The organism is Streptomyces sp. NPDC006551 (assembly GCF_040611675.1).
Taxonomy (GTDB): domain Bacteria; phylum Actinomycetota; class Actinomycetes; order Streptomycetales; family Streptomycetaceae; genus Streptomyces.
In genome coordinates this window covers 55,563-112,309 of sequence record NZ_JBEXOT010000005.1, presented here as the reverse complement: position 1 = coordinate 112,309, position 56,747 = coordinate 55,563, and the positions used below count along the sequence as shown (strand labels likewise).

The 56,747-nt window shown below is 69.8% G+C and carries 49 protein-coding genes, 1 tRNA gene and 1 pseudogene (2 of these 51 cut by a window edge); 23 read left to right on the top strand and 28 right to left on the bottom strand.

The features are described 5' to 3' along the window. Positions 1-892, top strand: the 3' end of a protein-coding gene (locus tag ABZY12_RS08025) for a hypothetical protein (protein ID WP_356888340.1). 1,343 nt of this gene lie to the left of the window's left edge; only the last 892 of its 2,235 coding nucleotides appear in the window; the start codon falls outside the window, past its left edge; its stop codon occupies positions 890-892. 466 nt (positions 893-1,358) lie between these two features. On the opposite strand, the pseudogene ABZY12_RS08020 reads toward ABZY12_RS08025, so the two are convergent. From ABZY12_RS08020 to ABZY12_RS07990, 7 genes and pseudogenes are all read right to left on the bottom strand, one after another. Then, positions 1,359-2,261 (bottom strand): annotated as a pseudogene (locus ABZY12_RS08020) (IS5 family transposase); the annotation flags it as partial. Between the two features lie 238 nt (positions 2,262-2,499). Beyond that, positions 2,500-3,273, bottom strand: coding sequence for a fumarylacetoacetate hydrolase family protein (locus ABZY12_RS08015; protein WP_356888338.1), 774 nt, complete (start codon positions 3,271-3,273; stop codon positions 2,500-2,502). A 12-nt stretch (positions 3,274-3,285) separates the two neighbouring features. Beyond that, entirely contained in the window at positions 3,286-4,794 is a 1,509-nt protein-coding gene (locus ABZY12_RS08010) for a HAMP domain-containing sensor histidine kinase (protein WP_356888336.1), read from the bottom strand. Beyond that, a complete protein-coding gene (locus tag ABZY12_RS08005) occupies positions 4,791-5,540 on the bottom strand; it encodes a response regulator transcription factor (RefSeq protein ID WP_356888584.1) in 750 nt (249 codons plus the stop codon). The genes ABZY12_RS08010 and ABZY12_RS08005 overlap by 4 nt, the downstream gene beginning before the upstream one ends. Positions 5,541-5,647: 107 nt before the next feature. Then, complete coding sequence (locus tag ABZY12_RS08000; RefSeq protein ID WP_356888334.1) at positions 5,648-7,537, bottom strand: CotH kinase family protein; 1,890 nt, start codon at positions 7,535-7,537, stop codon at positions 5,648-5,650. After that, positions 7,537-8,214 carry a DUF4956 domain-containing protein gene (locus tag ABZY12_RS07995; RefSeq protein WP_356888332.1) on the bottom strand — a complete coding sequence of 226 codons (678 nt, stop codon included), beginning with the start codon at positions 8,212-8,214 and terminating at the stop codon, positions 7,537-7,539. The genes ABZY12_RS08000 and ABZY12_RS07995 overlap by 1 nt, the downstream gene beginning before the upstream one ends. Next, positions 8,211-9,074 carry a polyphosphate polymerase domain-containing protein gene (locus ABZY12_RS07990; protein ID WP_356888330.1) on the bottom strand — a complete coding sequence of 288 codons (864 nt, stop codon included), beginning with the start codon at positions 9,072-9,074 and terminating at the stop codon, positions 8,211-8,213. The genes ABZY12_RS07995 and ABZY12_RS07990 overlap by 4 nt, the downstream gene beginning before the upstream one ends. 806 nt (positions 9,075-9,880) lie before the next feature. On the opposite strand from ABZY12_RS07990, the gene ABZY12_RS07985 reads away from it, so the two are divergent. The 4 genes from ABZY12_RS07985 (at position 9,881) to ABZY12_RS07970 (ending at position 14,106) form a co-directional block, all read left to right on the top strand. Then, a complete protein-coding gene (locus ABZY12_RS07985) occupies positions 9,881-10,210 on the top strand; it encodes a hypothetical protein (protein WP_356888328.1) in 330 nt (109 codons plus the stop codon). Positions 10,211-10,311: 101 nt separating this feature from the next. Continuing rightward, positions 10,312-11,382, top strand: a complete 1,071-nt coding sequence (locus ABZY12_RS07980; protein WP_356888326.1) for a serine/threonine protein kinase — start codon at positions 10,312-10,314, stop codon at positions 11,380-11,382. A 1-nt stretch (position 11,383) separates the two neighbouring features. Continuing rightward, complete coding sequence (locus tag ABZY12_RS07975) at positions 11,384-11,941, top strand: ABC-three component system middle component 2 (RefSeq protein WP_356888324.1); 558 nt, start codon at positions 11,384-11,386, stop codon at positions 11,939-11,941. Positions 11,942-11,952: 11 nt separating this feature from the next. Beyond that, positions 11,953-14,106 carry a hypothetical protein gene (locus tag ABZY12_RS07970; protein ID WP_356888322.1) on the top strand — a complete coding sequence of 718 codons (2,154 nt, stop codon included), beginning with the start codon at positions 11,953-11,955 and terminating at the stop codon, positions 14,104-14,106. A 398-nt stretch (positions 14,107-14,504) separates the two neighbouring features. On the opposite strand, the gene ABZY12_RS07965 is transcribed toward ABZY12_RS07970, so the two are convergent. From ABZY12_RS07965 to ssd, 4 genes are read right to left on the bottom strand one after another with little or no spacing between them, the layout of a single operon-like run. Then, positions 14,505-15,296 (bottom strand): type II secretion system F family protein, encoded by a 792-nt coding sequence (locus tag ABZY12_RS07965; protein ID WP_356888583.1) that lies wholly within the window; start codon positions 15,294-15,296, stop codon positions 14,505-14,507. A gap of 8 nt (positions 15,297-15,304) precedes the next feature. Beyond that, the gene (locus tag ABZY12_RS07960) at positions 15,305-16,135 is read right to left on the bottom strand and encodes a type II secretion system F family protein (RefSeq protein ID WP_356888582.1); all 831 of its coding nucleotides are present in this window, start codon (positions 16,133-16,135) and stop codon (positions 15,305-15,307) included. 53 nt (positions 16,136-16,188) lie between these two features. After that, the gene (locus tag ABZY12_RS07955) at positions 16,189-17,364 is read right to left on the bottom strand and encodes a TadA family conjugal transfer-associated ATPase (RefSeq protein WP_356888320.1); all 1,176 of its coding nucleotides are present in this window, start codon (positions 17,362-17,364) and stop codon (positions 16,189-16,191) included. Continuing rightward, on the bottom strand, positions 17,361-18,404 hold the full coding sequence (ssd, locus tag ABZY12_RS07950; RefSeq protein ID WP_356888581.1) for a septum site-determining protein Ssd: 1,044 nt from the start codon (positions 18,402-18,404) through the stop codon (positions 17,361-17,363). The genes ABZY12_RS07955 and ssd overlap by 4 nt, the downstream gene beginning before the upstream one ends. Positions 18,405-19,134: 730 nt before the next feature. Here ssd and ABZY12_RS07945 point away from each other — a divergent pair. Beyond that, the gene (locus ABZY12_RS07945; RefSeq protein WP_356888318.1) at positions 19,135-19,989 is read left to right on the top strand and encodes an HAD-IB family hydrolase; all 855 of its coding nucleotides are present in this window, start codon (positions 19,135-19,137) and stop codon (positions 19,987-19,989) included. Positions 19,990-20,296: 307 nt separating this feature from the next. Here the strand turns inward: ABZY12_RS07945 and ABZY12_RS07940 are convergent, their stop codons facing one another. Then, the gene (locus ABZY12_RS07940; RefSeq protein ID WP_356888316.1) at positions 20,297-21,133 is read right to left on the bottom strand and encodes an oxidoreductase; all 837 of its coding nucleotides are present in this window, start codon (positions 21,131-21,133) and stop codon (positions 20,297-20,299) included. Positions 21,134-21,235: 102 nt separating this feature from the next. Between ABZY12_RS07940 and ABZY12_RS07935 the strand changes: the two genes are divergently transcribed. Further along, the gene (locus tag ABZY12_RS07935; RefSeq protein ID WP_356888314.1) at positions 21,236-22,222 is read left to right on the top strand and encodes an ATP-binding protein; all 987 of its coding nucleotides are present in this window, start codon (positions 21,236-21,238) and stop codon (positions 22,220-22,222) included. A 42-nt stretch (positions 22,223-22,264) separates the two neighbouring features. On the opposite strand, the gene ABZY12_RS07930 is transcribed toward ABZY12_RS07935, so the two are convergent. After that, complete coding sequence (locus ABZY12_RS07930) at positions 22,265-23,515, bottom strand: hypothetical protein (protein WP_356888312.1); 1,251 nt, start codon at positions 23,513-23,515, stop codon at positions 22,265-22,267. A 385-nt stretch (positions 23,516-23,900) separates the two neighbouring features. Between ABZY12_RS07930 and ABZY12_RS07925 the strand changes: the two genes are divergently transcribed. From ABZY12_RS07925 to ABZY12_RS07900, 6 genes are all read left to right on the top strand, one after another. Beyond that, positions 23,901-26,246, top strand: a complete 2,346-nt coding sequence (locus ABZY12_RS07925; protein ID WP_356888310.1) for a bifunctional SulP family inorganic anion transporter/carbonic anhydrase — start codon at positions 23,901-23,903, stop codon at positions 26,244-26,246. A gap of 352 nt (positions 26,247-26,598) precedes the next feature. Beyond that, on the top strand, positions 26,599-28,569 hold the full coding sequence (gene acs, locus ABZY12_RS07920; protein ID WP_356888308.1) for an acetate--CoA ligase: 1,971 nt from the start codon (positions 26,599-26,601) through the stop codon (positions 28,567-28,569). Between the two features lie 232 nt (positions 28,570-28,801). Then, entirely contained in the window at positions 28,802-30,205 is a 1,404-nt protein-coding gene (gene nhaA, locus ABZY12_RS07915; RefSeq protein WP_356888306.1) for a Na+/H+ antiporter NhaA, read from the top strand. Positions 30,206-30,242: 37 nt separating this feature from the next. Then, positions 30,243-30,719: a phage holin family protein gene (locus tag ABZY12_RS07910; protein ID WP_356888304.1), complete on the top strand. Its 477-nt coding sequence runs from the start codon at positions 30,243-30,245 to the stop codon at positions 30,717-30,719. After that, a complete protein-coding gene (locus tag ABZY12_RS07905) occupies positions 30,716-31,660 on the top strand; it encodes an alpha/beta hydrolase (protein ID WP_356888302.1) in 945 nt (314 codons plus the stop codon). The genes ABZY12_RS07910 and ABZY12_RS07905 overlap by 4 nt, the downstream gene beginning before the upstream one ends. Before the next feature lie 107 nt (positions 31,661-31,767). Further along, positions 31,768-31,962: a hypothetical protein gene (locus tag ABZY12_RS07900; RefSeq protein WP_356888300.1), complete on the top strand. Its 195-nt coding sequence runs from the start codon at positions 31,768-31,770 to the stop codon at positions 31,960-31,962. Between the two features lie 18 nt (positions 31,963-31,980). Here the strand turns inward: ABZY12_RS07900 and ABZY12_RS07895 are convergent, their stop codons facing one another. From ABZY12_RS07895 to nth, 3 genes are read right to left on the bottom strand one after another with little or no spacing between them, the layout of a single operon-like run. After that, positions 31,981-33,180: a MarP family serine protease gene (locus ABZY12_RS07895; protein ID WP_356888298.1), complete on the bottom strand. Its 1,200-nt coding sequence runs from the start codon at positions 33,178-33,180 to the stop codon at positions 31,981-31,983. A gap of 47 nt (positions 33,181-33,227) precedes the next feature. Then, positions 33,228-33,947, bottom strand: coding sequence for a CoA pyrophosphatase (locus tag ABZY12_RS07890; RefSeq protein ID WP_356888296.1), 720 nt, complete (start codon positions 33,945-33,947; stop codon positions 33,228-33,230). A gap of 58 nt (positions 33,948-34,005) precedes the next feature. Next, on the bottom strand, positions 34,006-35,037 hold the full coding sequence (gene nth, locus ABZY12_RS07885; protein WP_356888294.1) for an endonuclease III: 1,032 nt from the start codon (positions 35,035-35,037) through the stop codon (positions 34,006-34,008). A gap of 312 nt (positions 35,038-35,349) precedes the next feature. Here nth and ABZY12_RS07880 point away from each other — a divergent pair, with 312 nt between their 5' ends. Further along, complete coding sequence (locus tag ABZY12_RS07880) at positions 35,350-36,024, top strand: Crp/Fnr family transcriptional regulator (protein WP_015034542.1); 675 nt, start codon at positions 35,350-35,352, stop codon at positions 36,022-36,024. A 66-nt stretch (positions 36,025-36,090) separates the two neighbouring features. On the opposite strand, the gene ABZY12_RS07875 is transcribed toward ABZY12_RS07880, so the two are convergent. The 5 genes from ABZY12_RS07875 to ABZY12_RS07855 form a co-directional block, all read right to left on the bottom strand. Further along, positions 36,091-36,975 carry a prohibitin family protein gene (locus ABZY12_RS07875; protein WP_356888292.1) on the bottom strand — a complete coding sequence of 295 codons (885 nt, stop codon included), beginning with the start codon at positions 36,973-36,975 and terminating at the stop codon, positions 36,091-36,093. 194 nt (positions 36,976-37,169) lie between these two features. Continuing rightward, on the bottom strand, positions 37,170-38,000 hold the full coding sequence (locus ABZY12_RS07870; protein ID WP_356888290.1) for an MBL fold metallo-hydrolase: 831 nt from the start codon (positions 37,998-38,000) through the stop codon (positions 37,170-37,172). Further along, on the bottom strand, positions 37,997-38,872 hold the full coding sequence (locus ABZY12_RS07865; RefSeq protein WP_356888288.1) for an NUDIX hydrolase: 876 nt from the start codon (positions 38,870-38,872) through the stop codon (positions 37,997-37,999). The genes ABZY12_RS07870 and ABZY12_RS07865 overlap by 4 nt, the downstream gene beginning before the upstream one ends. A gap of 86 nt (positions 38,873-38,958) precedes the next feature. Continuing rightward, entirely contained in the window at positions 38,959-39,429 is a 471-nt protein-coding gene (locus ABZY12_RS07860; RefSeq protein WP_356888286.1) for a RidA family protein, read from the bottom strand. Further along, positions 39,426-39,584, bottom strand: a complete 159-nt coding sequence (locus ABZY12_RS07855) for a DUF4177 domain-containing protein (protein ID WP_017947820.1) — start codon at positions 39,582-39,584, stop codon at positions 39,426-39,428. The genes ABZY12_RS07860 and ABZY12_RS07855 overlap by 4 nt, the downstream gene beginning before the upstream one ends. A 265-nt stretch (positions 39,585-39,849) precedes the next feature. Here ABZY12_RS07855 and ABZY12_RS07850 point away from each other — a divergent pair, with 265 nt between their 5' ends. Together ABZY12_RS07850 and ABZY12_RS07845 are read left to right on the top strand one after the other, a co-directional pair. Continuing rightward, the gene (locus tag ABZY12_RS07850) at positions 39,850-40,812 is read left to right on the top strand and encodes an ArsA-related P-loop ATPase (protein WP_356888284.1); all 963 of its coding nucleotides are present in this window, start codon (positions 39,850-39,852) and stop codon (positions 40,810-40,812) included. Beyond that, the gene (locus tag ABZY12_RS07845; RefSeq protein WP_356888282.1) at positions 40,809-42,134 is read left to right on the top strand and encodes an ArsA family ATPase; all 1,326 of its coding nucleotides are present in this window, start codon (positions 40,809-40,811) and stop codon (positions 42,132-42,134) included. Before ABZY12_RS07850 ends, ABZY12_RS07845 begins: the two co-directional genes overlap by 4 nt. A gap of 23 nt (positions 42,135-42,157) precedes the next feature. On the opposite strand, the gene ABZY12_RS07840 is transcribed toward ABZY12_RS07845, so the two are convergent. Then, positions 42,158-42,502 carry a WhiB family transcriptional regulator gene (locus ABZY12_RS07840; RefSeq protein WP_026058363.1) on the bottom strand — a complete coding sequence of 115 codons (345 nt, stop codon included), beginning with the start codon at positions 42,500-42,502 and terminating at the stop codon, positions 42,158-42,160. Positions 42,503-43,025: 523 nt separating this feature from the next. On the opposite strand from ABZY12_RS07840, the gene ABZY12_RS07835 reads away from it, so the two are divergent. Next, positions 43,026-45,266, top strand: a complete 2,241-nt coding sequence (locus ABZY12_RS07835; RefSeq protein WP_356888280.1) for a transglycosylase domain-containing protein — start codon at positions 43,026-43,028, stop codon at positions 45,264-45,266. 83 nt (positions 45,267-45,349) lie between these two features. Here ABZY12_RS07835 and ABZY12_RS07830 read toward each other — a convergent pair whose 3' ends face one another. Next, the gene (locus ABZY12_RS07830; RefSeq protein ID WP_356888278.1) at positions 45,350-45,814 is read right to left on the bottom strand and encodes a GatB/YqeY domain-containing protein; all 465 of its coding nucleotides are present in this window, start codon (positions 45,812-45,814) and stop codon (positions 45,350-45,352) included. Between the two features lie 122 nt (positions 45,815-45,936). Between ABZY12_RS07830 and ABZY12_RS07825 the strand changes: the two genes are divergently transcribed. The 4 genes from ABZY12_RS07825 to ABZY12_RS07810 all read left to right on the top strand — a co-directional run bounded on the left by ABZY12_RS07825 (position 45,937) and on the right by ABZY12_RS07810 (position 48,832). Further along, positions 45,937-46,875 (top strand): metallophosphoesterase, encoded by a 939-nt coding sequence (locus tag ABZY12_RS07825; RefSeq protein ID WP_356888276.1) that lies wholly within the window; start codon positions 45,937-45,939, stop codon positions 46,873-46,875. Positions 46,876-47,035: 160 nt separating this feature from the next. After that, positions 47,036-47,109 (top strand) — tRNA-Pro (locus ABZY12_RS07820). Positions 47,110-47,306: 197 nt separating this feature from the next. After that, positions 47,307-48,446 (top strand): protein kinase, encoded by a 1,140-nt coding sequence (locus ABZY12_RS07815; protein ID WP_356888274.1) that lies wholly within the window; start codon positions 47,307-47,309, stop codon positions 48,444-48,446. Between the two features lie 80 nt (positions 48,447-48,526). Beyond that, positions 48,527-48,832 (top strand): hypothetical protein, encoded by a 306-nt coding sequence (locus ABZY12_RS07810; RefSeq protein ID WP_356888272.1) that lies wholly within the window; start codon positions 48,527-48,529, stop codon positions 48,830-48,832. 117 nt (positions 48,833-48,949) lie between these two features. Here ABZY12_RS07810 and ABZY12_RS07805 read toward each other — a convergent pair whose 3' ends face one another. Next, positions 48,950-49,780 (bottom strand): class I SAM-dependent methyltransferase, encoded by an 831-nt coding sequence (locus ABZY12_RS07805; protein ID WP_356888270.1) that lies wholly within the window; start codon positions 49,778-49,780, stop codon positions 48,950-48,952. A 70-nt stretch (positions 49,781-49,850) separates the two neighbouring features. Here ABZY12_RS07805 and ABZY12_RS07800 point away from each other — a divergent pair, with 70 nt between their 5' ends. Together ABZY12_RS07800 and ABZY12_RS07795 are read left to right on the top strand one after the other, a co-directional pair. Further along, positions 49,851-51,665 carry a prolyl oligopeptidase family serine peptidase gene (locus tag ABZY12_RS07800; protein ID WP_356888268.1) on the top strand — a complete coding sequence of 605 codons (1,815 nt, stop codon included), beginning with the start codon at positions 49,851-49,853 and terminating at the stop codon, positions 51,663-51,665. A 22-nt stretch (positions 51,666-51,687) separates the two neighbouring features. After that, a complete protein-coding gene (locus tag ABZY12_RS07795) occupies positions 51,688-52,428 on the top strand; it encodes an SURF1 family protein (protein ID WP_356888266.1) in 741 nt (246 codons plus the stop codon). A gap of 149 nt (positions 52,429-52,577) precedes the next feature. Here ABZY12_RS07795 and ABZY12_RS07790 read toward each other — a convergent pair whose 3' ends face one another. The 4 genes from ABZY12_RS07790 to ABZY12_RS07775 form a co-directional block, all read right to left on the bottom strand. Then, positions 52,578-53,783 carry a hypothetical protein gene (locus ABZY12_RS07790; protein ID WP_356888264.1) on the bottom strand — a complete coding sequence of 402 codons (1,206 nt, stop codon included), beginning with the start codon at positions 53,781-53,783 and terminating at the stop codon, positions 52,578-52,580. Beyond that, positions 53,780-54,367: a SigE family RNA polymerase sigma factor gene (locus ABZY12_RS07785; RefSeq protein WP_356888580.1), complete on the bottom strand. Its 588-nt coding sequence runs from the start codon at positions 54,365-54,367 to the stop codon at positions 53,780-53,782. The genes ABZY12_RS07790 and ABZY12_RS07785 overlap by 4 nt, the downstream gene beginning before the upstream one ends. A gap of 414 nt (positions 54,368-54,781) precedes the next feature. After that, positions 54,782-55,861, bottom strand: coding sequence for an aspartate-semialdehyde dehydrogenase (locus ABZY12_RS07780; protein ID WP_356888262.1), 1,080 nt, complete (start codon positions 55,859-55,861; stop codon positions 54,782-54,784). A gap of 10 nt (positions 55,862-55,871) precedes the next feature. Further along, positions 55,872-56,747 carry the 3' portion of an aspartate kinase gene (locus ABZY12_RS07775; protein WP_356888260.1) on the bottom strand. Its footprint extends 396 nt past the window's final position, so only the last 876 of its 1,272 coding nucleotides appear in the window; the start codon falls outside the window, past its right edge — the gene reads right to left on this strand; it ends in the stop codon at positions 55,872-55,874.

The window sequence follows — 56,747 nt, the reverse complement described above, 5'->3', positions numbered from 1 at the left end:
CGAGGAATGGGTGGTACTGGAACCGGCCTGGCGGGCGGTGAAGCTCGCCGCCCGCCTGAACCAGGCTCGGGACGGCGATCGGGCCTTCGCCCGCTCGCCCATGGACGTCATGCACAAGAAACTGCGGGAGTGGGTCAACAGCCCCGCCGGCCAGCGCCTCGGCCTGGCCCCGATCCCGGCCGGGCCGGTGAACGGACGGATGCTGCGGCGGACCCTGGCCCTGTCGCTGGCCCACCGTCCCGGCGGGCTGCTGGCCGCGAAGATCCACCTCAAGCACGTCTCCGTGGTCACCACCGAGGGATATGCGAACCGGCCGGGCGGTTCCCAGGGCAACCTGCTGGCCGAGGTGGAACGGGAACAGGAGAAGCACCACCTGGAGCTCACGAGGGAGGCCTTCGAGGACTACCGCGCGGGCCGCATGCCAGCGGGCCCCGGGGCCCGCGAGCTGATCAAGGCGTTCGAGCACATCGACGCGGCGCTCAAGGAACACGAGCCGGGCACTGCGGCGGTGATGGAGGCCGAGCGGCGGCTGGAAAACCTGCTGCGGCAGCAGTCCAAGCACCTGCACCTGCAGACCGCGAACTACTGCTGGTTCCGCGACCCGCACAAGGCCCTGTGCCTGAAGCTGGCGGGCACCCCGGACGCGACGAAGCCGCTGGGCGGGATGTGCGACTCCGCACGCTGCCCGCAGGCTACCCACCACCCCTGTCACCTGCCTGTTTGGCAGAGTCAGGTCGGCACCGGCAAGGTCTTCCTGGCCAACCCGCGCTTCCCCAAGGGCGAGAAGAAACGGCTCGAGCCGGAAGTGGAGCGGGCCCAGCGGGTGGTGGACGAGATCATGACGGCGGCCGGTACACCGAGCGGAGGCCAGGGACATGCCACGGATCAGTGAAGCGGACCGGGCCCGCAACGAGGAAGCGATCCGCGCCGCGATGGACCGGCTACTGCGGGGCGAGCTCCCGCCCGGCGGCAAGTGCGATCTGAAGACCCTGGCCGCCGAAGCGGGGGTGACCCGGACCGGCTTCTACCCGAAGAAGAACCGCGACGGCACCACCCGACCCGGCCCTTACCAACATCTAGGCGAAGAGTTCGAGCGTCGTCTGAAGGCCCAGCGCGAGGCGGGTGAGGCCCCTGACCCCCGGGCCGCGCAGATCGAGCGGCTCAAGACCCAGGTCGCAGAGCTCAAGGAACGGGTCACGAAGCGCGACGAAGCGATTGCCCAGCTCACCGCATTCAAGACGCTTACGGTCTCCCGACTCGCAGCCCAGCACATGGAGATCGAACGCCTGCGGGAACAGATTGCTGCAGTAGACAACGTCCGTCGCATGCGCGCCACTGACAGCCAGACCTCCTAAGGGCCTGTCTGACAAAGGATCTTGGGTGGGTTCTCGGAGCCAGAGGATGAGTGAGGCGAGGTGGACTCCGGCCTTGTAGCGGGCGGCGAGTTTGTCGAAGCGGGTGGCGATCGCGCGGAATTGCTTGAGACGGCAGAAGCAGCGTTCGACGACGTTGCGGGCTTTGTAGAGCTCGCGGTCGAAGGCCGGCGGTCTGCCGCCGCCCCGGCCGCGCCGCAGACGGTTGGCCTTCTGGTCGGCCCGCTCGGGGATCACGGCCCGGATGCCCCGCCCGCGTAGGCCCTGGCGGATCGAGTGCGATGAGTACGCCTTGTCCGCCAGGACCGCGTCAGGTCTGCGGCGAGGACGCCCCGCACCGGGCCGGGGCACTCGCATCTCACCCATGACGGTGTTGAAGACGGTGGAGTCGTTGACGTTGCCCGGCGTGACGACGACGGCCAGGGGCAGGCCCCGGCCGTCGCAGGCAAGGTGAATCTTGGTGGTCAGCCCGCCGCGGGACCGGCCCAGCGCCTGGAGAGTCGCCGAGCGTGCCGGGTCTTCCAGTTCGTCCCCCGCCTCCGCCCCCTTTTCGCGGGCACCGGCGGCCTGCTGGTGGGCCCGGATGATCGTGGAGTCGACCGAAACGGTCCACTCCACGGCCCCGGCCGAGTCGTCGCGGGCCTGGACCTGCTCCAGCAGCCGGGCCCAGGTCCCGTCTGTCTCCCAGCGGGCGAACCGCTCATAGACTGTCTGCCACGGCCCAAAGCGTTCCGGCAGGTCACGCCACGGAGCGCCGGTCCGCAACCGCCACAACACCCCGTTGATCACCTGCCGGTGATCCCGCCACGGCCGACCTCGACCATCAGCACCAGGCAACAGAGGCGCTATCCGCTCCCATGCCACATCGGTCAGCTCACCACGACCCAACACAAGATCGATTATTAGACATGATCTTGGCGTTGTGGTGGTCGTTGTTCTGTCATGGGTGGGGGATCTCGGAGTCGGTGCTGGCGTGGAAGAGTGCATGCACTGTCGCCGAGCAGCTGGGCTTGCCCGGCCGGATCGCCTGCAGCGATTGCTCAATGCGTGTGCCGGGGGCGCAACGGTCTGGCGAGACGGCGTGGCCGCTTAGAGATGGCCGGGCACTTTTGGTAGCGGTTCGACGTCAATGGGTCACGGTGTTGCGCAATTCACCGATTCCTGTGATGGCGACGGCGATGCTACTGCCGTCGTGGAGTTGGCCGGTGCCTGTCGCCGCGGGGGTTCCGGTGGTGATCAGATCGCCCGGCATGAGTGTGGTGCGGGCACTGATGCGTTCGATGAGGGTGGCGACGTCGAATAGCAAGTCGGAAGTGTTGGCCTTCTGTCTCAGGCGGCCGTCGAGGGTCGCGGTCAGGGTGAGTCCGCGGGCGCCGGGGGGCAGCTCGTCGGGGGTGACGAGTTGCGGGCCTATGGCGACGATGGCTGGCCGGCCGATCGAGGTGATGGTGTTGACGATGGTGTATCCGGCGATGCTTCGTAGGGCTCGCGCCCTGGGGACACGGGAGGTGTAGTGCCCGATCACGACTCCGAGTTCGACGCCCCACTGGATGTCCGGGGCGGGAGTGAGCCGAAGGGTGTCCTGGGCACCGGCGAGAGCGGCGACGGGGGTGGTCAGCAGTCGGGGTGTCGGGGGTGGTGACGTGTTCAGTTCCTTGGCGCGCGTGGCGTAGTTCACCTCGACCTGTGTGAAGGTGGCGAGCCGTGTGGTGAGGGGGCCGGTGGCGGTCGGTGCGTGGGTGGGTGTGAGCAGTTCTCCGGAAGCGGCGGCTTGCTCCTGCCATGACTCGCAGGTGAGCAGGGAGCCGACGTCGGAGAAGGGCAGGAGAGTACGGCGGTTGGTGTCCAGTCGGACGGCGGCGGTGCGGGTGCTGGTGATGCGCAGGGTCGTCAGTCTCATCGGCGAGCTACCTCAATGCGCGGGCAGAAGGAGGCGAAAGGTGCATCCGGCTTCTGGCTGGATGTCGAGTTCCATGCGGCCCTGATGGGCTTCGGCGATCGCGGCGGCGATCGCGAGCCCGAGGCCGCTGCCGGGCTCGTCGGCCCCTGTGGGGGCCGCGCGGTAGAAGCGGTCGAAGACGTGTTGAGCGTCGTCGTGGGTAAGGCCGGGGCCGGTGTCGGTGACCTCGATCACCGCGGCGGCGGTGCCGGGGAGAAGAGCGGGGGTGGCGCTGGTGCGGCCGGGCCGGTCGACGCCTCCGGCGGCGGGGCTCGTACGGATGGTGCCGACGCGTACGTGGACGTGTGCGGAGGCGGGGGTGTGTGCGCAGGCGTTGTCCAGCAGGTTGGCCACGACCTGGGCGAGTTGGTGGGCGTCGCCGACGGCCTCGACGACGTCGAGTTCCTGGCCACTGGTGTCGGCGATACCCGTGCGCAGCGGTTCGAGGGTGATAGTGCGCTCAGGGTGGCGTACGGCGGTGCTGGTGATGCTGTCGGCGGCCAGGGAGAGCAGGTCCACGGGTTCGGCGTGGGGCCCGGGTGCGTAGCCGAGTTTGGCGAGCAGGAAGAGGTCGTCGACCAGGCGGCTCATGCGGTTGGCGTTGGCGGCGATCAGCGCGTGGGCCTCGGTGCGCTGTTCGGCGGGCATGCGGGGGTCGTCGTGGAGGAGTTCGGCGAAGCCCTGGATGGCGGTGAGCGGGGTGCGCAGTTCGTGTCCGGCATCTGCCATGAACCGGCGCATTTGCTGCTCCGAGGCAGCGGTGCGGAGCAGAGCCGTACGCAGCCGGTCGAGCATGGTGTTCAGTGCCTGACCCAGCCGGCCGACCTCGGTGGCGGAATCGGTGTCGGGCACCCGGAGCTCCAGGTCCCCGTCGGTGATCTTCTGGGCGGTGGACTCGACTCGGGAGAGGGGCCGCAGACCCAGGCGTACGGCGGCGTTGCCGAGCACGGCGACCCCAACGGCGACGATCACACCGAGGGACGCGCTGAACCAGAGCAGCTTGGTGGTAGCGCCGTCGACGGTGTCCAGGGGCAGGGAGACCACGGCGCGCATGCCGTCGGGGCCGGAGTCGGTGACGACGCGCCAGCTGCCTCCGCCGTCACGGGCCCCAACGGTGGCGAGTTCGTCGTTGCGCAGGCCCAGTTCGTCGGCACGGGCGGGAAGGCGAGGTCCCCGGTCGTCGGTGAGGCCCAGGGAGTCGTCCATCAGGCGGCCGTGGGAGTCGTAGAAGTAGACACGGTAGTCCGAGGGCAGGGCATCGTCGTCCTTGGGCGTGGGCAGCCGGCCGTCGGCGATGTCCTCGTAGAGGCGGGTCGGCGGCCTAAAGCCGGTGAGCCGGCCGTCGACCTGGTCGGTGAGCCAGGAGCGCAAGACGGTGAGTCCGGCGGTCTGGCACAGCAGCACCGCGCAGGTCGCCAGGACGGTGGCGATGAGCACGAGCCGGGTCCGCAGCGAGCGCGGGAGCCTGGCGAGGTTTCTCATGAGCGAGGTGTTTCGGTGGTACCGCTGGCCGTCAGGCGCAGGCAGTAGCCGACGCCCCGGACGGTGTGGATCAGGGCGGGAGGCGTAGCGTCGACCTTACGGCGCAGGTTCTTGATGTACGTGTCGACGATCCTCGTGTCGCCGGCGAAGTCGTACCGCCATACCTCCTGCAGGATTTCGCCCTTGTTGAGGACCCGTTCGGCCTGTGCCATCAGGCAGGCCAGCAGCCGGAACTCGGTCGGCGACAGCTGCAGCGGCTGGCCGGCGCGGTGCACGGTGTGGGCGTCCTCGTTCAGGACGAGGTCGGCGTAGCGCAGGGGAGGCCGGGTGCGGGCCGGAGCTGCCGGGGTGGCGGCGCGGCGCAGGATCGCGCGGATGCGCAGCAGCACCTCCTGGACGTGGAAGGGCTTGGTGACGTAGTCGTCGCCGCCGGAGCTGAGGCCGATGATGCGGTCCTCGACCTCGGTGCGTGCGGTGAGGAACAGGACCGGTGTGTACAGGCCCTGGGCGCGCAGCTGCCGGGTCAGGTCGAAGCCGTCGGCGTCGGGCAGCATCACGTCCATGACGATCAGGTCGGGTTGCCGGTCGCCTGCCCTGAACATGGCCTCCTGGCCGGTGACGGCCGCGACGACGGCGTACCCGGCGGCCCCCAGGGCGGTGGTGAGCAGGGTGCGGATACTGGGGTCGTCCTCGACCACGAGGATCGTGGACCGGGCCGAAGCGGGCCCGGAGGCGAGGCGGGACATGTGCGGCTCACAGAAGTAGAAGGCGATGCCGGGCGAGAGTAGCGGCACCAGCTGTGAAAAGAGGCCGGAGCCCGAGGCGGCGGGGGACCCCGCCCCGGGCTCCGGGGTCATCCGGTGACCTGCTTGTTCTTGGCCAGCGCCGCGCTGCGCTCGGTCACCGTGGTGCGCAGCTTCGCCACGGCGGCATCCAGCTCCTTGGAAGAGCCGGCCGCCTCGCGGGCCTGGTCCGCGATGGTGTTCAGGGCCTTGGACGCCGTCCCGGAGGCGAAGGTTTTGGCGTAGACCTTCTTGTACGCCGCCTTGTAGACCGCGTCGAAGGCGTCGGATGCCAGGAACCGGTCCTTCAGGGCGTTCCCGCCCATCGAACCGCCCCTGTCCTCGCCGCCCTTCCCGCCGTCAGGCATGCCTTCCGGCATTCCCTCGGGCATGCCTTCCGGCATCTCGGGCGCACCCTCTGGCATGCCGCCTTCAGGCCCGCCGGGCGGGCCGCCGCCGTTTTGCTGCCCTGCTCCGCCCGGGCCACGGCCGCCGCCCATGCTGACCTTGTCATCCGGGCCGGCAGCGGTGTCTCCGGAGAAGGTGAGGTTGTAGTCCCACCCAAGGACAGAGAATTTCTTGGTGTCCAGGTCGTAATAGAGCATGTAGTTCTTGCCGGGACCGGAGATGTCGTCGAAGTTCAGCAGAAGGTTCTGCGTGGCGACGTACGTAGCGAGCGATTCGACGTCGACGTACTGGTGCAGTTCCTCCTCGAACTCCTTGTCGGAAGCCTTGTCCGCCCACTTGATCAACTTCATGAGCGGCGTCAGGTCCTGGCTGCCGACCTTGTTGAGCTGGCGGAAGGACGTCTCGTAGTCAGAGGGGTCATCCCCGCGATAGGCGAAACTCCCGCCCGCCCGCGCCTTGTACAGCACCCCGTTGCCGTCGCCGATGGCCTCGGCGTACTCGGTGTCCGGGTTGTCGACCATCAGCCGAGTCACCGCGGGCCGGTTGTTGACCTGCACCGACGTGAAGCTGTACGCCTCTGCGGGCTGCCCCGAGGACTTCGTCAGCGACAGCGACAGCGCCTCGTTCAACGGCAGCTGCTCGTCGGCACCGGGGCGTAGCGAGATCTCCCGCTCACCCTGGTAGGCGCGTCCTTCGATGTACTCGTCGATCTTGATCAGCCAGGGGAGTTCCTCGGGCTTCTTCGCGGACAGGTCGTACTGCACCATCCCGCCGGGCCCCCCGCCTGGATTGCCCTGACCACCACCGGCTGCCCCGCCCGTGCCGCCCTGGCCTTCGGCGGCACCTCCGGCGCTGCCCTGACCTCCGATCGCAGCCCCATCCCTGCCCTTCTGTCCTCCCGCAGGAGCCCCGGCCGTACCGCCCTGGCCTGCGGTGGCGGCGGGCGGGCCGCCGGTCGCGCCGTCCTCGGTCTTCTGGCCGGATTGCTGCTGGGGGGTGCCGGGACCGCCGCCGGTGTTCTGGCCGCGGTCCCGGCCCCCGCCCGCGCCTTGATCGGCAGCGGGCGGGTTGCCCTGCGGGTCACCGGCGTTGCCGGGCATGTTCCGGCCGCCACCGGGCATGCCCTTGCCGTTGCCCCGCAGGGACATCAGGGTGGAGTTCCCCTTGAGACGGATCCCGACGTCCTCCAGATGGACGCCGTCGATCGTCAGGTCGGCCGAGAGGTAGTCCTTCGTGCCCTCGTCCTTGAACTCCTTCATCATCTTGTTGAAGTCGGTCTGCTCGTAGGTGAGCTGGATGGAGTGGGACACCGACGCGTCGTACAGGTCGACCGTGCCTTCGATGTTCTGGGTGATGGCATCTGCCTCCACCCGCGAGGAGGAGGTGACGTACGGCGACACACGGGCGTCGCCGAAGAAGTAGACCGCCACCGCGAGTCCCACGCACAGCGCCCCGGCCGGCTTCCAGTGGTGGCGCAGCCGCACCGGCAGCCGGTCCTTCAGCCGCCGCCTGCGCACCGGCACCACCACCGGGTCCCGCGTGTCGCCGCTCATCACAGGTCCGTGGTGTCGTAACCGGTCAGCACGGTCACGCGCTGCCCGGACGTGCGCTCCTGCAGCGCCGCCACCAGGTCACCGGGCTCGGTGCCCTTCTTCATCCGCACCGTGTAGAAGACCTCGGTCAGCGCGCCGCCGCGGATCGTCTCGGTGCTCACCAGCTCGTACTCGGTGGTGTACTTGATCAGCACGTCGCTGATCGCCGGGCCGTAGTCCTCGCCCGGCGGGACCTGGACCTTGACGACCTGCCGCTGCACGTTCAGGGCGAACCAGTTGAACTTGAACATGACCAGGATGACGACGCACACCACGATGGCGCCGGCCACGGCCAGCGTGTAGAAGCGGGCACCGCAGGCCATGCCGATCGCCATCGTCAGGAAGATGAAGCCGACGTCCCGGGTCTCCTTGACCGCGTTCCGGAACCGGACCACCGACAACGCGCCGACCAGGGAGAACGCCCGTGCCAGATTGGAGCCGACCACCAGCATGATCAGTGCGACGACCATGCCGACGATCACGAGGGTCTGCACGTAGGACTGGCTGTAGGACACGTTGCGGTGCGTGTACCGGTAGGTGTAGCCGATCACCGTGCTCAGAATGAACGACAGCGCCATCGCCACCACGACATCGGCGACGCTGAACGTCCCGCTGAGTTCCTGCAGATCGAAATTCACTGTGCTCCTGCTTTCAGCAGCGTGCGCGGCTGCTGTTCGACGGGGGAAGGCGGCGGACAGTCCGCCTCATGGATGTGGAAGACCGAGCGCGGCGCGAGGCCGAACGCCTCGATGGACTGCACGTACTTGGAGATCCGGACCAGGTTGAGGTTGCGCCGGGCGGCCAGATCGGTGATCCAGTGCGGGGTGCGTTCGTTCACCTTGATCTCCATCACCGACATGTGCGGCGGGATGGTGAACCGGTTCTCCGGGGTGGGCGTGCCGAAGTGGAAGTCCCGGTCCCGGCCGCGGACGCGCCGGTCGAAGGTGACCCGCAGACCGGTGTCGGCGTTCCGCCCCACCAGAGCCTCACGCTGGTAGCCAGTGATCGCGGTCGGCCGCAGGTTCAGCCGCACGATCAGGTCGAGCACTTCCTGAATGAAGGCACTTTCCTTCACCGAGTGGTCCACCATCTCGCGGCCGTCACACAAGCGCCGCGCCACCCCGTACGGCAGAGTGATCCGCCGTTTCTGCGTGACCCGGTTGACGCGCTGCTTGATCTCCACGCACACCGGCGACTTGTCGGTAACCCCGTCAAGGTCTCCGTAGTGGCGGATCCGCAGCTTGCGGCGGAACTTCAGCCCCTCGATCTTCTCCCAGTAGAACCGCAGCTGGGGAGTGTCGTAGTACAGGCTCCACACGCCGTAACCGCCCACCGGGCTGTTGAGATCGCGGTCCATCCGTTCACCCAGCTCGTCCCGGATCTCGGCGGCCTGCTCGACCGGCACCAGATACTTCAGCTCGAACCGGTTGAACGCGTGCAGTCTGCTCGCCACGTGCAGCGGCTGCCCGTCCTCTTCTTCTCCTGCGGCTTGTGACACCCTGCGCCTCCTCGTCGTGCGGTCCGGACCAGCCGGCCAGAAGAGACGCAATCAACCGCACGTGAGGAGGCCATGAGAATCGTGGGTGTATTGCAGGAGCACTCAAGGTGTCCAGAAAATGAACGAGTGTGTCACGGATGCTCGCGCATGCCGCTCGCCCCGTCTGACCCGACCCAACGCGAGCGGATCTAGGACCCGGGGCCGAATACTGCTCGGGTCTCGCAGCCGGTCCGTGACCGGCCACTCGCAGGGCCTGGTCCGAGACTGGATCACGGAGTGGGGCGTCCTTATGCCGAGTGAAGCCGACGGCCCGGAGAAGGAGACGCTCGGCTGACGTGGCCGCGAGGCCAGCTGAGCCGTAGGTCTCCGTTCGAAGGCGGTGGCAGTGGCAGCACCGGCAGGAGGTCGAGCATGCCGGTGGACGCGGGGAAGTGACGGCGTCGTGATGCGGTCCGCGTCCTGAAGGCCGAGCATCGGAGCCCGGCCCTGCCTCTACGCTCGCCCGTACGGGGAGGCATCTGCAGCCACTTCGACGAACTCGCCGCCCACTACTGGGCCGAAGCCCACCTCGCCCACTCATCCTCTGGCTCTGGGAACCTTTGACAGACAGGCCCTAGGGGCCGTGCAGTGAAGGCGACCGCACCCCGGGTATCCATGCGTACCGAACCCGTTCACCCAGGCAAGCCCATCACCCAGAAGGGGCTATGTCGACCACGTGGGCAGACACCCAGCCCACCGAGGTATCCAACTGGCAAGATGCTACGCACGGCCAACAACCGCCGCACGAAAGCTGCTAGGGGGCAACCATGGGCATCTCCGACAAGTCGAGTGACGGCTCGGCACGGTCATGTCCCGACTGCGGGAAGGACTTGTGGGCCGACTCGGGAGAGCTTTCCGGCCGGTACGAATGTCACAACGACAATTGCTATGGGTACCGGGTCTACTTCGATGAAGGCGGCGTGCTTGTTGACCCGCCGAACCGCGGCGGCGGTCGCACCTGTCAGTGGTGTCAGTCGGCGCTCGCGGGCGGAACGAGCTACCTCCCCTATGAAGACGGCAGTAACGCATACGCCTACATCGTCTGCCCGTCCTGCAAGCAGGAGAACACCCAGTACGGCTTCGGCGAGGATGACTGAGAGGTGACCGAACCGTCCGCGTCCTGGGTGATCATGAAACAGCCGGGCAGTACACCGCGAAAGTCACTGCTCTCCGCAGCAGCGGGAGATGGGCGGAATGCATGACAAGTGTTCCTATCTTGGGAACAGGGCTCATCAATTTCGAGTTCTTCAAAATCCGCACTGGAAGTACCGCTGGGGGCCGCGACCTATTCGAGAAGATGATCCAGGACCTCGTCGATGTCAAATTTCCAGGCAGCTCAACGCTAGAGGCTAACCCCGGAGACTGGGGAATCGACGCATATGTTGGCACCCTCCTTGAGGGGGAGGCGAGCGTTTGGCAGTCGAAGTACTTCATTGATGGCTTCGGCGACAGCCAGAAGGACCAAGTACGGGACGCCTACGATCAGGCGCTGAAGTGTGCGAAGCGCGAGGGGTACACGCTTACGAGCTGGACGCTCTGCATCCCTATTGACCTCGACGGGCCGACGGAAAAGTGGTGGCTTGGCTGGAAGAAGAGGAAAGAGAAGGCTGATGGCGTAACCATTTTGCTTTGGAACGCCATGAGGCTCCGCCGCCTTCTGCAGTCGGAAGACGCGCGTGAAGTTCGCGAATACTATTTCACAGCAACAGCAACCGTTCCACCTCTTACCACTCGCCCTACTGTACCGCTCGACGACTACGACAAGTACGACGGAACTCTCTTCGTTCACCAAATGCATGAAGCCGGCATGATCGAGTGCGATGACGCAAAGGAGGAGTTCTTTAATGCCGAGATCCTTAGCCACGAGGTCACCGATAAAGGCGTGCCGGAAGAGCTCCAGATCCTTTCAGACGTTCGAGCAACCCATGCGTCCATCTGGGCTCAGCGATTCAATTCGGCGCTGCAGGCGACTGACGAGCGCAGGCTCATCGGCCTTTATGTAGAAGTGATGGACGCGATCCGCAGCTATCACCCAAACATTCCAGCAGAAATCAGATGCGGGATGGTGCATGCCTTCGGCATAATGCATCAACGCGTGAATGATGGCCGAGCCGGCTGGGTACGTGACTACAAGGCCGTGGCCGCTGCACATGCAAGATCGACAAAAGACCCGCAGGTAGTTGTGGCCCCTCCCCCCACACCTCCCACTGCGGTAGCAGAGCTAACTGAAGACCTAGCGAGCCCAGCAGCGGAAGACGGAGGCGTCTGAGATGGCAGCAGAACACGCTTCTTCCCTGGCTGTGAAAACGCAGCGTGGAGCTTACTTCCGACCGGAAGACGAGACGGAGTTCAGGCTGGCTCAGCTCATCATACTTCTGGAGATCACGAGCTCCAGCCGAATGACTTCCAGCATCGATCGAATCGGAGCGCTCGACTTCTTTTCAGCTAACCCGTTTCTAGTGATCGAGGAATCGGAAGCAGAGTTCCGCCACCTGGTGCTAGCAGGATTTTCTGTTAAACCCCTAACATATGCCTCGCCTGGCCATCGCTTTATCACTAGGCGAAGTCGGCTTCAGAACGATTTGGCCATGCTGGTGGCTTATGGACTCGCCAAACCCGGAGCTACAAACGGTCATCGCGTTTACACCATCACGGACACTGGCAGGGAAATCTCTGAGCAGCTAACGAGTGTATACGCGGACGCCTACCGAGAAAGCGCAAAGGTAGTGTCGAAGCGGATCGAGAAGGTTCCTGACACTAAATTGCAAGAAAAGTGTCGGGACTGGCTTAAAGCGGATCCAGCCATGATGGACCTCTACGATCTCTAGCGAGGATACTAATGCCGCCTACGTCTCACGGGCCAGCGCTCCGGCTTCTCGGCCTTCGTCTCCTTGGGTACCGAAAAAACTACACTGTCAACTTCACCGGCCAATCAGGTCAGCATCGCTCGCTTAGCGTAATCGCTGGGGAGATCAGCACGGGCAAGACTACGATCCTGGAGTTCATCGACTTCTGCCTGGGCAACTCAGCGCACCCGCAGCACCCCGAGATCGTAGAAAGCGTCAAGGCCGCCCAGCTTTCTATTGAGGTAGAAGTCCCGGTCCAGAGTGTAGCTGCACCAGAAATCGAAAGCACGGGACCGGATGCAGCTAGGCTCGGGTACTCGCGCCAGCGATACGTGATTCAACGCGGCGTTGAGGGATCGACGCGCGATGTTCTCATCTTCACCGGAGACTTCAATTCAATCGAATCTGTCGCACCGCGCTTGGTATCCGCAGATTCATCAAACGAAGACAGCCTGTCGAAATTCCTCCTGCAGCTTTGCGGACTCGATGGAATTCGACTTAAGGTTGCGCCGACTAAGCCTGACTCTGCTACTCATGCGCTTAGTTTTCGGGACCTCGCTCCACTGTGGTTTCTGAGTAACACTCGGTTGGACAACAAGAACCTCGCGTTCGAGCATCAGCCAATGAAGGCTCTCAAACTGAAGCAGGTTGTTGACCTGCTGTTTGATGTATTCGATGAGCACGGGGCGATTCTCTCCGGTCAGATCTCTGAGCTTCAGACTGAGCTCTCGTCTGAGCGGAGTGGCCTGAACGCGGTATGGAGATTCATTCGCGAGCAGGGTGTCCCTGACAACCCTATCGAACTGGAAGCACTGCAGTCCGATGCGAACAGAACCTATCTGCAGGCAACTCTAGCTCTTGATCGAGTTAACGATACTGCGCGCGAGCGCACAGCATTTGCAGAAGACGCCAGACGTCAATACCTGGACAAGGTGCAGGAGGCGCGCGAGAGTGAAAATTGGGCGCGTGAGCGCGAGACTCTGCTGAGGAGGCTTGCTCCACTCCGCGCCCAGTACTCGGATGATCTAAAGAAGCTGACCATGCTCAAGGAAGCAAAGCGGCTATTCGATCCTCTGAGCGTTTCCGTATGTCCTGCATGCGCTTCTCAGATTCCAAGCGCCGCCGTAGTAGACGGACAATGCTCGCTTTGCCGAACAGAGATTCCTCACCTGGAGCACTCTGCATTGCACGACAGGCCGACCTCAGCGCCGGCCATCGATGGCGACGCGCAGGAAGCGAAGGCTGATCACGGCCTCGATCCGTCCATCGAGCCCAGCGTAGATGTAGCAAAGGAGCTGAATAGCACAAAGCGGCGCCTTAAAGAACTCAACAACTACATCGCGTCCGTCGAGGCTGAGGCAATCGAGGCCCGGAAGGCCGTTGCCCAGCTGGATGCTGAAAGCACGGCGCTGCAACAGCGTTTGGATCAGTTGACTCGCGATGCGATCACGCCGCTGCTGGCTGAGCGTGATGCCGCTGCAGCTGCTGTATCCGAGGCTGAGAAGGTCCGGAATCAGATCTTCCAGCATCGGCGAATGCTTGAATCAGTTGGAGAGAAAGACCGCTCGGTGCAGGAACTCGCTGCGAGGCTCAGCGAACTGCGCCGGCGCCTGGCAGACTCCGAAGCTAACCAGCGGGGCCGTTCCACTGTTCTCCTGAACCTCTCAACACGGTTCTCTGAAATCCTGAAAAGCTTTGGTTACCCGAAGCTCTCAGATGCCTATTTGGACAAGAATCTCCTACCGCACGTTCGCGGTATTCGTTACGATCAAGTCGGCTCTTCGGGGGCAACGACTTTGATCTCCCTCGCCTGGGAACTAGCTATTTTCGAACTGTCCTACGAGGAGGGTCGCCGTCACCCCGGATTCCTCATGGTAGACAGCCCCCAAAAAAACCTCGCTCCAGAGGTTCAAACTGACTCAGGGGCAGCAGATCAGGGCGACGATGAGGGGTTCATTGGGGAGGCAATCGTCCGGCGGATTTACCGTCATTTGAACCTCTGGCTCAGCGGCCCTGGAGCGGGAGCTCAAGTCATCTTGGTGGACAACGTGCCGCCGCCTTCCGTCGAAGGGGACGTCGTCGCGCGTTATGGCGGCGCTGGAGGCCCGGCGCCTTATGGTCTTGTCGACGATGCCCCAGGGCAGTAGGTCGAGCGCTGCGCGTCTACCACCGCAGCCGCTCCGTCAGGGAAAGCACGTTCCTGACGGAGCAACTGCCTGGACGCCCTGCCTGGAGTGTGATGTGTAACACTTTCGCGGGTGGCGCTCGGGACCGTAAAGCGACACGTTGAAGCGTGCGTGGTGCACCTTGATGGTTGCCCTGAAGCACGCCAGAGAGACACGACATGTGTGGGACACGTCATGTGCCGCAACACGGTCAGTGGTCATCCCCCTGTCGGAACGGGCCGCCATTCGAGTCCGCCACCACGTTCGCGGGGACACCATGGCCGCCCCGCTCTTCCTGTTCCTCATGCCAACCCCCATAGGTGTGCGTGTGCGTGTGCGTTCGTGTTCGTGTTCGTGTTCGTCACGGTCGTCTCCGGCTTTCAGCGCCCCAGCAGCCCGGTCGCGAGACCGACCACGACCGGGGCCACCCCCACCGCCAGGAAGGCGGGCAGGAAGCACAGGCCCACGGGTGCGGTGATCAACACCTGTGCTCGCTGCGCCCGGGCGGCCGCATGACGGGCTCGCTCCGCCCGCAGCCCCGCCGCCTGCCGCGCGATCGCGTCCGCGGCGGGCGCCCCGGAGGAACCGGCCCGCTCCAGGCAACGGGCCAGCCCCTCGGCGCCCGGTATCGCGCCGAACCGACGCCATACCTCGGCCGGTTCACCGCCCAGGCGCAGCTCGGCCGCCGTCCGTATCAGCCGCTCGCCCACCGGCCCGCCCAGCGACCGTCCGACCGCCTCCGCCGCCTCACCCGGCCCGGCGCCGGCGGAGGCGCAGGCCGCCAGCAAGTCGGCGGCGAGCGGCAACTGGCGTGCCGCCTCCCCGTCGTCGCCCGCCATCGCCGCGCGGCGCGCGGACCGCCTGCGTACGGCATAGGCCGTCCCGATTCCCACCAGGCAGCCGACCGCCCCGCCGAACAGTGCCCAGCCGGCGACGGCGGCCGCGAAGGGCGCGGCCCACGTCCGCGACCAGGCCGGCAACCCGGCCCTCCGCGGTTGCCCGGGCACGAATCCGGCCTCCAGAAGGGCCGAGATCCGCTTCCGCGTCCGTCGCTCGCGCCGCCGGTCGGCCATCGCCCGGGCGGCCCACACCACCCAAGCGATCGCACCGACCACCACGGCCACCGACCCCGGCCCACGGACGAACTCCCCCATGACCCCGGCGTCCCCCATCGGCCCCGTCACATCCGCTCCCCTCCTCGTACGATCCGCACGGCCCAGCCGAGGCCGGCCGTCTCCAGGGCCACGCCGACCACCAGACAGCCCAGGCCCACCGGTGTGTGCAGCAGCACGTGCAGCGGACGCGCGCCGAGCGCCGTGCCGAGCGCGAGACCCACCACCGGGAGCACCGCCAGGACGGCCACGGTCGCCCAGGCACCCGCCAGCTGGGCCATCATCCGCTCGCGCTGGTCCCGGTGCTCACGCAACGCGGCCTCCAGCCGGTCGAGCCCCGCGGCCAGACCCGCCCCACCGTCCACCGCCACCTGCCAGCAGGCCGCCATCCCCGCCAGGCCGTCCGCCCCGTCCTGCCGGGCAGCCCTCCGCAGCGCCTCCGGCACGTCCCCGCCGAACCGGGCCGCCGCGAGCACCACGGCCTCCTCCCGCGGTCCCAGCGCCCCGCCCGCCCCCGCCTCGCCCAGGGCGGAGAGAAGCGCCTGCGCGGGCTGCCGCCCGGCTCTCAGCTCGGCGGCGACCGCCCCGCACAGGGCCACCACCCCGCCGGCCCGCTCCTCCCGCCGCCCCCGGAGCGCCGCCGCCCGCAGCCTCCGCCCCACCAGCGGCACCGCGACAGCCCCCGCCGCCAGCGGCAGCGGCGACTCCCCGAGGAGTGCGAGCACCACCGCCACCGGCAGACACAGCCACTCACGCCGGCCGCGCACCACGTCCCACCAGCGCGCGGCGACCGTCCGCCACGGCAGCGGCTCACGGTCCGGCTCCCCCGGCGCCGCCACACCCGCGAGCACCACCCGTGCCCTGCGCAGGCCCCGCTCGTGTTCGGCCAGCCGCCACATCGCGGCCCCTGCGCACAGGACGGCCGCGCCCTGCGCCAGAACCCACGGCTCCCTCACCACGCTTCACCCCCGATCAGCGACCGCAGCCGCTCCCAGCCCCGCTCCCGCTCGAACCCGCCCGCTCCCCACCGCAGCGCGGGCACCGTCACCACCAACCCGTCCCGGTCCCGTTCGAGGACATGCACCTCGGCGATCCGCCGCCGCCCCGCCCGGTCCCGTACGAGATGGAGCACCACCGAGAGCCCGGCACCCAACTGGCTGTGCAGCGCGGCCCGGTCGAGGCCGGCCGCTGTCCCGAGCGCTTCGAGCCGGGCCGGGACGTCCGCCGCCGTGTTGGCGTGGACGGTCCCGCACCCGCCTTCGTGGCCCGTGTTCAGAGCGGCCAGCAGATCGATCGCCTCCCCTCCCCGTACCTCACCGACCACCAGCCGGTCGGGCCGCATCCGCAGCGCCTGCCGGACCAGGTCCCGCAGGGTCACCAGGCCGGCGCCCTCCTGGTTGGCCGGCCGGGCCTCCAGCCGCACCACATGCGGATGGTCGGGCCGCAGTTCGGCCGAGTCCTCGGCGAGCACGATGCGCTCCCGGTCGCCCACCAGGCCGAGCAGGGTGGAAAGCAGAGTGGTCTTGCCCGAGCCCGTGCCGCCGCTGATCAGGTACGAGACCCTGGCGTCGATCAGCGCCCGCAGCACGCGCTCACCGCCAGGCGGGACGGTGCCCGCCACGGTCAACTCCCCCACGGAGAAAGCCCTCGGCCGCACCACCCGGAGCGACAGGCAGGTGGAGCCGACCGCGACCGGCGGCAGCACGGCGTGCATCCGCGTGCCGTCCGGCAGCCGGGCGTCCACCCACGGCCGGGCGTCGTCCAGGCGCCGTCCGGCCACCGCCGCGAGGCGCTGCGCCAGCCGTCGTACCGCCGCCGCGTCCGGAAACGCGACGCCGGTGCGTTCGAGGCCGGCGCCCCGATCGACCCAGACCCGGTCGGGAGCCGACACCAGCACGTCGGTGACCGCCGGGTCGGCGAGCAGCGGTTCCAGAGGCCCCGTGCCGACCAGCTCGCAGCGCAACGCCTCGGCCGCGCCCAGGACTTCGGTGTCGCCGAGCAGCCGCCCCTGGGCCCGCAGCGCCGCCGCCACCCGAGCCGGTGTCGGTTCGGCCCCGCTCTCCGCGAGTCGCTGCCGCACGGCCTCCAGCAGACCGGCGCCGCCCGTGGCCCGCTCCGCGCCGCTCATGACGCGCTCTCCGCGGCCAGCGCCCGCTCCCAGAACTCGCCGCAGAACCGGCCCAGCGGCCCTCGCGCCTCGGCACCCGGCGGCGAGCCCGCGTCCAGGGCCGCCGGGAGGGCCGCGTCGTGCGGGAGCTCTCCGGCGAGCGGCAGCCGCAGCGCGTCCGCGACCCAGCGCTCGTCGAGCCCCGCCGCGTACGGCCCACGCACGACCACGCGCAGATCCCGAAGCACCATGCCCACGAGGGACGCGACCCGGTGGGCCGCCGCGACGGCCCGCAGCTCACCCGGTACGACGAGAAGGCCGAGGTCGAGCTGGGCCAGGGCCTCCGTGACCGCCTCGTCGACCCGGCGGGGAAGATCCACCACGACCACGCCGCCCCTTCTGCGTGCCGCGGCGAGCACCGAGCGCATCGCCTCGGGCGGCACGAGGACCGAGTCGCCGCGGTCCCAGCTGAGCACGCGCAGCCCGCGCACCGACGGCAGTGACTCCTCCAGGGCGCCACCGGCCACCCGCCCTTGTGAGGCGGCGAAGTCGGGCCAGCGTCGGCCCTCCGTCCGCTCGCCGCCGAGCAGGACGTCGAGTCCCCCGCCGAGCGGGTCTCCGTCGACGAGCAGGGTGCGCCGACCGGTCCTGGCGGCCGCCAGGGCGAGGGCGCAGGCCAGCGTCGACGCGCCCGCCCCGCCGCGGCCGCCGATGACGCCGACGGTCAGCGCCTGCCGTCCGACGCCCTCGACTCCGTCGGCGATCCGGTCGACCAGCCAGCTCTCCGCGTCGGGCAGTCGCAGCACGCACTCCGCGCCGATCTCGACGGCCCGCCGCCATACCTCGGGGTCGTCCTGGTCGTGGCCGACAAGGATCACGCCCGGGCGGCGCGCGGCCCCACGGCAGCGGGCCGCCGCGTCGTCGCCGACCAGGACGAGCGGAGCCTCGGCCCAGCCTGCGCGCCGCTCCGGCACCGTGTGGTGCACCTCGGGCTCGGCTCCCGCCGCGGCACACAGCCGGAGCAGGTCGTCGAGGAGCGCGAGGTCCTCGGTCACGATCAGCGGCCCCGCCCGGCGCCCTTCCTCCGTGGTCCCTCCACCGGTCGTACGAGAGGAGGCCGAGGGGGTCGAGGAGTTCGAGAAGGCCGAAGAGGCCGAGGAAGCCGAAGAGCTCGAAGGGGCAGAGGGGCCTCCGGGCTCCGAGGCACTTGAAGACCCCACGGACCGCCAATGCCTCGAAGGCCGCCAAGACCTGGAAGACCGCGTGGACCCGAAAGTCCCGTTCGTCATGGATCCCGCCACAGCACACGCCCCCTGTCGGTGTGATCCCGTCCGCGCCGGTGGCGGGGACGGGATCGCTGATTCCCGCTGTCCGCGAACTTCGCGGCAGGAATCACCGTGGCGCCGTACGAGAAATCGTGGGGATCTTCCTCAAAAACTGTGGATAACTCAGGCGTTGTGAATATCCCCGTGCCCCATACCGGTGCTTCCCGGAGAGCATCGCGGCAGTTACAGTGAGTGACCAATCGAGGCGGTGCGGCTTCACGGCCGCCCGGCCGACACGAGCGACCGCGAGGGAGAGGGAATGGACGTCCGAGGGACGAAAACGCGTCCGGACATGCGACGACCCCCGCCGGGGGGGAGAGCGGGGGTCGTCTCTCCGGCCGACTCGGGGGGGGAGGAGCCGGACCGGGTTAGCACGGTCGCGAACGATCCGTGACTTCCATGGTGTACCCGAGAGCCTTCTCAGGCAAACCCACACGCCCGAGCGTACGCCGAATGGCTGGCACATATGCTCAGGCTCGTGGAAAACCACTCCTTGCCGCGCACAGCCGCCTTCTTTGACCTGGACAAGACGGTCATTGCGAAGTCCTCGACGCTGACCTTCAGCAAGTCCTTCTACCAAGGCGGACTGATCAACCGCCGCGCCGTCCTGCGGACGGCCTACATCCAGTTCGTCTACCTCGTGGGTGGCGCCGACCATGACCAGATGGAGCGGATGCGCGAATATCTTTCCGCGCTCTGCAAAGGCTGGAACGTCTCACAGGTCAAGGAGCTCGTCGCCGAGACCCTGCACGACCTGATCGACCCCCTCATCTACGACGAGGCGGCCTCCCTCATCGAGGAGCACCACGCCGCGGGGCGTGACGTCGTGATCGTCTCGACCTCCGGAGCCGAGGTCGTCGAGCCGATCGGCGAGATGCTGGGCGCGGACCGGGTCGTCGCGACCCGCATGGTCGTCGGCGACGACGGCTGCTTCACCGGCGAGGTGGAGTACTACGCCTACGGCCCCACCAAGGCGGAGGCGATCCGGGAGCTCGCGGAGTCCGAGGGGTACGACCTCTCACGCTGTTACGCCTACAGCGATTCGGCGACCGACGTACCGATGCTCGACGTGGTCGGCCACCCCTACGCCGTCAATCCCGACCGGACGCTGCGCCGCGAGGCCGTCGCCCGGGACTGGCCGATCCTGATCTTCGAGAAGCCGGTCCGGCTCAAGCAGCGACTGCCCGGGTTCAGGATGCCACCGAGGCCCGCGCTCGTCGCCGCCGCGGCGGTGGGCGCGGCCGCCGCGACCGCCGGTCTCGTCTGGTACGCCAACCGCCGGCGGCACGCCGCTCTTGCCGATCGCTTTGCCCGAATTTGAGCTGAAAGCAAAGAAGTGGAGCCAGCACTTTCCCTTCCACTCCGACAGGAGTAGAAAGGAATCAGGCCCGCGAGACCTAGGACATCCGAGAGGATCACCTGTTGAGCAAGAAGGCCCCACGGACCGAGCACTGAAGCCGAGCACCCACGCGACGTCGACCCGTCGATTACGGGCCAGCCGCACCAGGCGAAGGGCGAAGATCCCCGCCTGATGGGCACATATCGAGGACGCTTGGTAACTCGGCAGACGTGCCAGCGGCGGTACCAGTACTGGTACCGCCGCAACCCTTTTCCGGAGAACTCCCGCCTCAGGCGGCGCCCCGCTGGAGCGCCTCGCACACCGCCGTCGACTCCCGCACCCCCAGCTCGACCGCCCTCCCGCAGTGGGCGATCCACGCCGCCATGCCCTCCGGCGTCCCGGACAGATACCCCTCGAACGCCGCGACATAGGCGGCGCGGCCCTGCTCCGCGTGTCCGACCTCGGCCGGGCAGATCGACTTGGGGTCCAGACCGCTGCCGATCAGCACGATCCGCTCGGCGGCTCGCGCGATCAGTCCGTTGTACGAGGTGAAGGGGCGCAGCGCGAGCAGTTCGCCGTGCACCACGGCCGCCGTCACCAGCGCCGGGGCCGTACCGCCCGCGATGATCAGCTCCGAGAGCCCGTCGAGCCGGCCCGCGACCTCCGCCGGGTCCGGCAGCGGCGCCTCGATCAGCGGCTCGTCGACGGTCTCACCGGCCTGCCGCGGCCTGCCGACGGAGTCGACCTCGCCCCCCGAGCGGCCGGATTCACCCGCGGCCACCAGGTGGAGCCGGGCGAGCACCCTGAGCGGGGACTGGCGCCAGATCGAGAGCAGCTGGCCGGCCTCGGCGCTCAGTCGCAGGGCCGCGCCCACCGTGCGCGCCTCGGCGTCCCCGCTGAAGTCGGTGCGCCGGCGGACCTCCTCGAGGGCCCAGTCGGCTCCGGACAGCGCGGCCGAGCCGCGCGCCCCGCGCAGCGCCGCCTCGGAGGTGATCTCGTTGCTGCGGCGCCGCATCACTCGGTGGCCGTAGACGCGGTCCACGGCCTTGCGTACGGAGTCCACCGAGTCGGCGACGCCCGGCAGGGAGCCGAGGGCGGCCAGGGGGTCAGAGGCGTGCGTACTCATAGGTAGCGAGGCTACGCGCCCGGGACCGCCGCCCCACGTTGGAGTGGTCTTCTTCACGCCCCTTGACCACTACGTGCGATCATGGCACTACGCTAGGTGAACATGAAGATCGCTTTCGTAGGGAAGGGCGGCAGCGGCAAGACCACGCTGTCCTCGCTCTTCATCCGCCATCTCGCCGCAAATGAAGCCCATGTCGTCGCGGTGGACGCCGACATCAACCAGCATCTGGGGGCCGCGCTGGGTCTCGACGAGACGGAGGCGGCGGCGCTGCCGGCGCTGGGCGCGCACCTGCCGCTGATCAAGGAGTATCTGCGCGGCTCCAACCCCCGGATCGCCTCCGCCGACACGATGATCAAGACCACGCCCCCCGGGGAGGGCTCGCGGCTGCTGCGGGTCCGCGAGGACAACCCGGTGTACGAGGCGTGCGCCCGGACCGTACGCCTGGACGACGGCGACATCCGGCTGATGACGACGGGCCCGTTCACCGAGTCGGACCTCGGGGTGGCCTGCTACCACTCGAAGGTCGGCGCGGTGGAGCTGTGCCTGAACCATCTGGTCGACGGGCAGGACGAGTACGTCGTCGTCGACATGACGGCGGGCTCCGACTCGTTCGCCTCGGGGATGTTCACCCGCTTCGACATGACCTTCCTGGTCGCCGAGCCGACCCGCAAGGGCGTCTCCGTCTACCGCCAGTACAAGGAGTACGCGCGGGACTTCGGGGTCGCGCTCAAGGTCGTCGGCAACAAGGTGCAGGGCCAGGACGACCTGGACTTCCTGCGCGCCGAGGTGGGGGACGACCTGCTGGTGACGGTCGGCCACTCGGACTGGGTCCGCGCGATGGAGAAGGGCCGCCCGCCCCGCTTCGAACTCCTGGAGGCGGACAACCGGATGGCCCTGCAGGCCCTCCAGGACGCGGCGGACGATTCGTACGCCCACCGCGACTGGGAGCGTTACACGCGGCAGATGGTCCACTTCCACCTGAAGAACGCGGAGAGCTGGGGCAACGCGAAGACCGGAGCCGACCTGGCCGCGCAGGTCGACCCGGAGTTCGTGTTGAGCGAAGGACTCGGCGCCGCTCAGCCCGCCTAGATCGTGTCCGGCGGAGCAGGGCCCGGGCGGGCCGGACCCGCGTCAGTTCTGCTTGGCGGCCGGCCGCGCCGGTGACGAGGGGGCCGCCGGGCGCGACGGCTGGGGGGCCAGGAAGGTCGTCCAGCCGCCCTGCGGCGCCTCGCCGACCTTCAGGGTCCGCAGTTTGGCGAGGACCGCCGGGTCCTGGGCGTCCAGCCAGTCCGCGAGCTGCCGGAAGGACACGCACTTCACGTCCTTCTGGACGCAGACCGTGGCGATCGTCTGCTCGATGGCTCGCATGTACGTGCCGCCGTTCCACGACTCGAAGTGGTTGCCGATGATCAGCGGCGCCCGGTTGCCGTGGTACGAGCGGTTGAACGCCTGCACCAGGCCGTCGCGCATCTGGTTGCCCCAGTACTCGTGCTTGGACGGGTCGCCCTGGGTCGTACCGGACTGGTTCACCAGGAAGTTGTAGTCCATCGACAGCGTCTGGAAGGCGCGGCCGGGGACCGGGACCAGCTGCATCGACAGGTCCCACAGACCGTGGTCCTTCTTGGGCCAGATCTGGTCGTTGACGCCGCTGGTGTCGTAGCGGAAGCCCAGGTCGCTCGCCGCGCGGACGAAGTTGTCGCGGCCCTCCAGGCACGGCGTCCGGGCGCCGACCAGCTCCTTGTCGTAGTCGAACGGCAGGGGCTGCTCGGCGGTCAGGCCGGAGTTCGTCTTCCAGTTCTTCACGAAGGACTTGGCCTGCCGGATCTCGCTCTTCCAGTCCTCGACGGACCAGTTGCCGACACCGCCCTCCTTGCCGCAGAAGTGGCCGTTGAAGTGCGTGCCGACCTCGTTGCCCTCCAGCCAGGCTCCGCGCAGTTCGCGGACGGTGTCACGGATGCCCTGGGTGTCGTTGAAGCCGATGTCCGAGCGTCCGGCGGCGTGCTGCGGCGGTTCGTACAGCTTGCGCTTCTCCTCGGGCAGCAGATACACCCCGCTGAGGAAGTACGTCATGGTCGCGTCGTACTTCTTGCCCACCTTGCGGAAGTGGGAGAAGAGCCGCTGGCTGTCCTCGCCGGCGCCGTCCCAGGAGAACACGACGAACTGCGGCGGCCGCTGACCCGGCTTCAGCCGCTGCCAGGTGGGCTGGTGGGGCTGGGCGCCGGTGAAGGCGGTCGACCCGTCGCCGATCAGGCGCACCGCGTTCTGCGGCGCCGCCCTGGGGCCCTTCTTGGCGCCTGGAGCGCCCCCGGGGGCGTCCTCGGAACCCGAGCATCCGGCGAGGCCGGCGATCAGGGCGACGGCGAGGGCGCCGACGGCGAGCACCCTCCCGCGGACGGTGCCCCCTGCCCTGACAGGGCTCTCGGCAGTCCCTCTCCCGGCGGTCGTTCTCCCGACGGCGTTCATCCGCCCACCTCTCCTCGGTCCGTACGAGCGTCCTCTGCGAGCGGCGCCAACGTCGCACCACGGCCACCGGGAAGATGAAACGACAAGCGGCACTCCGCCGACTTATCACCGGAACCGGTGAATCATTGCCCTGTTTGCCCCGAAAATAATGCCGCAGTCTTTACTCTGCATTACGATCCATTTACCGAGCGTTGATACTCGCCCCGACGATCCACGCCCCACATCCCGCCGCTGCACGCCGTGACCCACGGCCGCGACCCCCAAGTTCGAGCCGCGACCGCGCCGCCCCGGAGGAGACGGGAACATGACTCTCTGCACACCCGACCGCACGCCCGACCGCACCGCACCCAGCCCTCGCTTCCAGCGACCCCACAGCCCGCCGGGCGGCGGCCGCCGCTTCCGTATCGCGGGCGCCGACCTGTCGGCGTCCATCTCCGTCTTCCTGATCGCGCTGCCCCTCTCCCTGGGCATCGCGCTCGCCACCGGAGCACCCCTCCAGGCCGGCCTGGTGGCCGCCGCCGTCGGCGGCATCGTCGTCGGCCGCCTCGGGGGCGCGCCGCTCCAGGTCAGCGGGCCCGCCGCCGGACTCACGGTGGTCACCGCCGAGCTCATCCAGATCTACGGCTGGCGCACCACCTGCGCCATCACCGTCCTCGCCGGCCTCACCCAACTGGGGCTCGCCGCCTTGAGGGTGGCCCGCTCCGCCCTCGCCGTGTCGCCTGCCATCGTCCACGGCATGCTCGCCGGCATCGGCGTCACCATCGCTCTCGCCCAGCTCCACATCGTGCTCGGCGGCAGCCCCCAGAGCTCCGTCGTGGACAACGTCCTCGGACTGCCCGACCAGTTGGCCGACCTCCATCCCGTGGGGCTCTCGCTCAGCCTCCTCACCATCGCCGTCCTCCTGCTGTGGCCCAAGCTGCCCGGCCGGGCGGGGCGGCTCCTGCGGAAGCTCCCGGCCGCGCTCGCCGCGGTGGCCCTGGCGACGGCCGTCGCAGCGTTCGCGGGACTCTCCGTTCCGCGCGTCGACCTGCCCTCCTGGAGCAGCCACGCCCTGCCCGGCCTGCCCGAAGGTCCGGTCCTCGGCGTCGCGGCCGGGGTATTGACGATCACCCTGGTCACCAGCGTCCAGTCGCTGCTCTCGGCCGTCGCCGTCGACAAGCTGGTGGCCTCCCGCCCCGACCGGGGGCACGGCGTCCCCCGCTCGGACCTCGACCGCGAACTCGCCGGCCAGGGAGCGGCGAACATCGTCTCGGGAGCGCTCGGAGGACTGCCGGTCGCGGGCGTCGCCGTCCGCAGCACCGCCAATGTGTCGGCGGGCGCGATCAGCCGCGACTCGACCATGCTGCACGGACTGTGGGTCGTGCTCGCCTCCCTCTTCCTCGTCCCCGTCATCGACCTGATCCCACTGCCCGCGCTCGCCGCGCTCGTCATGGTCGTCGGCATCCAGATGGTGAGCATCACCCACATTCGCAGCGTCACCCGCCATCGCGAAGTCCTCGTGTATGGAGTGACGTTGAGCGCCGTGGTGCTCATCGGAATCCTGGAGGGCGTCGCTCTCGGGATCGCCGTGGCCACCGCCGTCGCCATGGGACGCCTCGCCAAGACCCGCGTCACCGGCGAGGAACAGGACGGATGCCACGTGGTGCGCGTGCGCGGCCAGTTGACCTTCCTCGCCGTTCCCCGGCTGAGCCGGGCGTTGCACCAGGTGCCCCAGGGAAGCCAGGTGGTCGTCGAGCTGGACGGTTCCTTCATGGACCACGCCGCCTACGAGACGCTGCACGACTGGCAGGCCACCCACGTCCGCAACGGCGGCACGGTGGAGATGGCCGGCCCCTCCGGTGCCCGGATCACCGAGCCCGCCGACGAGCCGCATGCCTGCTGCCGGCCCTGGACCCCCTGGCGCAACCACCACTGCGGCAGCCAGGGCGAACAGCCCGCCGACGAGACCCGGCGCACCACCGGGGAGCAACTGGCGAGCGGGATCGGCAAGTTCCAGCGCAACACCGCCCCGCTGGTACGCGACGAGCTCGCCCGCCTCGCCCGCGAGGGCCAGAGCCCCTCGCAGCTCTTCCTCACCTGCGCCGACTCCCGGCTCGTCACGAGCATGATCACCTCCAGCGGTCCCGGCGACCTGTTCACCGTCCGGAACGTCGGCAACCTCGTTCCGCTGCCCGGCGAGGAGAGCGGGGACGACTCGGTCGCGGCGGCCATCGAGTACGCGGTGGAGGTGCTACGGGTCGACTCGATCACCGTGTGCGGGCACTCCGGCTGCGGCGCGATGCAGGCCCTCCTCAACAGCGGGCCGGACGCCCCGCAGACCCCGCTGCGCCGCTGGCTGCGCCACGGCCTGCCCAGCCTGGAGCGGATGGCGAGCCGCAAGCACGCCTGGGCCCGGATCTCCGGACGGCTGCCCGCCGACGCCGTCGAACAGCTCTGTCTGACCAACGTGATCCAACAGTTGGAGCATCTGCGGGCGTACGAGTCGGTGGCACGGCGGCTGGCCGACGGCACCCTGACGCTGCACGGGATGTACTTCCACGTCGGGGAGGCACAGGCGTATCTACTGGCCGACTCCGACGAGCCGCACGGCTACGACGACGTCTTCGACCTGGTGCCGCCCACCGCCTTGGAGGAAGCCCGCGCGTCGTGAACCTTCCTGAACCCGAGTCCTGAACCCGGGCCTGAACCCGAGTCCGGAGCCCGAATCGGGAGCCGGAATCCGGAGCCCGAGTCCGGAGTCCGACTCCTGAACCCGGCTCCCGAATCGCCTCGCGAACCGCCTCCGGAACGTGTCCCGAACCGCCGTGAACCTTCACGGGCGCCCGTCCGTGAGTGTGTGTGGCCCCTTCTCCCCGCCGCCCGGGGAGAAGGGGCCACCTCACGCCCGCCACCCTATAGGTCTAAACCAATTTTCTGGAGACCCTTGTCACCCGGGCCTCGGACTGATGAGCTATGACGCGGGACACATAGGCACATAGGACGCCCTGGGAAAGGGAGATGTCGTGAGCAACGAAAGCCTGGCCAACCTGCTCAAGGAAGAGCGGCGGTTCGCGCCGCCGACCGGGCTGGCCGCGCACGCCAACGTGACGGCGGAGGCGTACGAGCAGGCCGCGGCGGACAGGCTTGGCTTCTGGGCCGAGCAGGCGAGGCGGCTCACCTGGGCCACCGAGCCGACCGAGACCCTCGACTGGTCGAACCCGCCGTTCGCCAAGTGGTTCGCCGACGGCGAGCTCAACGTGGCGTACAACTGCGTCGACCGCCATGTCGAGGCGGGCAACGGCGACCGGGTCGCCATCCACTTCGAGGGCGAGCCGGGCGACAGCCGCGCCATCACCTACGCCGAGCTCAAGGACGAGGTCTCCCGGGCCGCCAACGCCCTGACCGAGCTGGGCGTCCGCAAGGGCGACCGGGTCGCCGTCTACCTCCCGATGATCCCCGAGGCCGCCATCACCATGCTGGCCTGCGCCCGCATCGGCGCCGCGCACTCGGTGGTCTTCGGCGGCTTCTCCGCCGACGCCGTCGCCTCCCGCATCCAGGACGCCGACGCCAAGCTCGTCGTCACCGCCGACGGCGGCTACCGCCGGGGCAAGCCGTCCGCGCTCAAGCCCGCCATCGACGAGGCCGTCGCCAAGTGCCCGCAGGTCGAGCACGTCCTCGTGGTCCGCCGCACCGGCCAGTCCCTCGAAGAGGCGGGAAGCACCTTCACCGAGGGCCGCGACGTGTGGTGGCACGACATCGTCGCCCGCCAGTCCGCCGAGCACACGCCGGAGCCGTTCGAGGCCGAGCACCCGCTCTTCATCCTCTACACCTCCGGTACGACCGGTAAGCCGAAGGGCATCCTGCACACCTCCGGCGGCTATCTGACCCAGGCCGCGTACACGCACCACGCCGTCTTCGACCTCAAGCCGGAGACCGACGTCTACTGGTGCACCGCCGACATCGGCTGGGTGACCGGACACTCGTACATCGTCTACGGCCCGCTGGCCAACGGCGCGACGCAGGTCATGTACGAGGGCACGCCCGACACCCCGCACCAGGGCCGGTTCTGGGAGATCGTCCAGAAGTACGGCGTGACGATCCTCTACACCGCCCCGACGGCGATCCGTACGTTCATGAAGTGGGGAGACGACATCCCCGCCAAGTTCGACCTCTCCAGCCTCCGTGTCCTCGGCTCGGTCGGCGAGCCGATCAACCCCGAGGCGTGGATCTGGTACCGCGAGCACATCGGTGCGGGCAAGACCCCGATCGTGGACACCTGGTGGCAGACCGAGACCGGCGCGATGATGATCTCGCCGCTGCCGGGCGTCACCCACACCAAGCCGGGCTCGGCCCAGCGCGCCCTCCCGGGCATCTCCGCGACCGTCGTCGACGACGAGGCGAACGAGGTGCCGAACGGCGGTGGCGGCTATCTGGTCCTCACCGAGCCGTGGCCGTCGATGCTCCGCACCATCTGGGGCGACGACCAGCGGTTCATCGACACGTACTGGTCGCGCTTCGAGGGCAAGTACTTCGCCGGCGACGGCGCGAAGAAGGACGAGGACGGCGACATCTGGCTGCTCGGCCGGGTCGACGACGTCATGCTCGTCTCCGGGCACAACATCTCCACCACCGAGGTCGAGTCGGCGCTCGTCTCGCACCCGTCCGTCGCCGAGGCGGCGGTGGTCGGCGCCGCGGACGAGACGACCGGACAGGCCATCGTCGCCTTCGTCATCCTGCGCGGTACGGCGAGCGAGACCGACGGCCTGGTCGCGGAGCTGCGCAACCACGTGGGCGCGACGCTCGGGCCGATCGCGAAGCCGAAGCGGATCCTGCCGGTGCAGGAGCTGCCCAAGACGCGATCGGGCAAGATCATGCGGCGGCTGCTGCGAGACGTCGCCGAGAACCGGGAGCTGGGGGACGTCACCACGCTGACCGACTCCTCGGTCATGGCGCTGATCCAGACGAAGCTGCCGAGCGCGTCCAGCGAGGACTGAGCTTTCAGGGCCAGGAGGGCGCCCACTCCCGGTCACCCGGGGTGGGCGCCTTCGCCTGTCCACAGCGGGCCGGACGGGCTGTTTGCACCTACCGTGATGATCACCGGACACCACCCGGGCTCGTTAGGTAAAGTAAAGAATGCGTCAGTGACGCGACAAGGAAACCTAGGTGCGCCGGGAAGTCTGGTCGGCATGTGCTTCGTGCTGCCCAACCGACCGGAGGCCCTCCACCGTGCCCGCGCCCACTCGCACCCCCACCGACCGTAAGTTCCTCGGCCTGCCGTCGCTTCCCGAGCGGCGGTTCATCGCCGACGCGCTGCGCGCAGAGACCGTCGGTGGCGTGCTGCTGCTCCTCGCCGCGGTCGCCGCGCTCGTCTGGGCCAACAGCCCCCTCAGTGCCGGCTACGAATCCGTACGGGACTTCCACATCGGCCCCGCGGCTCTCGGCCTCGACCTGTCCATCGAGCACTGGGCGGCCGACGGACTCCTCGCGGTCTTCTTCTTCGTCGCCGGCATCGAGCTCAAGCGCGAGCTCGTCGCGGGCGAGCTGCGCGACCCCAAGGCAGCCGCGCTCCCGGTGATCGCCGCGCTCTGCGGCATGGCCGCGCCCGCCCTCGTCTACGCTCTGACGAACGCCGTCGGCGGCGGCTCGATGGACGGCTGGGCCGTACCCACCGCCACCGACATCGCCTTCGCGCTCGCCGTGCTCGCCGTCATCGGCACGTCCCTGCCGTCCGCCCTCCGCGCGTTCCTGCTGACGCTCGCCGTCGTCGACGACCTGTTCGCGATCCTGATCATCGCGGTCTTCCTCACCAGCGATCTGAACTTCGCCGCCCTCGGCGGCGCCTTCGCCGGACTCGTCGTCTTCTGGCTGCTGCTGCGCACGGGGGTCCGCGGCTGGTACGTGTACGTCCCGCTCGCCCTGGTCATCTGGGGCCTGATGTACAACAGCGGCGTCCACGCCACCATCGCCGGTGTCGCCATGGGCCTGATGCTGCGCTGCAGCCGGCGGGACGGCGAGAAGCACTCCCCCGGCGAGCACATCGAGCACCTGGTCCGTCCCCTCTCCGCCGGTCTGGCCGTGCCGCTGTTCGCCCTGTTCTCGGCCGGGGTCGCCGTCACCGGGAAATCGATCGGCGACGTCTTCACCCAGCCGGTCACCCTCGGTGTCGTCCTCGGTCTGGTGGTCGGCAAGGCGGTCGGCATCTTCGGCGGTACGTGGCTCGCCGCCCGCTTCACCAAGGCGGAGCTCAACCCGGACCTGGCCTGGCCGGACGTGTTCGCCGTCGCCACCCTCGCCGGAATCGGCTTCACCGTCTCCCTGCTCATCGGCGAGCTGGCCTTCGAGGGCGACGCGGCCCTGACCGACGAGGTCAAGGCCGCCGTCCTGATCGGCTCCCTGATCGCGGCCGTACTGGCGACGTTCCTGCTCAAACTGCGGGTACGGAAGTACGAGGCGCTGCTCGCCGACGAGGAGCGCGACGAGGACGAGGACGGCATCCCGGACGTGTACGAACAGCACGACCCGGAGTACCACCTCCGGATGGCCGCGATCCACGAGAGGAAGGCCGCGGAACATCGCGAGAAGGCGCGACTGGCGGGGGCACCGCGCGATGACGCCGACAGTCCGGCATGATCTGAGGTCGGACCGTCGAAGAGAAAAGGGAGCAGCGATGAGCGACCCGGTCAACGGAGCCGAGCGCAGCCTCGGCCAGCTGGTCGCCTCGGCGACCGCCGAGATGTCCGCGCTGGTGCACGACGAGATCGCGCTGGCGAAGGCCGAGATCCGACAGGACGTCAAGCGCGGCGTCATCGGCGGCGCCGCCGGCGGGGCGGCGGCCGCGGTGCTGCTGTTCTCGCTGCCGATGCTGAGTTTCGCGCTCACCTACGGCATCCAGGCATGGAGCGGCTGGCACATCTCGGTCTGCTTCCTGCTCTCCTTCGCGGCGAACGTGCTGCTGGCAGGGCTGCTCGGGCTGATCGCCTACGCCAAGTTCAAGAAGGTCAAGCCGCCGGAGAAGTCCATCGCCTCGGCCAAGCAGACGGCCGCGGTGCTGCAGAACGTCAAGCCGCACCCCCGCCCCGAAGGAGCGGTCCTGCCGGGCACGGTCCAGGAGAAGCCCGCGATTGTGGGACGCTCGTCTGCATGACCGTCCCTGAGAGCAGCAACGGCAGCGGCACCACCGGCAGCCCCGTACGGATCGATGGGCCCTGGACCCACCGGGACGTGGCCGCCAATGGCGCGCGCTTCCACATCGCGGAGATGGGCGACGGCCCGCTCGTGTTGCTGCTGCACGGTTTTCCGCAGTTCTGGTGGACCTGGCGCCATCAGCTGCCCGCCCTCGCCGACGCCGGCTTCCGGGCCGTGGCGATGGACCTGCGGGGCGTGGGCGGCAGCGACCGTACGCCGAGGGGCTACGACCCCGCCAACCTGGCGCTCGACATCACCGGCGTCGTCCGCTCCCTCGGGGAGCCGGACGCGGCGCTGGTCGGGCACGACCTGGGCGGCTATCTCGCCTGGACGGCGGCGGTCATGCGCCCGAAGCTGGTGCGCCGGCTCGCGGTCTCCTCGATGCCGCACCCGCGCCGCTGGCGGTCGGCGATGCTCTCCGACTTCTCGCAGTCGCGGGCCGGTTCGTACGTGTGGGGCTTCCAGCGCCCCTGGCTGCCGGAGCGTCAGCTCGTGGCCGACGAGGGGGCGCTGGTGGGCCGGCTGATCCAGGACTGGTCGGGCCCGGGGCTGCCGGACGAGGAGGCGATCGAGGTGTACCGGCGGGCGATGTGCATCCCGTCGACGGCGCACTGCTCGATCGAGCCCTACCGCTGGATGGTCCGCTCGCTGGCGCGGCCGGACGGAATCCAGTTCAACCGGCGTATGAAGCGCCCGGTGCGGGTACCCACGCTGCATCTGCACGGTTCCATGGACCCGGCGATGCGGACGCGCAGCGCGGCGGGCTCGGGCGAGTACGTGGAGGCGCCCTACCGCTGGCGGCTCTTCGACGGCCTGGGGCACTTCCCGCACGAAGAGGACCCGGTGGCGTTCTCGACGGAGCTCATCAACTGGCTCAAGGACCCCGAACCCGACCGCTGATCCGGCGAACGTGCTTCCGTCCCCCGAACGCCAATTGCCTCGCGCATACTCCAATTGGCGGGCTCCGGGGCGGTTACCGACCTTGGGCCCCGGGCACACGTCGGGGTATGGGCTGGACGTACGACTACGGTGACACAGCACGCAACCGCCGCTCGGCCGCTGGGCCGGGCTCTCTGGAGAGGAGCGGCCCTCAGGACCCGGGCCGCCGCTCCCATGCCGCGCAGGACGACATCGGGATCCCGCGCATCCTGCGCCGCCGGGCCCGCTGGGTGTCGGCCAGGCTCCGGCACACCCGCGACTGAGCACCCGCGTCCGTCCGGCTACAGCGCGCAGCCCCGGCTGTCGACCTGCTGGTTGGCCGTGCGGCCCTGGGCGATGTCGTCCCGGATCTCGTCCACCGTCAGTGCGTAGCCGGTGTTCGGGTCATCGAGCGAGCGGGCGAAGATCACGCCGGACACCTCTCCGTTCTCGGTGAGCAGCGGGCCGCCGGAGTTGCCCTGACGGACCGTCGCGTACAGGGAGTACACGTCCCTGCGCACCTCGCCGTGCTGGTAGATGTCCGGTCCGTTGGCGTTGATACGGCCCCGGACGCGCGCCGAGCGCACGTCGTACGAGCCGTTCTCCGGGAAGCCGGCGACGATCGCACTGTCGCCGCTGCGGGCGTCCTCATCGGTGAACCGCAGAGGCTCGGCGTCCAGGTCCGGCACGTCCAGTACGGCGATGTCGCGCTGCCAGTCGTAGAGGACGACCTTCGCGTCGTACAGCCTGCCCTCGCCCCCGATCTGGACGGTGGGCTCGTCGACGCCGCCGACGACGTGGGCGTTGGTCATGACCCGGCGGTCGGAGAAGACGAAGCCGGTGCCTTCGAGGACCTTGCCGCAGCTGGTCGCCGTACCGACGACCTTGACGATGGAGCGCTGGGCGCGGGCGGCGACCGGGCTGCCGGCGAGCGCCGGGTCCGGCGGCCGTACCTCGGTGATGGGCTCGTTGGCGAAGGGGCTGAAGACCGGCGGGAAGCCGTTCTGGGCGAGCGTGGAGGTGAAGTCGGAGAACCAGGCGGACGCCTGATCGGGCATCACGCGCTCGACACCGAGCAGCACCTTGGAACCGCGCACCTCCTTGCCCAGCGTGGGCATGGCGGTGCGCGCGAGCGCGGAGCCGAGCAGCCAGGCGACCAGCAGCATCGCCACCACGTTGACGAGCGCGCCGCCGGTCGCGTCCAGGGCGCGCGCGGGTGACCAGGTGATGTGCCGGCGCAGCTTGTTGCCGAGGTGGGTGGTGAACGCCTGGCCGACGGAGGCGCAGACGATGACGACGATCACGAAGAGGATGGTCGCCGTGGTGGTGACCTCCGAGTTGTCCGTCAGCTGCTTCCAGAGGACCGGGAGCAGGAAGACGGCCACGAGACCGCCGCCGAGGAAGCCGATCACCGACAGGATGCCGACCACGAATCCCTGGCGGTAGCCGATGATCGCGAACCACACGGCGGCGAGCAGCAACAGGATGTCCAGCACGTTCACCGTCAATAGCCTCGCAGATTCGTCTTAGGTCGCCCTGGGCCACCCTGTCATGAGCGCCAGTCGAGCGGGACCTGCTTCGCGCGGTCCCACGGCCTCTCCCAGCCCGCGTAGTACAAGATCCTGTCGATCACTCCGGCCGTGAAACCCCAGACCAGAGCGGATGCGACCAGGAACGCCGGGCCTTCGTGGCCGCTGGGATGGATGGTGGTCGCGCGGTTGGCCGGATCCGTGAGATCCGCCACGGGGACGGTGAAGACGCGGGCGGTCTCGGCCGGATCGACCACCCCGACCGGGCTCGGGACGCGCCACCAGCCGAGGACGGGGGTGACGACGAAGCCGCTGACCGGGATGTAGAGCTGGGGCAGCACCCCGAAGATCTGGACACCGGAGGGGTCGAGGCCGGTCTCCTCCTCGGCCTCGCGCAGCGCCGCCCGCAGCAGGCCGCCGTCGGCCGGATCACCGTCCTCGGGGTCCAGGGCGCCGCCGGGGAAGGAGGGCTGTCCGGCGTGCGAGCGCAGGCTGCCGGAGCGTTCCATCAGCAGCAGCTCGGGCCCGCGCTCGCCCTCGCCGAAGAGGATCAGCACGGCGGACTGGCGTCCGGCGCCGTTCGCGGGCGGCAGGAAGCGGCTGAGCTGCTCGGGCTTGACCGTGCGGGCGGCCCGGTCGACGGGGGCGAGCCAGCCGGGCAGCCCCTCTCGGGTGAGCAGGCCGCCGGTACCGACGCCGTGCGTCGTGCCGGCCGCCGTCTCTTCCTCAGTGCGCGTCATAGGCACCCCCGTGTTTCACAACGCGATCGGAGCATGGCTTCGTTCCCTCACGGCCCCGTCACGCCCCCGCCCCGGGTGCCACGCCCGCGGCCGGCGGAGCCGGGCTGCCCGGATAGTCCGGCGGCGGGTTGAGCCGCTGGCCCGGATAGCCGCCCTTCTCGTACTTCAGGAGCTTCGCGGCCTTCTCGGGGTCGGTCTCGCCTTCGCCGTAGGCCGGGCAGAGCGGGGCGATGGGGCAGGCGCCGCAGGCGGGCTTGCGGGCGTGGCAGATCCGGCGCCCGTGGAAGATCACCCGGTGGGAGAGCATCGTCCACTCGCTCCGGGGGAAGATCTCGGCGATCTCCGCCTCGATCTTGACCGGGTCGTCCTGGTCGGTCCACTTCCAGCGGCGGGCGAGCCGCATGAAGTGGGTGTCGACCGTGATGCCGGGCACGCCGAAGGCGTTGCCGAGGACGACGAACGCGGTCTTGCGGCCCACGCCCGGAAGCTTCACCAGGTCGTCGAGCCGGCCGGGGACCTCGCCCCCGAAGTCGTCACGCAGGGCCGTGGCGAGGCCCATGATCGACTTGGTCTTGGCCCGGAAGAAGCCGGTCGGGCGGATGAGCTCCTCGACCTCCTCGGGGACGGCGGCGGCGAGGTCCTCCGGCGTCGGGTACCTCGCGAAGAGGGCGGGAGTGGTCTGGTTGACCCGCAGATCGGTGGTCTGGGCGGACAGGACCGTCGCGACGAGCAGCTCGAAGGGGTTCCGGAAGTCCAGCTCGGGGTGGGCGTACGGATAGACGTCGGCCAGCTCCCGGTTGATCTTCCGGGCCCGGCGGACCATGGCCAGACGGGATTCCGGCTTCGCGGCCTTCGGGACCGCCTTCGGGGTCTTGGCCGCCGCCTTCGGTGTCTTCGTCGCCGTGGCCTTCGGAGCGGCCTTCGGTGTCCTCGTCGCCGTGGCCTTGGAGGCCCGGGTGTCCGTGCCGGCCTTCGCCGGCTTCGCCGCCCGGGTCTTCGGGGCGCTCTCGGCGGTCGTCCCGGCAGCCTGCGTCGCGGTCGCTCCCGAAGCGCTCTTCGACGTCCCGGGAGTCTTCTTGGCGGCCTTCACCGCCCCGCCCGCCGGGCGTTTTGTCGCATTTGCCCGCTTCGGCACACCCTGTTCGCCCACAGCGGAATCACCCTTGGCGGACACTCTCCCAGCCCCCTTGGCCTGCGCTCTCACCGGCGAGTTGGACACCCGGCCAGCCTAAGGGGCACCACCGACATCCGCCCCGGGCATGGCCGATCACGACCCAATCGGGCCCCTGACGTACGGACGGGCGGTTCGGTACGTCAAACTTGTTGTGATTGATCGCACTGTTTTGTGCGTCCGGCATCATGGGATCAAGGTCCCCTGAGCAGGTCGACATAGGAGAAACTCGTGGACGACGTTCTGCGGCGCGCCCCGCTCTTCGCGGCGCTCGATGACGAGCAGGCCGCGGAGCTGCGCGCCTCGATGAGTGAAGCGACGCTCGCCCGTGGCGACGCGCTCTTCCACGAGGGAGACCCCGGCGACCGCCTGTACGTGGTCACCGAGGGCAAGGTGAAGCTCCACCGCACCTCCCCCGACGGCCGGGAGAACATGCTGGCCGTCCTCGGCCCCGGCGAGCTCATCGGCGAGCTGTCCCTCTTCGACCCGGGCCCGCGCACCGCCACCGCGACGGCGCTGACCGAGGTCAAGCTCCTCGGCCTGGGCCACGGTGACCTCCAGCCCTGGCTGAACGCCCGCCCCGAGGTGGCCACCGCCCTGCTGCGCGCGGTCGCGCGCCGGCTGCGCAAGACCAACGACCAGATGTCCGACCTGGTCTTCTCCGACGTGCCGGGCCGTGTCGCCCGCGCGCTCCTCGACCTGTCGCGCCGCTTCGGCGTGCAGTCGGAGGAGGGCATCCACGTGGTCCACGACCTGACTCAGGAGGAGCTGGCCCAGCTGGTCGGCGCCTCCCGCGAGACGGTCAACAAGGCCCTGGCGGACTTCGCCCAGCGCGGCTGGCTCCGCCTGGAGGCCCGCGCCGTGATCCTGCTGGACGTGGAGCGCCTCGCGAAGCGCTCGCGGTAAGCGATCCGTACGTACGGAAAGGGCCGCCCCGGTCGAGACCGGGGCGGCCCTTTCCGTATGGGGTGACTACCGCTTCGTACCGTCGACGATCAGCGGGTTTCCGCTGCCACCGCCGCACGGCACGGCGTAGACCGGGTTCTTCGCCGCGGCCTCCTTGTACGCCTCGATGCACTGGTTCAGCAGGACCTTGTCGCTCAGCGAGTCGTTGAGGATCTTGTTGGCGCGGGCGATGCCCTCGGCCTCGATACGGCGCCGGTCGGACTCGGCCTTGGCCGTACGGGCGGCCTCGGTCGCGCGCTCGGTCGCCTGCTGCTGCTGGATCTTGCGGTCGATCTGGCCCTGGAGGGCGTCCGAGGGCTTCACGTTGCGCAGGTTGACCGTGGTGACGGCGATGCCGCGCGGCGCCAGACGCTCCTTGATCAGTTCGCCGATCTCGGCGTTGATCTTCTCGCGGTCACTGGCGTAGCCCTGCTCGCTCGTGTGACGGGCGAAGACGTTGCGGACGATCTCCCGGCTGTCGGGGTAGACCAACCGCTGCTGGATGGCGTCCTCGCTGCCCGCGAGCCGGTAGAGCTCGACGGCCTTGGCCGGGGTCACCGCCCACTTCACGGTCACCTCGGCGTACATGACACCGCCCTGAGAGGAGCGGACCTCGACCACGTCCTTGTCGGAGAGGTTGAGGTCGACCGGACGGGTCGAGAAGGTCGTGACGTCGGTGAACGGCGACTTGAAGTGCATGCCGGAGGTCATGGGCGAGCCGACCTTGCCGAACGCGACCGGGACACCGACCTCGTACGCGCTGATGACGTAGAGCGTGGAGCCGATCAGCGAGAAGACACCGGCGATGAGCGCGCCGAGGGCGCCGAGCTTCAGTCCGCGCGTGTCGTTGGCGCGCGCGACGAAGAACAGCACCACCGCCGCGATGAGCAGCAGGATGGACAGGACGAACATGGACGGCCCCCCGAGGACTACGGTCAGAAGTAAGCGGAGCGTAAAGCACAGGCCAAAAGATCGACTTCTCGGGGGGTGCGCAGCGCCCAGCGCCGACGCCCGGCCCCCCGGCCCCCCGGCCCCCCGGCCCCCCGGCCCCCCGGGACTGGATACCCGCTTCCGGCGCCCGGCACTCGCCGCCCAGCGACCGGCGCTCAGATCAGCCCGTGCTCCCGCAGGTACTCCAACTGCGCCCGCACGGACAGTTCGGCGGCCGGCCACAACGAGCGGTCCACGTCCGCGTACACATGGGCGACGACCTCCGAGGCGGTCGTCAGGCCGTTCTCGACGGCCGTCTCGACCTGCGCGAGGCGGCCGGCGCGGTGGGCGAGATAGAACTCCACCGCCCCCTGCGCGTCCTCGAGTACCGGCCCGTGACCCGGAAGCACCGTACGGACCCCGTCGTCGACCGTGAGCGAGCGCAGCCGGCGCAGCGAGTCGAGATAGTCGCCGAGCCGCCCGTCGGGATGGGCGACGATCGTCGTGCCGCGCCCCAGGATCGTGTCGCCCGTCAGGACGGCCCGGTCGGCGGGCAGATGGAAGGAGAGCGAGTCAGAGGTGTGGCCGGGCGTCGGCACCACCCTCAGCTCCAGACCGCCGGCCGTGACCACGTCCCCCGCCCCGAGCCCCTCGTCACCGAGCCGCAATGCCGGGTCCAGGGCCCGCACATGGGTCCCCGTCAGCTCCGCGAACCGGCTCGCGCCCTCGGCGTGGTCCGGGTGGCCGTGGGTGAGCAGGGTGAGGGCGACCCGCTTGCCGAGCTTCTCGGCGCACTCCACGACCCTCCGCAGATGGCCGTCGTCGAGCGGGCCGGGATCGATGACGACGGCGAGGTCGGAGTCGGGTTCGGAGACGATCCAGGTGTTGGTGCCGTCGAGCGTCATGGCGGACGGGTTCGGCGCGAGCACGTTGAAGGCGCGGGTGGTCGCGGGCCCGGAGAGGACTCCTCCCCTGGGCTGACCCGGCAGGGCGGCGGCGTCCGTCATCGGGTCCCGCCCCCGCTCGGGATGTGCTTGGTGAACTCGTCGTGCCCGGGCCAGCTCAGGATCAGTTCGTCCCCCTCCAGCCGCGCCTGGGCGAGGACGGGAGTCAGGTCCTGGTCCTCCGCCGCGGCCAGGGCCTCCGCGGCCGTACCGAAGCGCTCCAGGCCCCGCAGGGTGGAGATCGTCGGCGGCATCATCGTCAGCTCGCCCCGGTCGTAGCCGGCCGCGGCGTCCGCCGGGCGGATCCAGACCGTCCGGTCCGCCTCGGTCGAGGCGTTACGGGTGCGCTGGCCGGCAGGCAGAACGGCCACGAAGAACCATGTGTCGTACCGCCGGGGCTCGAACTCCGGCGTGATCCAGCGCGCCCACGCGCCGAGGAGGTCGGACCGCAGCACCAGGCCGCGCCGGTCGAGGAAGTCCGAGAAGGACAGCTCCCGGGCGACCAGCGCCGCACGGTCCTTCTCCCAGTCGTCGCCGGTCGTGTCCCCGACCACCGAGTCCGCGGTCCGCCCGGCGAGCAGCACGCCCGCCTCTTCGTACGTCTCGCGCACGGCCGCGCACACGACGGCCTGTGCCTGCGCCGGATCCGGAAGGCCGAGCCGCTCGGCCCAGGTCTCCCGGGACGGGCCGGCCCAGCGCACGGGGTGCTCGTCACGCGGATCGACACCGCCGCCGGGATAGGCGTACGCGCCGCCCGCGAAGGCCATGGAGGTACGCCGCCGCAGCATGTGGACGCTCGGTCCCTGCCCTTCGGCGCCGTCCCGCAGCAGCATGACGGTGGCGGCGCGTCTGGGCGCCGCGGGAGCCAGCTCGCCCGCGGCGAGCGCGCGGATGCGGTCGGGCCATTCCGGTGGGTACCACTGACCATTCGCCATGGCCGGATGGTATGCCGGGCGCTCCGGATGCACGAGAGCCGATTCCCCCGGGCGGGAGGAACCGGCTCTTCGTGCACGGAGGGGGATCAGTCCTGGTCGAGCTCCACCTGGACCTCGACCTCGACGGGGGCGTCCAGCGGCAGCACCGCCACGCCCACCGCGCTGCGCGCGTGCACACCCTTGTCGCCGAGGACCGCGCCGAGCAGCTCGCTGGCGCCGTTGATGACGCCCGGCTGCCCGGTGAAGTCGGCGGCGGAGGCGACGAAGCCCACGACCTTCACGACCCGCTTGATCCGGTCCAGGTCACCGGCGACCGACTTCACGGCCGCGAGCGCGTTCAGCGCGCAGGTGGCCGCGAGCTTCTTGGCCTCCTCGGCGGTGACCTCTCCGCCGACCTTGCCGGTCACCGGAAGCTTGCCCTCCACCATCGGGAGCTGGCCCGAGGTGTAGACGTACACGCCCGACCGCACGGCCGGCTGGTACGCGGCCAGCGGCGGTACGACCTCGGGCAGGGTCAGTCCCAGCTCGGCCAGCTTGGCCTCGACGGCCCCGCTCACGACTTCTCCCGCTTCAGGTAGGCCACGAGCTGCTCGGGGTTGTTCGGCCCGGGCACGACCTGGACGAGCTCCCACCCGTCCTCGCCCCAGGTGTCCAGAATCTGCTTCGTCGCGTGCACGAGAAGGGGCACGGTCGCGTATTCCCACTTGGTCATGGAGCCGACTGTATCCGCTGCCACACCCGGCCTCCCGCACGGGCGACCCCGACCCGGCTCGGGCGGCGCCGCGTGCCGATGAGTCCCGCCTGCCCGCGTTGTCGTGGTCGTCGACTCCCCCGTAGCCCTTCCGGCATGGGAGGGGACCCACCGCGTGGACTCCTTGCCTCCGCCTTGCCGGACTCGGCCCTCGCCCCGCTCCTTGACCCGCCCAATCGGGCCCGGGGTCGCCCGGGCTTCACGGCCAGTGGTTAGTCTCGAAGGCGTGAGCAGGCTCCAGGTCGTCAGCGGCAAGGGCGGTACCGGTAAGACGACGGTCGCCGCCGCCCTCGCGCTCGCCCTCGCGACGGAGGGCAAGCGGACCCTCCTCGTCGAGGTCGAAGGCAGACAGGGCATCGCACAGCTCTTCGAGACGGAGGCCCTTCCGTACGAGGAGCGCAAGATCGCCGTCGCCCCGGGCGGCGGCGAGGTCTTCGCGCTGGCCATCGACGCCGAGCGCGCGCTCCTCGACTACCTCCAGATGTTCTACAAACTCGGCAGCGCCGGCCGGGCCCTGAAGAAGCTCGGCGCGATCGACTTCGCTACGACGATCGCTCCCGGCGTACGGGACGTGCTGCTGACCGGCAAGGCGTGCGAGGCGGTCCGCCGGCGCGAGAAGCACGGCGGCCACACCTACGACCACATCGTCATGGACGCGCCCCCGACCGGCCGGATCACCCGCTTCCTCAACGTCAACGACGAGGTGGCGGGCCTGGCCAGGATCGGCCCGATACACAACCAGGCGCAGGCCGTGATGCGGGTGCTCAAGTCCCCCGAGACGGCCGTGCACCTGGTGACCCTGCTGGAGGAGATGCCGGTCCAGGAGACCGCGGACGGCATCGCGGAACTCCGGAACGCGGAACTGCCGGTCGGCAACGTCATCGTGAACATGGTCCGTCCGCACGTCCTCGACGAGGCGGCGGTACGGGCGGCCTCCGGCGACCACCGGGACGCGATCGCGAGGACCCTCGCCGCGGCGGGCGTCAGCGGCGGTACGAAGCTGGTCGGACCGCTCCTCGAACAGGCGGCGGACCACGCCCAGCGCGTGGAGCTGGAGCGCGAACAGCGGGCGGTCCTGGCCGGGCTCGACGTACCGGCGTACGAACTTCCCTTCCTGGGGGACGGGGCGGACATCGCCGGCCTGTACCGGCTCGCGAAGGAACTGCGGAAGCAAGGGGTGGGCGCGTGACGGAGAAGGACGTGGTCCCGGGGAACGGGCTCGACTCCGCCCCCGCCCTGGAACTCGATCCGCTCATCGACGACCCGGGCACCCGGATCATCGTCTGCTGCGGCGCCGGCGGGGTCGGCAAGACGACGACGGCAGCGGCCCTCGGCGTACGCGCGGCCGAGCGGGGCCGGAGGGTGGTCGTCCTGACGATCGACCCGGCGCGGCGGCTCGCCCAGTCGATGGGGATCGACTCGCTCGACAACGTCCCCCGCAGGGTCGACGGCATCAAGGGCTCGGGCTCCGGCGAACTGCACGCCATGATGCTCGACATGAAGCGGACCTTCGACGAGATCGTCGAGGCGCACGCGGACGGCGAGCGGGCCAGGGCGATTCTGGAGAACCCCTTCTACCAGTCCCTGTCGGCCGGTTTCGCCGGTACGCAGGAGTACATGGCGATGGAGAAGCTCGGGCAGCTGCGGGCCCGCGACGAGTGGGACCTGATCGTCGTCGACACCCCGCCGTCCCGCTCCGCGCTCGACTTCCTGGACGCGCCGAAGCGGCTGGGGTCCTTCCTGGACGGCAAGTTCATCAAGCTCCTCATGGCGCCCGCGAAGATGGGCGGCCGGGCGGGGATGAAGTTCCTCAACGTCGGCATGTCGATGATGACGGGGACCCTGGGGAAGCTGCTGGGGGGTCAGTTCCTCAAGGACGTGCAGACCTTCGTGGCCGCCATGGACACCATGTTCGGCGGCTTCCGGACCCGGGCGGACGCGACGTACCGGCTGCTCCAGGCCCCGGGCACGGCGTTCCTCGTGGTCGCGACGCCTGAGCGGGACGCGCTGCGCGAGGCCGCGTACTTCGTGGAGCGGCTGGCCGCCGAGGAGATGCCGCTGGCCGGTCTGGTCCTCAACCGCGTCCACGGCAGCGGCGCCGCCCGGCTGTCGGCCGAGCGGGCGCGGGCCGCCGCGGAAAATCTTGACGAGGGGCGCATTGTGGATCAGGGAGCCGGGAAGACTGCTGGGCGTGGCTCCCGGGAGACTTCCGCGGAGCCGTCGGACACCGCCACCGCCGCCGTACCTCTCGCACGACCTGACACACCCGAGGCTGCCCCCACAGCCGAGCACGACCCGGATGTCCAGCAGTTGACCGCGGGACTGCTCCGCCTGCACGCCGAGCGGATGCAGGTCCTCGCGCGCGAACAGCGCACGCGCGACCGTTTCACCGCGCTCCACCCGGAGGTGGCGGTCGCCGAAGTGGCCGCGCTGCCCGGCGACGTACACGATCTCGCCGGCCTGCGGGCCATCGGTGATCGGCTCACGGCCGGACGTATGCGCTCGGCCTGAGCGGTACGGGACGTCCGGTGGGTCTAGCCCACCGCGGCGTACGCCTCGTACGTCGCGTCGTCCTCCATCGCCACGGGCAGCAGGCCCGCGCCGCGCTCGTACTCCGTACGCGCGGTCTCGAGCAGCCGCCGCCACGAGGTGACGGTCGGCCGTCGGCGCAGCAGGGCACGGCGCTCACGCTCCGTCATGCCGCCCCACACGCCGAACTCCACGCGGTTGTCGAGCGCGTCGGCCAGGCACTCGGTCCGCACCGGGCACCCGGTGCACACCGCCTTCGCCCTGTTCTGCGCCGCGCCCTGCACGAAAAGTTCATCCGGATCGGTAGTGCGGCAGGCCGCCTGCGCACTCCAGTCAGCTACCCAGCCCATACCGGCGCCGTCCTCTCCCGAATCGAGGCTCCCCCACGGCGGTAGCGGCATATTCACCGCTGCCAGTTGGTGACGTTACGGAAGGTGGGCACAGCGCAACACCCCCTTCGGGCCCAATCTTGAATGGCCCGAACGGACTATGCGTACGCGGCAGATCACCCAGGGGAGTGACCCGAGGACATGCGCGCCTAAACAGGCATACCGGCGCGGTTCGCCCTTCCGCGACGGGGTCACTCGGGACGTCGGGTGACGCATGGGGCGGATTCGGGCACGGCTTCCCAGGATTCGGGTTCCCGGGTGTTCCCGCCGAAGTCACGCCCGGCCCTGATGCGGGGCCACACTGCTGTGACAGTTGAGAGCAGCTTAGGCCAAGGCATATACGCGTGTCCGGCAAATGCGAACGCCGACGCCTCACGTCGCCGCACGCCCACCGCCACGGGCGGATGTCACGGTCTGGTACTCGAACGCTCCGAGAAGCCCCCGCTCCTGCGGAACGCCGTCACCTACGGATTAGGCTGCCCCCATGGCAAAGAAGCGCTCGGGCGGAGGTCTGACCGGGACCCAGCAGGCCGCGAAGTTCCTCGGGGTCAGCGTGCTCTCCGGAGCCGTGCTGGCAGGCATCGCCCTGCCCGCGGCCGGAGCACTGGGGCTGGCTGCGAAGGGCACGGTCGAGGGGTTCGACGAAATCCCGTCCAACCTGAAGACACCGCCGCTGAGTCAGCGCACCACGATCCTCGACTCCGAGGGCGGCCACCTCGCCACCGTGTACTCGCGGGACCGGAAGGTCGTGCCGCTGGAGAAGATCTCCCCGTACATGCAGAAGGCGATCGTCGCGATCGAGGACTCCCGCTTCTACGAGCACGGAGCCGTCGACCTCAAGGGCGTGCTGCGCGCGATCAACCGCAACGCCCAGTCGGGCGGCGTGGCGCAGGGCGCGTCCACGCTCACCCAGCAGTACGTGAAGAACGTCTTCGTGGAGGAGGCCGGCGACGACCCCGAGAAGGTCGCCCAGGCCACCCAGCAGACCATCGGCCGCAAGGTGCGCGAACTGAAGTACGCGATCCAGGTCGAGGAGGAGCTGGGGAAGAAGAAGATCCTCGAGAACTACCTCAACATCACCTTCTTCGGTCAGCAGGCGTACGGCATCGAGGCCGCGTCCCAGCGCTACTTCTCCAAGCCCGCCGCCGACCTCAAGCTGGAGGAGGCCGCGATGATGGCCGGCCTCGTCCAGTCGCCGAGCCGCTACGACCCGGTCAACGACGTCCAGGAGGCCACCAAGCGGCGCAACGTGGTGCTGCAGCGCATGGCCGACGTGAAGGACATCAGCCAGGCGGAGGCGGACCGCGCCAAGGCCGCTCCGATCGAGCTGAAGGTGAAGGCGCCGCGGAACGGCTGCATCACCGCGGTCGACGGCGCCGGCTTCTTCTGCGACTACGTCCGCAAGACGATCCTGACCGACCCCGTCTTCGGCAAGACGGCCGAGGAACGGCAGAAGCTGTGGAACCTCGGTGGTCTGACCATCAGGACCACGCTCGCCCCGCGGGCACAGGAGGCGGCGAACGCGGCCGCCGTCGCCAAGATCAACGAGGACGACAAGGTCGCCGCCTCGGTGGTCCAGGTCGAGCCGGGCAGCGGCAAGATCCTGTCGATGGGTCAGTCCCGCCCGTACGGCCTGGACCAGAAGCAGCACCAGACCACGCTCAACCTGGCCGTCGGCAGCAAGATGGGCGGCACCACCTACGGCTTCCAGGTCGGCTCGACGTTCAAGCCGATCACGGCCGCGGCGGCGCTGGAGAAGGGGCTGAGCCCGGCGCAGTCCTTCGCCACCCCGTGGAAGATCACGCTCCCGATGAACTCGTACACCACCTGCGCCGGCGGCCCGGCCGGCACCGGTGACTGGGTGCTGCAGAACGAGCTGGAGTCCGAGGCCGGCAGCTGGGACATGACGAGCGCGCTGGGCAAGTCCATCAACACGTACTTCGCGAAGCTGGAACAGATGGCCGGCCTCTGCGAGACGATCGAGATGGCGAAGAAGATGGGGTACGAGCGGGAGCTCGGCAAGAAGCTCAAGGAGCTTCCGTCGATCACCCTCGGCGGCCAGGAGGCCACCCCGCTGGACATGGCCGCCGTGTACGCCACCTTCGCCAACCGGGGCACGTACTGCACACCGATCGCCATCGAGTCGATCAGGACGGCGTCCGGCGAGAACCTGAAGGTGCCGCAGACCGAGTGCTCGCGCGCGATGAGCGAGCGGACCGCCGACACGATCAACCAGATGCTGAAGGGCGTCGTCGAGGACGGCACCGGTACCAAGGCCGGTCTGAGCGACCGTGACAACGCCGGCAAGACGGGTACGACGAACGACCGCAAGGACGCCTGGTTCGTCGGCTACACGCCGAACCTGTCCACGGCGGTCTGGGTCGGTGACGACGTCGGCGAGAAGACCTCGATGTACGACATCGTCATCGGCGGCGTGACCTACGACAAGGTCTGCGGTGGCTGTCTGCCGGGCCCGATCTGGAAGATCGCGATGACCGGGGCGCTCAGCGCCTCCGAGACGCCGAGCTTCGCCCCCATCTCCGTACCGCGCGGCGAGAAGCCCGAGGACAAGGAGAAGGACAAGAGGCCGGGCGGCGACAACAAGCCGGGCGACCGTGAGCCGGGCGACGGCGACGACGGGCTGCCGGAGATCACCATCCCGCCGGACCTGATCGGCGGCGGCAACGGCCGCGGCAACGGAAACGGCGGAGGCAACGGCCGGTAGGACGGCGCCGTACGACATGCGCGTGAGGGCGCCCCCCTGGTCCGGGGGGCGCCCTCACGGCGTACGGGGAAACGGCCGGGGCGTCAGCCCGCGAGGAGCTTCTTGACGGTCGCGGCGACCCGCCCGCCCTCGGCGCGGCCGGCCACCTTCGGGTTGACGATCTTCATGACGGCGCCCATCGCGCGCGGCCCCTCGGCGCCCGCGCCCGTGGCCTCGGCGACGGCCGCGGCGACGATCTGCTCCAGCTCCTCGTCGCTGAGCTGCTGCGGCAGGTAAGCGTCGAGGATGACGCCCTCCGCCTTCTCCCGCTCGGCGGACTCGGCGCGACCGCCCTGCGCGAAGGCGTCCGCGGCCTCGCGGCGCTTCTTCGCCTCCTTGGCGATCACCTTCTGCACCTCGTCGTCGGAGAGTTCGCGCTTGGTCTTGCCCGCGACCTCCTCCTTCGTGATCGCGGCGAGGGTGAGCCGCAGCGTCGAGGAGCGGAGCTCGTCGCGCTCCTTGATGGCGGCGTTGAGGTCGTCCTGCAGCTTGGCCTTGAGCGTGGTCATGGGGCCAAGTGTGTCAGGTGGGACGCGCTGCCCGCCCGCTCATTAACGCGTGCTCGCACGGACCGCCCCCAGGTGGCCGCCCGCACGGCAACGGAACCGGCTCCGTCTGCGACGATGGGGGGATGCGCGCACGGTACGGGATCCCCCTGAAGATCACGGCAGGTCTCACGGCGACGGCCGCGGCCGGACTCGTCTACGCGGCGGGCTTCGAGGCCCGCTCGTTCCGCCTCCGACGGGTGACCGTCCCCGTCCTTCCGCGCGGCATGCGCGATCTGCGGGTCCTCCAGGTCTCCGACATCCACATGGTGTGCGGTCAGCGCAAGAAGCGGGCGTGGCTGCAGTCGTTGGCGGGCCTGCGCCCGGACTTCGTCGTCAACACCGGCGACAACCTCTCCGACACGGACGCGGTGCCGGAGGTCGTGGACGCGCTCGGCCCGCTGATGGAGTTCCCGGGCGTGTACGTCTTCGGCTCCAACGACTACTACGGTCCGCGGCTGCGCAACCCCGCCCGCTATCTGCTGGAGAAGGCCCAGGGCCGCCACGGCCTGAACGGCAACGCGCCGGTGGTCGGCGCGGTCCACAACCCGTGGGAGGGCATGCGTGACGCGTTCGACGCGGCGGGCTGGGTGAACCTGACGAACACCCGCGGCCGGCTCAAGCTCCCGGACCTGGAGCTCGCCTTCACCGGCCTCGACGACCCGCACATCAAGCGGGACCGCTACGCCCGCGTGGCCGGCGGCCCCGACACCTCGGCCGACTTCTCGATGGGCGTGGTCCACGCCCCGTATCTGCGCACGCTCGACTCCTTCACGGCGGACGGGTACGAGCTGATCCTGGCGGGCCACACGCACGGCGGTCAGCTGTGCGTCCCCTTCTACGGCGCCCTGGTGACCAACTGCGATCTGGACACCGACCGGGTCAAGGGCCTGTCCACCCACACCGTGGAGGGACGGACGTCCTACCTCCACGTCTCGGCGGGCTGCGGCACCAACCGGTTCACGCCGGTCCGCTTCGCCTGCCCGCCGGAGGCGACCCTGCTGACACTGACCGCGCGCCGCTGAGCGCTCACGATCGTCTTCTCCGCGCCCCCGGCCCGGTGATCATCGGCCCGGACCGCGTCCGACCTGCGGCGCGGGGGCGCGAAAACCGGATTTCGTCTCCGGGCGCCGGTGGGCTAAAGTAATCGATGTCGCCGCGACGTGAAGCACAGAGCAGCGACATCGGGGTGTAGCGCAGCTTGGCAGCGCGCTTCGTTCGGGACGAAGAGGTCGTGGGTTCAAATCCCGCCACCCCGACAGCTGAAACACCAGGTCAGGGGCCTGATCCGCAAGAGCGGGTCGGGCCCCTGACTCGTTTCCGGGCGGTGGTCCCAGGGGGCGACTCGGACTCGGAGCAGTGATCGGATCGCTCTACTCTGGAGTGTTCCTGTCAGGTGGCTGACCGACGAAAGGCTGGGTCTCAGGTGCTGGTCGCGGACCGATATCGGCTCCAGATGTGTATCGGGCGTGGCGGCATGGGCGAGGTGTGGCAGGCCACCGACGAGGTCCTCGGCCGGTCCGTCGCCGTGAAGCTGATGCTCGGGCACGAGTCGGATCCTTCGGCGAGTGAGCGGTTCCGGCTGGAGGCGCAGACGGCGGCGCGGCTGAGTCATCCGCATGTCGTGGGCGTCTTCGACTTCGGTACGTGGGACGGGAAGTTGTTCCTCGTCATGGAGTTGGTCGACGGGCCCAGCCTCGCCACGGACGCGGGCGCCCCCTCGGTGCTGCCCCCCGAGCGGGTCGCCGTGATCGCCGCGCACGCCGCCGCCGGGCTGGCCGCCGCGCATCGGGAGGGTGTGGTGCACCGGGACATCAAGCCCGGGAACCTGCTGGTCGACGCGGGCGGGGCCGTGAAGCTCGCCGACTTCGGCATCGCCCGGTTCGTCGACGATCCGTCGGCCGCGCTCACGACCACGGGGCAGATCGTCGGCACCGGCCTCTATCTCGCCCCGGAGCGGGCGCTCGGGAAGCCCGCCTCGCCGGCGTCCGACGTGTACTCGCTGGGCTGTGTCCTGTACCAACTCCTCACCGGGCGGCCCCCGTTCCAGGGCGACACCGCGACGGCCCTGCTGTACCAGCACATCGACACGCCGCCGGCGCCGCCCCGGCAGCTGGGGGTGGGGCTGCCGGCCGCGTTCGAGGCGTACCTCCTCACGCTGCTGGCCAAGCAGCCGGAGCAGCGGCCCGCCGCCCGGGCCATCGCCGACTGGTTCGCCTCCGGGGCCTGGCGTGAGCACCCTCAGCCGCCTCTCCAGCCCCAGAGCCGGCCCGTACCGCACACGACCGCGCGGATGGCGCCGCAGGGCGGTCGGCAGTCGGCGCGGCAGGCCGGGCACCAGGCGAGACCGCAGTCCAGACCCTCGACGAGACACCAGACCGGCCCCTCGGCCGGACCTCCGTCGCGTCGGCAGGCGCCGCGGCGCGCCGAGAGCGGACTCGCGGAGCTCTCCCGGCGCCGCCCGAGGAAGACGGCCGCGGTGGCCGGAGGCATCGCGTTCGTGGTCTTCCTGCTCATCGGCATGGCCTGGCTCTCGCCGGACGACACGTCGAACGAGATTCCCGTGGCCGACCCGACGGCGACCGCCCCTCGGTGACCCCGGCCGCCGGACCGCGCGTTGACCCGAACGGGGTCCTTCGGGTGGCCCGGCCGGGTGCTGTCCGTTCCTCTGGATACATGGACACCAGGCAGGTACCCCGGGCCGCCGTACCCGCCGCCGTCGTGCTCGTCCTCGTCCTCGGCGGCGGGCCGGCCACCGCCGCCGATCAGCCCGCACCCGCCGGAGTCCGGTCCGAGACCCGCTCGGAGACCGTCGACGACTCCGGTCCCTCCGGCGTCGCCCTCGGCCTCGGCGCCACCGCGCTGGCCGCCGCGGTCGCCACCACCGTCGTACGCAACCGGGCGCTCAGGGCCGTCCTCAGCCGACGGCCGGACCGGCCACCGCCGCCGGCAGAGCCTGTGTCGGACAGATCCCGAGGTTGACCGCCTTGCACTGCGGGACCGTCAGGATGGCGCGGAGACATGGAAGTTGCCCCGTTACGAGGTCGCGTCCGTCAGCCGGGCGTTCTGCGGTCGGGTTGTCGGCCGCGGTCGCGGGGATCAGGCCGGGCGGGACGCCTTGAGCGAGTACATCAGCGGGACGCGCGGACGGTCGGCGGGGAAGCGGTAGTACCCGTCCTCCTGGCGCCGCAGCGTTCCGTAGCGCGGGATGAGCGAGACGTCGTGCTCGTGCAGGAACTCGATCCGCAGTCCGGCCTTGGCTATCGCCGTCACGACCTCGCCGACCGGATGCACCCATTCCACGCTGCGGTTGTGGACGGTGGCGGCGTCGACGTCGGCGTAGGTCCCCGGGGTGGTGTCCACCCAGGCGTCGCGGGTGAAGTAGTCGTGCACGACCCGCGTCCCCGTCTCGTCGTCCAGGGAGTCGGTGAGCGGATGGAACTCGGCGACGTACAGGAAGCCGCCGGGGGCGACGAGCGCGGCGGCGGTCTCGGCCCAGCGGTCGATGTCCGGAAGCCAGCACAGCGCCCCGGTGCCGGTGTAGACGATGTCGTACGAGGAGTCGGGGACGGCCTCGACGGCGTCATAGGCGTCGGCGGCGACGAACGCGGCCCGGTCCGTGGCGAGACCGAGGTCGGCGGCGAGCGAGCGGGCGGTCTCGACGGCGGGCTCGGAGAAGTCGAGGCCGACGACGTGCGAGGCGCCGTGCCGGGCCCAGGAGAGGGTGTCCAGACCGATGTGGCACTGGAGGTGGAGCAGCGAGCGGCCGGTGACGTCGCCGACCTCCGCGAGCTCGAAGTCCCGCAGTACCTCCTTGCCGGCCCGGAACGCGTCGAGGTCGTAGAACTCACTGGCGGCGTGGATGGCGACGCGTTCGTCCCAGCGGGCACGGTTGGCCTCGCGCCAGTCGGCGGGGGTCGGTGAGTACATGGCGGGAGGTTATCCACAGGCTGCGGACGATGCGAGCGGTTTGTCGGTGGCACGGAGCATGATGGGGGCCATGACTGAGACCAATGACTTCGCCGACCTGCCCCTGTGGGAGCAGCGCTTCCGGGCGCCGCGCGTGTCCCTGCCCGAGTGGGCCGAGGAGGCGCCGGACCGTTCGCTGTTCGTGTCCAACGCGACGGGCACGTACGAGCTGTACGCCTGGGACCGGGCGAGCGGCACGCAGCGGCAGGTCACGGACCGGCCGAACGGGACGACGGACGGCACGCTGTCCCCGGACGGCCGGTGGATCTGGTGGTTCTCGGACAAGGACGGGGACGAGTTCGGGGTGTGGATGCGCCAGCCCTTCGAGGGCGGCGCGGACGAGCCGGCAGTGCCCGGGCTCGCGCCCTCCTATCCGGCGGGGCTCGCGATCGGCCGGGACGGCACGGTCGTCGTGGGCCGCTCGACGGACGAGGAGGGATCGACGGTCCATCTCGTACGGAACGGCTCGGCGCCGGTCGAGATATACCGGCACCGGGAGTCGGCGGGCGTCGGCGATCTCTCCCACGACGGGTCCCTGATCGCGATCGAGCACACGGAGCACGGCGACGCCATGCACGCGGCGCTGCGCGTGCTGCGGGCCGCGGACTCCTCCGTGCTCGCCGAGCTGGACGACACCAAGCGCGGTACGGAGGAGCTGGGCCTGGCGGTGCTCGGCTTCGCTCCGGTGGCCGGCGACACCCGGCTGCTCGTGGGCCACCAGCGACGGGGCCGCTGGGAGCCGCTGCTGTGGGACGTGGCGACGGGCGAGGAGACCGATCTCCGGCTCGACCTGCCGGGCGATGTGTCGGCGGAGTGGTATCCGGACGGCTCGGGGCTGCTGATCGTGCACAGCTTCGAGGCGCGCAGCGAGCTGTGGCGGTACGACATCGCCACGGGCGCGCTGGTACGGGTGGAGACCCCGGCCGGGTCGGTATCGGGCGCCACGGCCCGCCCCGACGGCAGCGTGGAGTATCTGTGGTCGTCGGCCGCGCGGCCGCCGGTGGTGCGCTCGACGGCGGGCGGGGTCGTCCTCGACCCGCCCGGCCGGAAGGCGCCGGACTCGCTGCCGGTGGAGGACGTGTGGGTGGAGGGGCCCGGCGGCCGCATCCATGCCCTCGTGCAGCGGCCGGCGGAGGGTGAGGGGCCCTTCCCGACCGTCTTCGAGGTGCACGGCGGTCCGACCTGGCACGACAGCGACGCCTTCGCCTCCGGTCCGGCGGCCTGGCTCGACCACGGCTACGCGGTGGTCCGGGTCAATTACCGCGGATCGACCGGTTACGGCCGGGAGTGGACGGACGCGCTGAAGCACCGGGTCGGCCTGATCGAGCTGGAGGACGTCGCGGCGGTCCGTGAGTGGGCGGTGGCCTCGGGGCTCGCCGACCCGGCGAAGCTGGTCCTGTCGGGCGGATCCTGGGGCGGCTATCTGACCCTGCTCGGGCTCGGCACCCAGCCGGACTCCTGGTCGGTGGGGCTCGCCGCCGTGCCCGTCGCGGACTATGTGACGGCGTACGAGGACGAGATGGAGGCCCTGAAGGCGCTGGACCGGACGCTGTTCGGCGGCTCGCCGGAGGAGGTGCCGGACCGCTTCGAGGCCTCGTCGCCGCTGACGTACGTGGACAAGGTGACGGCCCCCGTCTACATCTCGGCCGGCGTCAACGACCCGCGCTGCCCGATCCGGCAGATCGACAACTACGTCGAGCGGCTCGCGGCCCGGGGAGCGGTCCACGAGGTGTACCGGTACGACGCGGGGCACGGCTCCCTGGTGGTGGAGGAGCGGATCAAGCAGGTCCGCCTGGAGCTCGCCTTCGCCGCGCGTCACCTGGGGACCCGGCCGGTCGAGGGGTGAGGCGGCTGCGTACCGTGGAGGGGTGTACCGGTTCCTGAGAACACCCCGCTGGTGGGGGATCAACGTCTTCGTCGTGCTGGCGATCCCGTTCTGCCTGTTCATGGGGACGTGGCAGATGGGCAAGTTCGAGGACCGCGTCGACACCCACCGGGAGGCGGAGCGGGCCCCGGACCCAAGCACGCTGAGAACCGAGCCGCTGGAGAAGCTCCTTCCGGTGGACAAGGAGACCTCCGGCAGGCACGCGGAGGCGAGCGGCCGGTACGGCCAACAGTTCCTGGTGCCGGATCGTGAGCTGGACGGCCGCAGTGGCAGTTACGTCCTGACGATGCTGAAGACGGACGGTGGCAAGTCCCTGCCGGTGGTACGGGGCTGGCTGCCGGCCGGCGCGAAGGCGCCGGCCCCGCCGTCCGGCGAGGTCACGGTGGTGGGCGCCCTCCAGGCGTCCGAGAACGCCGGCACCAAGGGCGTCCACGCGGCGGGCGGGCTCCCGGAGGGCCAGCTCGGCATGATCAGCGCGGGAGCCCTGATCAATGTGGTCAGCGACGACGTGTACGACGCGTGGGTGACGGTCACCGACTCCCCCGACGGCCTGACCCCGGTCCCGGCGGCGGCCGCGGCGGGCACGTCCCTGGACCTGAAGGCGTTCCAGAACCTCGGCTACACCGCGGAGTGGTTCGTCTTCGCGGGCTTCGTCGTCTTCATGTGGTTCCGCCTGCTGCGCCGCGAGGTGGAAGCCCAGCGGGACGCGGAGCTGGGCCTGTAGGTCGCCTGGGCCTCATGCCTTCGGTCCTGCGCCTCCGGCCTCGGCCCCATGGGTCCTGGGCCCTGGCCCTTGGGGCTCCGGGGCATCCGTGCCCTGAGCGCAAGCCGCCCCGGCGGGTGCCGGTGCCGATCGGTCCCGCACGGTCCCGGTCAGGACGCGTCGAGCACGCCCGTGCGGTAGATCGTTCCGGCGCAGGCGTGGGGAATCGTCGCCGCGGCGGCCGGGGCGCCCGGTTCCGCCGTGTGGCTGACCTCGACGCTGCCTTCGGCCGGCGTCCCGTCCTCCGCGCCGAGCTGGGTCGAGGCGTCGTTGCTCGCCGATCCGCTGTCGGTCGATCCGGTGGACCCGGACGAGGTTCCGCCGGCGTCCGTCGGGGCGGTGGGATCGGGCGAGGTTCCCGTGGTGGGGCAGGTCTCCTTGGGGACCCAGGCGAACCGCACCTCGTAGGCGTTGTCCGGCGCCAGGAGCAGCGTCGGCGATTCCTGCGAGGGGTCGGGCAGTCCGCTCGCCGCGTCCCCCGGCGTGTGGGAGACGACCATGATCTTGGACGGGTCGGCCGCTCCCTTGGTCGCGAAGTCGACGCGGCCCGCACCGCTCACCACGCACTCGCGGCCGGAGACGTTGGCGATGCGGAAGGTGCCGTAGACCTTCCCCTCCGCGTCGGGCGCGCCTGCACGCACCGAGCTGACGCCCAGTTGGGCGGCCTCGCACACGGGTGAGGCGTCCGGCTGTGCGTCGGCGGGCGGCTTCGAGCCCGGCTCCTCGCCGTCCGTCTCGCCGGAGGCCGATGCCGCGGGCTTTCCGGCCCCCTCGGCCGCGCCCTGGCTGGGACTGACGGCGCCGGTCGGCGTGTCCGCGCCCTTCTCGCCGCCCTCGACCCCGGTCTCGGCGCCGGTGCCGCCCTGGGCCTGCTCGCCGTGTCCGGCGTTGATGGCCTGGTCGGCGGAGGTCCCGCCGGAATTGGCGACGTGCACGAACGCCGGGACGGCCGTGCCGATCAGGACCACGGCGGCGGCGATGCCGACGATGGCCTGCCGCTTGCGGGCGCGCCGCGCGGGCACCGCGCGGCGTAGATGGTCGAGCGCGCCGTCGGTGGGCTCGAGGTCGGCGACGGCGCCCTGGAGCAACCGTCGAAGCGCGAGCTCGTCGTCTCCGAAGGGGTCGTCGCCCCCGAAGAGGTCGTCGGCCTGCGCTTTGTCGGGCCCGTCGTTCACAATCCCGTGTCCCATGTCGTCGCGTTCATCGTCGGGCGGCCCGCTCGCACCGCCAGAGCCGAGACCGGAGCCGCCGCCGGAGCCGAGGCCGGGGTTCGTGTCGCCGGAGCCGAGGCCGGGGTTCGTGTCGCCGGAGCTCATGCCGTCGCCTCCATCGCGACACGCAGCGCCGCGATGCCCCGCGAGCCGTACGCCTTCACCGACCCGAGGGATATGCCGAGCGTCTCGGCGACCTGGGCCTCCGTCATGTCCGCGAAGTACCGCAGGACCAGCACCTCGCGCTGACGGCGCTGCAGCCCGCGCATCGCCTTGATGAGCGCGTCCCGCTCCAGCTGGTCGTACGCCCCCTCCTCCGCGCTCGCCATGTCCGGCATCGGCTTGGACAGCAGCTTGAGTCCGAGGATGCGGCGGCGCAGCGCGGAACGGGAGAGGTTGACGACCGTCTGGCGCAGATAGGCGAGCGTCTTCTCCGGGTCCCGGACGCGGTTGCGCGCCGAGTGGACCCGGATGAACGCCTCCTGCACCACGTCCTCGCAGGAGGCCGTGTCGTCCAGGAGCAGCGCGGCGAGGCCGAGCAGCGAGCGGTAGTGGGCGCGGTAGGTCTCGGTCAGGTGGTCGACGGTGGTGCCCGCGGCCACGGTGCCGTCAGCGCTCTCGCGCGGCGCGGGGATGCCGATCACTCCGGACGTCCGGGCTCTGGTGGGCATGCGTGCGATCACCGGCATGCCGCCCGCCGGGCGCGGACGCCTGAGCGGGTGCACCACGGTGCCGCGTACGGGGACGGAGACGGGACCCCTGAGCGGGGCGGCCGCCGCGCCGCGGAGCGGGACGACCGCTGCGATGTCGAGTACCTCTGCCACGCCTGTTGGACACGCTTCCCCCCGTCAGGGTTGTACGCGTACGCCACCGTTTTCGACGGTGTTCCCTTTGCCGTCATGCGCACCCGTTCATCCCCAATGCCCCGTATTCGCAGCACGTTTCGCGGCACACCGCATGGGCGCACGCGGAGACGCTTCCCACCCGACCACCGGTTGCAGCAAGGGAGAAAAACATCCTCGAACATGGCATCGTCCCAGTTCAAGAGCGCTCCGCTGGTGACTTGATCACAGGACGTTCACGGATTCTACAAAATTGAACGGTCAGTGGGCGTCGATTTCCGGACGCTCCCGACGCTCCGGGCGGATGACCGCCTCGGCGATCTGGACGGCGTTCAGGGCCGCGCCCTTGCGGAGGTTGTCGCCGCAGACGAAGAACTCCAGCGACCGTTCGTCGTCCATCGAGCGGCGCACCCGGCCCACCCAGGTGGGGTCCGTGCCCACGACGTCGGCGGGGGTGGGGAAGTCGCCCGCGGCCGGGTCGTCGTACAGCACCACGCCCGGCGAGGTGGCCAGGATCTCGTGCGCGCGCCCGACGGTGACCGGATGCTCGAAACGCGCGTGGACGGAGACGGAGTGGGCGGTCAGCACGGGTACGCGCACACAGGTGGCGGCGACCGGCAGCCCGGGAAGGTCGAGGATCTTGCGCGTCTCGTGGCGGACGCGGAGCTCCTCGGAGGACCAGCCGTCCTCCATCGGCACGCCCGACCAGGGCACGACGTTGAGCGCGACGGGCCCGGGGAAGGGGCCGGTGTCCTCGCCCACCGCGCGCCGTACGTCGCCGGGGTGGTTGCCCAGCTCGGTCCCGGCCACCAGCGACAGTTGCCGGCGCAGCGCGGCGGCGCCCGCCTGCCCGCCGCCGCTCGCGGCCTGCTGGACGGTCACCACCAGCTCACTGACCCCGAACTCGGCGTGCAGGGCGCCCACGGCCACGATCAGCGCCAGCGTCGAACAGCCGGGACTGGCGACGATCCCGCGGGGCCGTACCCGTACCGCGTGCGGATTGATCTCCGGGACCACCAGCGGCACGTCCGGATCCAGCCGGAAGGCGGCCGAGGTGTCCACGACCACAGCGCCCTTGGCGGCGGCGATCGGCGCCCACCGCGCCGCCACGTCCTCGGGCGCGAGGAAGAGGGCGAGGTCGACGCCCTCCAGTACGTCCTCGCTCAGCGCGAGGACCTCCGTCTCCACCCCGCGCACGGCCAGCTTGCGGCCGGCCGACCGCGGGGAGGCGACGAGTCGGATCTCGCCCCAGACGTCGGCGTGCTGCGACAGGAGCTGGAGCATCACCGCACCGACGGCTCCGGTCGCTCCCACGACCGCGAGCGTCGGCTTGCGGTTCAACGGTGGCACGTCACCGGCCGGTGCCGCCGTAGACAACGGCCTCGTCCGAGTCGCTGTCGAGCCCGAAGGCGGAGTGGACGGCCGTCACGGCGTCGTTGACGTCGTCCTGGCGGGTCACGACCGAGATGCGGATCTCGGAGGTGGAGATCAGCTCGATGTTCACGCCCGCGTCGGACAGCGCCTGGAAGAAGGAGGCGGTGACGCCCGGGTTCGTCTTCATACCGGCGCCGACCAGGGAGATCTTGCCGATCTGGTCGTCGTAGCGCAGCGAGTCGAAGCCGATCGCGCCCTTCGCCTTCTCCAGGGCGTCGATGGCCTTGCGGCCCTCGGCCTTGGGGAGGGTGAAGGAGATGTCCGTCAGCCCGGTGGAGGCGGCGGACACGTTCTGCACGATCATGTCGATGTTGATCTCGGCGTCCGCGACGGCCCGGAAGATGGCCGCCGCCTCGCCCGGCTTGTCCGGCACGCCGACGACGGTGATCTTCGCCTCGGAGGTGTCGTGGGCGACACCGGAGATGATGGCCTGCTCCACCTTGCGGTCCCCTCGCGGTTCGTTGCTGACCCACGTGCCCTGCAGCCCCGAGAAGGACGAACGGACGTGGATCGGGATGTTGTAACGGCGTGCGTACTCGACGCACCGGTGCAGCAGCACCTTGGAGCCGGAGGCGGCGAGCTCCAGCATGTCCTCGAAGGAGATCCAGTCGATCTTCTTCGCCTTCTTCACCACGCGCGGGTCCGCCGTGAACACACCGTCGACGTCGGTGTAGATCTCACAGACCTCGGCGTCCAGCGCGGCGGCCAGCGCCACGGCCGTGGTGTCGGACCCGCCACGCCCCAGCGTGGTGATGTCCTTCTTGTCCTGGCTGACGCCCTGGAAGCCGGCGAC

What these genes read in the sequence shown, in the direction of transcription:
- ABZY12_RS08015 (WP_356888338.1), bottom strand. Translation starts at nt 3,273, where the DNA reads ATGAGACTGACGACCCTGCGCATCACCAGCACCCGCACCGCCGCCGTC.
- ABZY12_RS08010 (WP_356888336.1), bottom strand. Translation starts at nt 4,794, where the DNA reads ATGAGAAACCTCGCCAGGCTCCCGCGCTCGCTGCGGACCCGGCTCGTG.
- ABZY12_RS08005 (WP_356888584.1), bottom strand. Translation starts at nt 5,540, where the DNA reads ATGTCCCGCCTCGCCTCCGGGCCCGCTTCGGCCCGGTCCACGATCCTC.
- ABZY12_RS08000 (WP_356888334.1), bottom strand. Translation starts at nt 7,537, where the DNA reads ATGAGCGGCGACACGCGGGACCCGGTGGTGGTGCCGGTGCGCAGGCGG.
- ABZY12_RS07985 (WP_356888328.1), top strand. Translation starts at nt 9,881, where the DNA reads ATGGGCATCTCCGACAAGTCGAGTGACGGCTCGGCACGGTCATGTCCC.
- ABZY12_RS07980 (WP_356888326.1), top strand. Translation starts at nt 10,312, where the DNA reads ATGACAAGTGTTCCTATCTTGGGAACAGGGCTCATCAATTTCGAGTTC.
- ABZY12_RS07975 (WP_356888324.1), top strand. Translation starts at nt 11,384, where the DNA reads ATGGCAGCAGAACACGCTTCTTCCCTGGCTGTGAAAACGCAGCGTGGA.
- ABZY12_RS07970 (WP_356888322.1), top strand. Translation starts at nt 11,953, where the DNA reads ATGCCGCCTACGTCTCACGGGCCAGCGCTCCGGCTTCTCGGCCTTCGT.
- ABZY12_RS07965 (WP_356888583.1), bottom strand. Translation starts at nt 15,296, where the DNA reads ATGGGGGACGCCGGGGTCATGGGGGAGTTCGTCCGTGGGCCGGGGTCG.
- ABZY12_RS07960 (WP_356888582.1), bottom strand. Translation starts at nt 16,135, where the DNA reads ATGTGGCGGCTGGCCGAACACGAGCGGGGCCTGCGCAGGGCACGGGTG.
- ABZY12_RS07955 (WP_356888320.1), bottom strand. Translation starts at nt 17,364, where the DNA reads ATGAGCGGCGCGGAGCGGGCCACGGGCGGCGCCGGTCTGCTGGAGGCC.
- ABZY12_RS07945 (WP_356888318.1), top strand. Translation starts at nt 19,135, where the DNA reads ATGCTCAGGCTCGTGGAAAACCACTCCTTGCCGCGCACAGCCGCCTTC.
- ABZY12_RS07940 (WP_356888316.1), bottom strand. Translation starts at nt 21,133, where the DNA reads ATGAGTACGCACGCCTCTGACCCCCTGGCCGCCCTCGGCTCCCTGCCG.
- ABZY12_RS07935 (WP_356888314.1), top strand. Translation starts at nt 21,236, where the DNA reads ATGAAGATCGCTTTCGTAGGGAAGGGCGGCAGCGGCAAGACCACGCTG.
- ABZY12_RS07925 (WP_356888310.1), top strand. Translation starts at nt 23,901, where the DNA reads ATGACTCTCTGCACACCCGACCGCACGCCCGACCGCACCGCACCCAGC.
- ABZY12_RS07910 (WP_356888304.1), top strand. Translation starts at nt 30,243, where the DNA reads ATGAGCGACCCGGTCAACGGAGCCGAGCGCAGCCTCGGCCAGCTGGTC.
- ABZY12_RS07905 (WP_356888302.1), top strand. Translation starts at nt 30,716, where the DNA reads ATGACCGTCCCTGAGAGCAGCAACGGCAGCGGCACCACCGGCAGCCCC.
- ABZY12_RS07900 (WP_356888300.1), top strand. Translation starts at nt 31,768, where the DNA reads ATGGGCTGGACGTACGACTACGGTGACACAGCACGCAACCGCCGCTCG.
- ABZY12_RS07890 (WP_356888296.1), bottom strand. Translation starts at nt 33,947, where the DNA reads ATGACGCGCACTGAGGAAGAGACGGCGGCCGGCACGACGCACGGCGTC.
- ABZY12_RS07875 (WP_356888292.1), bottom strand. Translation starts at nt 36,975, where the DNA reads ATGTTCGTCCTGTCCATCCTGCTGCTCATCGCGGCGGTGGTGCTGTTC.
- ABZY12_RS07870 (WP_356888290.1), bottom strand. Translation starts at nt 38,000, where the DNA reads ATGACGGACGCCGCCGCCCTGCCGGGTCAGCCCAGGGGAGGAGTCCTC.
- ABZY12_RS07865 (WP_356888288.1), bottom strand. Translation starts at nt 38,872, where the DNA reads ATGGCGAATGGTCAGTGGTACCCACCGGAATGGCCCGACCGCATCCGC.
- ABZY12_RS07855 (WP_017947820.1), bottom strand. Translation starts at nt 39,584, where the DNA reads ATGACCAAGTGGGAATACGCGACCGTGCCCCTTCTCGTGCACGCGACG.
- ABZY12_RS07840 (WP_026058363.1), bottom strand. Translation starts at nt 42,502, where the DNA reads ATGGGCTGGGTAGCTGACTGGAGTGCGCAGGCGGCCTGCCGCACTACC.
- ABZY12_RS07835 (WP_356888280.1), top strand. Translation starts at nt 43,026, where the DNA reads ATGGCAAAGAAGCGCTCGGGCGGAGGTCTGACCGGGACCCAGCAGGCC.
- ABZY12_RS07830 (WP_356888278.1), bottom strand. Translation starts at nt 45,814, where the DNA reads ATGACCACGCTCAAGGCCAAGCTGCAGGACGACCTCAACGCCGCCATC.
- ABZY12_RS07825 (WP_356888276.1), top strand. Translation starts at nt 45,937, where the DNA reads ATGCGCGCACGGTACGGGATCCCCCTGAAGATCACGGCAGGTCTCACG.
- ABZY12_RS07815 (WP_356888274.1), top strand. Translation starts at nt 47,307, where the DNA reads ATGTGTATCGGGCGTGGCGGCATGGGCGAGGTGTGGCAGGCCACCGAC.
- ABZY12_RS07810 (WP_356888272.1), top strand. Translation starts at nt 48,527, where the DNA reads ATGGACACCAGGCAGGTACCCCGGGCCGCCGTACCCGCCGCCGTCGTG.
- ABZY12_RS07805 (WP_356888270.1), bottom strand. Translation starts at nt 49,780, where the DNA reads ATGTACTCACCGACCCCCGCCGACTGGCGCGAGGCCAACCGTGCCCGC.
- ABZY12_RS07800 (WP_356888268.1), top strand. Translation starts at nt 49,851, where the DNA reads ATGACTGAGACCAATGACTTCGCCGACCTGCCCCTGTGGGAGCAGCGC.
- ABZY12_RS07790 (WP_356888264.1), bottom strand. Translation starts at nt 53,783, where the DNA reads ATGAGCTCCGGCGACACGAACCCCGGCCTCGGCTCCGGCGACACGAAC.
- ABZY12_RS07785 (WP_356888580.1), bottom strand. Translation starts at nt 54,367, where the DNA reads ATGCCGGTGATCGCACGCATGCCCACCAGAGCCCGGACGTCCGGAGTG.